42 protein-coding genes and 1 pseudogene (1 of these 43 only partly in view) are annotated in these 57,671 nt (G+C 71.9%); 16 read left to right on the top strand and 27 right to left on the bottom strand.

The window, feature by feature from the left end; genetic code table 11:
- Positions 1-7: 7 nt before the first annotated feature.
- The 8 genes from ACZ63E_RS25820 to ACZ63E_RS25855 all read right to left on the bottom strand — a co-directional run bounded on the left by ACZ63E_RS25820 (position 8) and on the right by ACZ63E_RS25855 (position 27,878).
- On the bottom strand, positions 8-3,781 hold the full coding sequence (locus tag ACZ63E_RS25820) for an amino acid adenylation domain-containing protein (RefSeq protein WP_465338674.1): 3,774 nt from the start codon (positions 3,779-3,781) through the stop codon (positions 8-10).
- Positions 3,782-3,833: 52 nt separating this feature from the next.
- Positions 3,834-5,183 carry a serine hydrolase domain-containing protein gene (locus tag ACZ63E_RS25825; RefSeq protein WP_465338675.1) on the bottom strand — a complete coding sequence of 450 codons (1,350 nt, stop codon included), beginning with the start codon at positions 5,181-5,183 and terminating at the stop codon, positions 3,834-3,836.
- A gap of 46 nt (positions 5,184-5,229) precedes the next feature.
- Complete coding sequence (locus ACZ63E_RS25830) at positions 5,230-5,430, bottom strand: MbtH family protein (protein WP_247050600.1); 201 nt, start codon at positions 5,428-5,430, stop codon at positions 5,230-5,232.
- Positions 5,431-5,453: 23 nt separating this feature from the next.
- Positions 5,454-23,012: a non-ribosomal peptide synthetase gene (locus tag ACZ63E_RS25835; RefSeq protein WP_465338676.1), complete on the bottom strand. Its 17,559-nt coding sequence runs from the start codon at positions 23,010-23,012 to the stop codon at positions 5,454-5,456.
- Positions 23,013-23,823: 811 nt separating this feature from the next.
- Positions 23,824-24,960 (bottom strand): PP2C family protein-serine/threonine phosphatase, encoded by a 1,137-nt coding sequence (locus tag ACZ63E_RS25840; protein ID WP_465338677.1) that lies wholly within the window; start codon positions 24,958-24,960, stop codon positions 23,824-23,826.
- A gap of 137 nt (positions 24,961-25,097) precedes the next feature.
- The gene (locus ACZ63E_RS25845; protein ID WP_465338678.1) at positions 25,098-26,027 is read right to left on the bottom strand and encodes an SDR family NAD(P)-dependent oxidoreductase; all 930 of its coding nucleotides are present in this window, start codon (positions 26,025-26,027) and stop codon (positions 25,098-25,100) included.
- A gap of 10 nt (positions 26,028-26,037) precedes the next feature.
- Positions 26,038-26,514, bottom strand: a complete 477-nt coding sequence (locus ACZ63E_RS25850; protein WP_465338679.1) for a TspO/MBR family protein — start codon at positions 26,512-26,514, stop codon at positions 26,038-26,040.
- On the bottom strand, positions 26,511-27,878 hold the full coding sequence (locus ACZ63E_RS25855; RefSeq protein WP_465338680.1) for a TIGR01777 family oxidoreductase: 1,368 nt from the start codon (positions 27,876-27,878) through the stop codon (positions 26,511-26,513). The genes ACZ63E_RS25850 and ACZ63E_RS25855 overlap by 4 nt, the downstream gene beginning before the upstream one ends.
- Positions 27,879-28,024: 146 nt before the next feature.
- Between ACZ63E_RS25855 and ACZ63E_RS25860 the strand changes: the two are divergent.
- A pseudogene (locus ACZ63E_RS25860) lies at positions 28,025-28,386 on the top strand (cytochrome bc1 complex cytochrome b subunit); the annotation flags it as partial.
- Between the two features lie 75 nt (positions 28,387-28,461).
- Here ACZ63E_RS25860 and ACZ63E_RS25865 read toward each other — a convergent pair.
- From ACZ63E_RS25865 to ACZ63E_RS25875, 3 genes are all read right to left on the bottom strand, one after another.
- Entirely contained in the window at positions 28,462-29,313 is an 852-nt protein-coding gene (locus ACZ63E_RS25865) for a MerR family transcriptional regulator (protein WP_465338682.1), read from the bottom strand.
- A gap of 51 nt (positions 29,314-29,364) precedes the next feature.
- Positions 29,365-30,108 carry a DUF4232 domain-containing protein gene (locus ACZ63E_RS25870; protein ID WP_465338683.1) on the bottom strand — a complete coding sequence of 248 codons (744 nt, stop codon included), beginning with the start codon at positions 30,106-30,108 and terminating at the stop codon, positions 29,365-29,367.
- 111 nt (positions 30,109-30,219) lie between these two features.
- Entirely contained in the window at positions 30,220-30,639 is a 420-nt protein-coding gene (locus ACZ63E_RS25875) for an Imm1 family immunity protein (protein WP_465338685.1), read from the bottom strand.
- Between the two features lie 187 nt (positions 30,640-30,826).
- Here ACZ63E_RS25875 and ACZ63E_RS25880 point away from each other — a divergent pair, with 187 nt between their 5' ends.
- Entirely contained in the window at positions 30,827-32,371 is a 1,545-nt protein-coding gene (locus tag ACZ63E_RS25880) for an SMI1/KNR4 family protein (protein ID WP_465338686.1), read from the top strand.
- A 68-nt stretch (positions 32,372-32,439) separates the two neighbouring features.
- Positions 32,440-32,949 carry a hypothetical protein gene (locus ACZ63E_RS25885; RefSeq protein ID WP_465338687.1) on the top strand — a complete coding sequence of 170 codons (510 nt, stop codon included), beginning with the start codon at positions 32,440-32,442 and terminating at the stop codon, positions 32,947-32,949.
- Between the two features lie 17 nt (positions 32,950-32,966).
- Here the strand turns inward: ACZ63E_RS25885 and ACZ63E_RS25890 are convergent, their stop codons facing one another.
- Entirely contained in the window at positions 32,967-34,169 is a 1,203-nt protein-coding gene (locus tag ACZ63E_RS25890; RefSeq protein ID WP_465338688.1) for an FAD-dependent monooxygenase, read from the bottom strand.
- Between the two features lie 139 nt (positions 34,170-34,308).
- Between ACZ63E_RS25890 and ACZ63E_RS25895 the strand changes: the two genes are divergently transcribed.
- On the top strand, positions 34,309-34,620 hold the full coding sequence (locus tag ACZ63E_RS25895; protein ID WP_465338689.1) for a WhiB family transcriptional regulator: 312 nt from the start codon (positions 34,309-34,311) through the stop codon (positions 34,618-34,620).
- Between the two features lie 109 nt (positions 34,621-34,729).
- Here the strand turns inward: ACZ63E_RS25895 and ACZ63E_RS25900 are convergent, their stop codons facing one another.
- The 7 genes from ACZ63E_RS25900 to ACZ63E_RS25930 all read right to left on the bottom strand — a co-directional run bounded on the left by ACZ63E_RS25900 (position 34,730) and on the right by ACZ63E_RS25930 (position 41,929).
- A complete protein-coding gene (locus ACZ63E_RS25900) occupies positions 34,730-35,080 on the bottom strand; it encodes a hypothetical protein (RefSeq protein ID WP_465338690.1) in 351 nt (116 codons plus the stop codon).
- A gap of 312 nt (positions 35,081-35,392) precedes the next feature.
- The gene (locus tag ACZ63E_RS25905) at positions 35,393-35,755 is read right to left on the bottom strand and encodes a hypothetical protein (protein ID WP_465338691.1); all 363 of its coding nucleotides are present in this window, start codon (positions 35,753-35,755) and stop codon (positions 35,393-35,395) included.
- Positions 35,756-36,038: 283 nt separating this feature from the next.
- The gene (locus tag ACZ63E_RS25910; protein WP_465338692.1) at positions 36,039-36,380 is read right to left on the bottom strand and encodes a hypothetical protein; all 342 of its coding nucleotides are present in this window, start codon (positions 36,378-36,380) and stop codon (positions 36,039-36,041) included.
- Between the two features lie 1,408 nt (positions 36,381-37,788).
- On the bottom strand, positions 37,789-38,592 hold the full coding sequence (locus ACZ63E_RS25915; RefSeq protein ID WP_465338693.1) for an ANTAR domain-containing protein: 804 nt from the start codon (positions 38,590-38,592) through the stop codon (positions 37,789-37,791).
- A gap of 120 nt (positions 38,593-38,712) precedes the next feature.
- On the bottom strand, positions 38,713-39,150 hold the full coding sequence (locus ACZ63E_RS25920) for a response regulator (RefSeq protein WP_465338694.1): 438 nt from the start codon (positions 39,148-39,150) through the stop codon (positions 38,713-38,715).
- The gene (locus ACZ63E_RS25925) at positions 39,147-40,715 is read right to left on the bottom strand and encodes a sensor histidine kinase (RefSeq protein WP_465338696.1); all 1,569 of its coding nucleotides are present in this window, start codon (positions 40,713-40,715) and stop codon (positions 39,147-39,149) included. The genes ACZ63E_RS25920 and ACZ63E_RS25925 overlap by 4 nt, the downstream gene beginning before the upstream one ends.
- On the bottom strand, positions 40,712-41,929 hold the full coding sequence (locus ACZ63E_RS25930) for a PP2C family protein-serine/threonine phosphatase (RefSeq protein ID WP_465338697.1): 1,218 nt from the start codon (positions 41,927-41,929) through the stop codon (positions 40,712-40,714). The genes ACZ63E_RS25925 and ACZ63E_RS25930 overlap by 4 nt, the downstream gene beginning before the upstream one ends.
- Positions 41,930-42,340: 411 nt before the next feature.
- Here ACZ63E_RS25930 and ACZ63E_RS25935 point away from each other — a divergent pair, with 411 nt between their 5' ends.
- The 8 genes from ACZ63E_RS25935 (at position 42,341) to ACZ63E_RS25970 (ending at position 48,241) form a co-directional block, all read left to right on the top strand.
- Positions 42,341-43,171: an SAM-dependent methyltransferase gene (locus ACZ63E_RS25935; RefSeq protein WP_465338698.1), complete on the top strand. Its 831-nt coding sequence runs from the start codon at positions 42,341-42,343 to the stop codon at positions 43,169-43,171.
- A 103-nt stretch (positions 43,172-43,274) separates the two neighbouring features.
- Positions 43,275-43,838 (top strand): sigma factor, encoded by a 564-nt coding sequence (locus ACZ63E_RS25940; protein ID WP_465338699.1) that lies wholly within the window; start codon positions 43,275-43,277, stop codon positions 43,836-43,838.
- A 134-nt stretch (positions 43,839-43,972) separates the two neighbouring features.
- On the top strand, positions 43,973-44,155 hold the full coding sequence (locus ACZ63E_RS25945) for a YegP family protein (RefSeq protein ID WP_465338700.1): 183 nt from the start codon (positions 43,973-43,975) through the stop codon (positions 44,153-44,155).
- A gap of 279 nt (positions 44,156-44,434) precedes the next feature.
- Positions 44,435-46,072, top strand: a complete 1,638-nt coding sequence (locus ACZ63E_RS25950) for a PP2C family protein-serine/threonine phosphatase (RefSeq protein WP_465338701.1) — start codon at positions 44,435-44,437, stop codon at positions 46,070-46,072.
- Positions 46,069-46,443: an STAS domain-containing protein gene (locus ACZ63E_RS25955; protein WP_465338702.1), complete on the top strand. Its 375-nt coding sequence runs from the start codon at positions 46,069-46,071 to the stop codon at positions 46,441-46,443. The genes ACZ63E_RS25950 and ACZ63E_RS25955 overlap by 4 nt, the downstream gene beginning before the upstream one ends.
- A 135-nt stretch (positions 46,444-46,578) precedes the next feature.
- The gene (locus tag ACZ63E_RS25960) at positions 46,579-46,998 is read left to right on the top strand and encodes an ATP-binding protein (protein ID WP_465338703.1); all 420 of its coding nucleotides are present in this window, start codon (positions 46,579-46,581) and stop codon (positions 46,996-46,998) included.
- Between the two features lie 101 nt (positions 46,999-47,099).
- On the top strand, positions 47,100-47,516 hold the full coding sequence (locus tag ACZ63E_RS25965; protein WP_465338704.1) for an RNA polymerase sigma factor: 417 nt from the start codon (positions 47,100-47,102) through the stop codon (positions 47,514-47,516).
- A 554-nt stretch (positions 47,517-48,070) separates the two neighbouring features.
- The gene (locus ACZ63E_RS25970; RefSeq protein WP_465338705.1) at positions 48,071-48,241 is read left to right on the top strand and encodes a hypothetical protein; all 171 of its coding nucleotides are present in this window, start codon (positions 48,071-48,073) and stop codon (positions 48,239-48,241) included.
- Here ACZ63E_RS25970 and ACZ63E_RS25975 read toward each other — a convergent pair.
- Positions 48,216-48,632, bottom strand: coding sequence for a hypothetical protein (locus ACZ63E_RS25975; protein ID WP_465338706.1), 417 nt, complete (start codon positions 48,630-48,632; stop codon positions 48,216-48,218). The genes ACZ63E_RS25970 and ACZ63E_RS25975 overlap by 26 nt on opposite strands.
- Before the next feature lie 154 nt (positions 48,633-48,786).
- Between ACZ63E_RS25975 and ACZ63E_RS25980 the strand changes: the two genes are divergently transcribed.
- From ACZ63E_RS25980 to ACZ63E_RS25990, 3 genes are all read left to right on the top strand, one after another.
- Entirely contained in the window at positions 48,787-49,155 is a 369-nt protein-coding gene (locus ACZ63E_RS25980; protein WP_465338707.1) for a hypothetical protein, read from the top strand.
- Between the two features lie 178 nt (positions 49,156-49,333).
- On the top strand, positions 49,334-49,489 hold the full coding sequence (locus ACZ63E_RS25985) for a hypothetical protein (RefSeq protein ID WP_465338708.1): 156 nt from the start codon (positions 49,334-49,336) through the stop codon (positions 49,487-49,489).
- A 21-nt stretch (positions 49,490-49,510) separates the two neighbouring features.
- Positions 49,511-50,512, top strand: coding sequence for a zinc-binding metallopeptidase family protein (locus ACZ63E_RS25990; RefSeq protein WP_465338709.1), 1,002 nt, complete (start codon positions 49,511-49,513; stop codon positions 50,510-50,512).
- A 200-nt stretch (positions 50,513-50,712) separates the two neighbouring features.
- Here the strand turns inward: ACZ63E_RS25990 and ACZ63E_RS25995 are convergent, their stop codons facing one another.
- The 6 genes from ACZ63E_RS25995 to ACZ63E_RS26020 form a co-directional block, all read right to left on the bottom strand.
- A complete protein-coding gene (locus ACZ63E_RS25995; protein WP_465338710.1) occupies positions 50,713-50,991 on the bottom strand; it encodes an STAS domain-containing protein in 279 nt (92 codons plus the stop codon).
- Positions 50,992-51,083: 92 nt separating this feature from the next.
- Entirely contained in the window at positions 51,084-51,563 is a 480-nt protein-coding gene (locus ACZ63E_RS26000) for a pyridoxamine 5'-phosphate oxidase family protein (protein ID WP_465338711.1), read from the bottom strand.
- A gap of 28 nt (positions 51,564-51,591) precedes the next feature.
- Positions 51,592-52,953 carry a cryptochrome/photolyase family protein gene (locus tag ACZ63E_RS26005; RefSeq protein WP_465338712.1) on the bottom strand — a complete coding sequence of 454 codons (1,362 nt, stop codon included), beginning with the start codon at positions 52,951-52,953 and terminating at the stop codon, positions 51,592-51,594.
- A 1-nt stretch (position 52,954) separates the two neighbouring features.
- Entirely contained in the window at positions 52,955-53,170 is a 216-nt protein-coding gene (locus tag ACZ63E_RS26010) for a hypothetical protein (protein ID WP_465338713.1), read from the bottom strand.
- A gap of 155 nt (positions 53,171-53,325) precedes the next feature.
- A complete protein-coding gene (locus tag ACZ63E_RS26015) occupies positions 53,326-53,991 on the bottom strand; it encodes a maleylpyruvate isomerase family mycothiol-dependent enzyme (RefSeq protein WP_465338714.1) in 666 nt (221 codons plus the stop codon).
- A 270-nt stretch (positions 53,992-54,261) separates the two neighbouring features.
- Positions 54,262-55,155: an NADP-dependent oxidoreductase gene (locus tag ACZ63E_RS26020; protein ID WP_465338715.1), complete on the bottom strand. Its 894-nt coding sequence runs from the start codon at positions 55,153-55,155 to the stop codon at positions 54,262-54,264.
- A 69-nt stretch (positions 55,156-55,224) separates the two neighbouring features.
- Between ACZ63E_RS26020 and ACZ63E_RS26025 the strand changes: the two genes are divergently transcribed.
- Positions 55,225-55,788, top strand: a complete 564-nt coding sequence (locus tag ACZ63E_RS26025; RefSeq protein WP_465338716.1) for a TetR/AcrR family transcriptional regulator — start codon at positions 55,225-55,227, stop codon at positions 55,786-55,788.
- Between the two features lie 12 nt (positions 55,789-55,800).
- Here the strand turns inward: ACZ63E_RS26025 and ACZ63E_RS26030 are convergent, their stop codons facing one another.
- Positions 55,801-57,671, bottom strand: partial view of a glycoside hydrolase family 2 TIM barrel-domain containing protein gene (locus ACZ63E_RS26030; RefSeq protein ID WP_465338717.1) — the 3' portion only. 928 nt of this gene lie beyond the right edge of the window; 1,871 of the gene's 2,799 nt are visible here — the last part of the coding sequence; its start codon lies off the right edge, out of view; the stop codon is at positions 55,801-55,803.

Below are 57,671 nucleotides of genomic sequence, written 5' to 3' on the forward strand. Positions count from 1 at the left end.
CACACCCCTAAGTCGACCGATCTCCCCACCCCCGCTTGCTCCCCCCCCCCCCCCTCTCCGCCATCTCCCCCCCCCCCCCCCCCCCCCCCCCCCCCCCCCCCCTTCCCCCCCCCCCCTCCCCCCCCCCCCCCCCCCCCCCCCCCCCCCCCCCCCCGCGCACGAGCAGCACCGCGCCGGTGACCACGCCGGCCGTCAGGTCGAGCCCGGACCGCACCTGGCCCGCCGCGGCTTCGATCCCGGCTCGTTGCCCGGCTTCGCCGAGCGAGGACAGGTCACGGCTCCACAGCACCCCGGTCGGCGTGGGCACGACCTCCTGCTGCCATTCGCCGTCCTGATAGAAGAATCGCGTGTGCAAGGCCTCGTGGTGGGCGACAACGGCGTCGACCGCGATCCGCAGGGCGTCGTGGTCGACGTCGGCGGGCAGTTCGAGCAGCTGCGACATCGTGAAGTGGCCGAGCGGGCCGTGGGTGCCGAAGAACCAGTGCTGGATCGGGGTCAGTGGCGCGGGTCCGGTGATCGGCGTGGTCACATCCGGGTCGAGCGCGGCGGCGGACTGCACGACGGTCGCGAGCCCGGCGATGGTCTGGTGCAGGAAGATGTCGCGCGAGGTCAGCCGCAGCCCGGCCTGACGGGCCTGGGCGACGACCTGGATGCTCAGGATCGAGTCGCCGCCGAGGCCGAAGAAGTTGTCCTCGACGCCGACGCGGTCGTTGCCGAGCACCTCGGCCCAGATGGCCACCAGCTGGTGCTCGACCGGCGTCCGCGCCGCGACGTAGGCCTGGTCGCCGTCCTCGGGGACGCCGGGGGCCGGGAGCGCCCGGCGGTCGACTTTTCCTTGTGGTGTCACGGGAACGGCGTCGATCGGGACGTAGGCCGAGGGCACCAGGTAGTCGGGCAGGCTCGCCCGGAGGGCTTCGCGGAGGTCGGCGGCGGCCGGTGCGGCCGGGCCGGCTGCGACGACGTAGGCCACTAGCCGGGCGTGCCCGTCGTCGCCGCGGTGGGCGACGACGACGGCCGCGGAGACGTCGGGCAGGCGCAGCAGCGCGGCCTCGACCTCACCGGGTTCGACGCGGAAGCCGCGGATCTTGACCTGGTCGTCGAGCCGGCCCAGGTACTCCAGCTGCCCGTCCGCCGTCCAGCGCACCCGGTCGCCGGTGCGGTACATCCGCTCGCCGGGCGCGCCGAACGGGTTCGCGACGAAACTGCCGGCGGTCCGGCCCGGCCGCCCGAGGTAGCCACGCGCGAGCTGCGCACCGGCCAGGCAGAGCTCGCCCGCGACGCCGACGGGTACCGGGCGGAGGTCTTCGTCGAGGACGTGGGCCCGGGTGTTGGCCAGCGGGCGGCCGAGCACCGGCCGGGCGCTCGCGCCGACCCGGCACGACACCGCGTCCACTGTGTACTCGGTCGGGCCGTAGAAGTTGTGCGCCACCGTGACTTCGGCGTCGGACAGGGCGTGCCACAGCGACTCGTCGAGGGCCTCGCCGCCGAGCATCAGGATCTTCGGGCGGTGCCGCGGGTCGGTCAGCAACCCGGCGGGCACGAGCCGGCGCAGGTAGGTCGGGGTCAGGTCGAGGAAGTCGATCCGGTGCTCGGCGATGTGGTCGACGAGGGCGTGCGCGTCCAGCCGGACGTCGTCGCCGATGAGGTGCAGCTCGTGACCGTCGGCCATCAGCACCGGACCCTCGAGCGAGGTGTCGAACGACAGCGTGGCGGTCAGTGCGACGCGCAGCCGCCGTCCTGGGGCGGCGAAGTCGTTGCGGTGGCTGACCAGCAGGTTGGTGAGGTTGTGGTGCGGAACCGCCACGCCCTTGGGCCGGCCGGTGGAGCCGGAGGTGTAGATGACGTAGGCGGTGTTGGCCGCGCGCAACGGCGCGGCGCGATCGGCGTCGGTCAGGTCGGTGCCCGGGTACTCCCCCAGCGCGACGGCGGTCTCCTCGGTGCCGAGGACGAGCCCGCCACCGGGGCCGCCGGTGGTCTCGTGGGTGACGACCAGCGTGGCGCCCGCGTCACGCACCAGCAGCTCGATCCGGTCGGCGGGCAGGGCCGGGTCGATCGGCAGGTAGACCGCCCCCGCCTTGAGCACGGCGAGCAGCGCGACGATCGCGTCGGCCGTGCGCGGCAACGCAAGCGCGACGACCCGTTCCGGACCGGCGCCCAGCGTCACGAGGTGCCGCGCGAGCCGGTTGGCGCGGGTGTTCAGCTCGGCGAAGCTCAGCGTGGTGGCCCCGGCGACCAGCGCGGTCTCGTCCGGGATGCGGTGGGCCTGGGATTCGAACAGCTCGGTGAGGGTGGCCTCGGGGACGTCCCGTCCGGTGTCGTTCCACTCGGCGAGCCGCCGCTGCTCGAGCTCGGTGAGCATCGGGATCTCGCCGACCGGGCGGGCGGCGTCGGCGGCGATGCCGGTGAGCAGCACGGTGAGATGCTCGGCCAGCGCGACGGCGGTCCGCTCGTCGAACAGGTCGGTGTTGTACTCCAGAGACCCTTCCAGGCCACCGTCGACCGGCTGGAACTCGACGGTGAGGTCGAAGTTGGCCGCGTGCCGGGTCACCTCGACCGGTTCGGCGGTCAGCCCGCCGAAGTCCGGCTGCCCGGCCGGGGTCCCGTGCAGCAGCACCATGGCGTCGAACAGCGGGTTGCGGCTGGGGTCGCGCTCGATCTTCAACGCCTCGACGAGCTTCTCGAACGGTGCTTCGGCGTGCTCAAAGGACTCCAGAACCGTCGTGCGGACGGCGTCGAGGAACGCCTCGAACGGCGTGGCTCTGTCCACTGTGGAGCGAACGACGACGGTGTCGACGAAGAAGCCGACCGTCCGCTCCAGTTCCGGGCGGCCCCGGCCGGAGACGACGGTGCCGAGCGCGATGTCGTCGCGGCCGGTGTACCGGGCGAACAGCACCTGGCAGGCGGCGACCAGCACGGTGTAGAGCGTCGTGTCGTGGGCCCGGGCGAGGTCGCCGAGCGCGGTGGCGACCTCGGCCGGGACGCTGAAGGCGTGCAACGCGCCCGAGGTCGTGCGCACGGCGGGCCGCGGCCGGTCGGCCGGCAGGTCGAGGGGTTCGACGCCGGCCAGCTGCGTGGTCCAGTAGGCGAGGTGCCGGTCCAGGGCCGGGCCGGCCAGCCGGTTGCGCTGCCACACGGCGAAATCGGCGTACTGGACCGCGAGCTCGGGCAGGGCCGCCGGTTCACCGCGCACGGCGGCCGCGTAGAGCGCGCCGAGCTCGGCGACCAGGATGCCCATCGACTCGCCGTCGGTGACGACGTGGTGGGCGGTGATCAGCAGGACGTGGTGGTCCTCGGCGACGCGCACCAGCAGCAGCCGGACCAGCGGGCCGCGGCGCAGGTCGAAGGGCCGGGCGTACTCGGCGCCCAGCACCTCGTCGAGATCGGCGGGCCGCAGCGCGGGGTCGGCCGTCAGGTCGACCGTCCGCACGGGCACGTCCGGGGCCGGGTGGACGACCTGGACGGGCGTGCCGGCGGCGTCGTCGATGGTGGTGCGCAGGGATTCGTGCCGGGCCACCAGGTCCCCGAGTGCGCCGGTGAGCGCGGCCGGGTCGAGCGCCCCGGTGAGCCGCAGCCCGACCGCGCTGTTGTACTCGGCGTCCCCCGGCTGGAACTCGTCGAGGAACCACAGGCGCTGCTGGGCGAAGGAAAGCGGCAGGTCCTCCTCGCGCGAGGCCCGGCCGATGACGTCGGTGCGCTCGGCCCGCCCGGCCAGGCGGCGCTTGAGCGTCTCGCGCAGGTCGGCGGGCAGCGCGTCGATGCGGCTCTTTCTCGAGGTGGTCATGGTTCGCTTTCCTCTACGGCACGGCTCGGGCGGTTCGGGGGGGCGGGACGGGTCAGGAAGCCTTGCGGCGGCGGGCGATCCGGCCGCCGGACTGCATCGCGCTGACGGTCCCGGTGGCCGGGTCGGTCAGGAAGCGGCCGCCGACGATCCGGCGGCCGGTGCCGGGCTCACGCACCGAGAACGCCCCGTTGTCGAGCACCGCGAGCTCCGGGTAGACCTCGCCGTCGACGACCAGGACCGCGCCGCCGTCGGCGTGCACGTCGACGTGGTATTCGAGATCGCCGTTGGTGTAGCGGCCGGACAGGCCGGCCGGCGGGTGCGTGGCCCGTGCCCCGTCGCCGGGCAGCTCGTAGTCGCCGACCGGCAGCCCCGCGGTGCGCAGTTCGGCGACCAGGTCCCCCCACAGCGCCGAGCCCGAGCCGGAGTTGGTGGTGAGCGCGACGACGCGGTCGTGCTCAGGGTCCACTCGCAGGTGGCAGGAGGTGCCGTCGGCGGTGCCGTCATGCCCGGTCCAGTCCGCGTCGGCGCCCCGGTAGGCGGCGAGACCGAGACCCCAGCCGTCGGCCAGGCCGAAGGATTCGGCACCCGGTACCGGCCGCCGCATCAGCTCGAGCAGGTCGTCCGGCAGCGGGCTCTCGCCGCCGCCGTACATGCGGCCGAACGCGACGAGGTCTTCCGCGCTCAGCGCGAGCGCGCCCGCCGCGGCCTCGACGCCGCTCAGGGTCTGCGCGACCGGCCGGGCGCGACCGGTGACCGCGTGCACCGCGTGCCCGCTGACGTGGGCATCGGCGCGGCGCCGCGCGCCCGGCTCGACGACGAACGCCGGGACGATGCCGAGCGCTTCGAGCAGCAGCGTGTCCATGGCCTCCCACCAGCTCATGCCGGTGATGGCTTCGACCACGTAGCCGGTGAGGACGTACCCGACGTTGGAGTAGGAGAAGCCCAGCCCGGGCTGCTGGAAGAGGCCGGCGTCGCGGCACGCCCGCAGGTACCGGCGGGCCGACGCGGTGCTCTCGCCGGCCCCGAGCGCGGCCGGCAGGCCGCCGGTGTGGCTCAGGACCTGCGCGATCGTGGGTCTGCCGACCTGGGGGCCGAGGTCGGCGAGGTGCTCCCCGAGGGCGTCGTCGGGCTCCAGGTCACCGTCGGCGACCAGCAGCAGCGCGAGCGCCGCGGTGAACGCCTTCGTGATGGAGCCGACCGGGAACTTCGAGGCGGCGGTGACGTCGCCGACCGCGACGGACCGCGTCCGGCCGCCGTCGTGGATCGCCAGCTGGGCCGCGGGCACCTGGTGCTTGCGGGCCAGGCCCGCCAGCAGGCGCCGCAGCCGCTCGTCCTCGGGGACGGCCGGACCGGGTTGGACCGGGAGGTGGATGGTCTGGGAGAACGTCGAAGAAGAGAGCACGAGCAAGAAACCTTCCGCGTTGGTTCGGGTCCGTGTGGGGCCGGGGTCAGGCGTCGGCGGCCATCTGCCGCTGCAGGCTGAGCGGCCGCATGTCGGTCCACACCTCGTCGACGTGGTCCATGCACTCCTGGCGGCCGCCGCGGAACCCGTCGGCGCGCCAGCCGGCGGGCACCTCATTGGTCAGCGGCCAGAGCGAGTACTGGCCCTCGTCGTTGACCAGCACCTGGAACTCGATGTCGTCCTGCATGTCGGTTTCCTTTCTCGGGTTTTTCAGAGGTCTTGGCCGGCGGCGAGCCGTTCGAGGTCCCGCAGGACCCGTTCTTCGACGAGCTCGGCCAACGCCAGCACCGTGCCGGCGGCGAGCACGTCCTTGGGCGTGAGCTGGACGTCGAAGGCGGACTTGGTCATCGACGTGATCCGCAGGCTGCGCACGGAATCCCCGCCGAGGGCGAAGAAGTTGTCCTCGACGCCGACGCGGTCGAGGCCGAGCGCCTCGGCCCAGATCGCGGCGAGGACCTCTTCGGTTTCGGTTTCCGGGGCCGCGTAGTCCGCGCCGGCTTCCGGCGCGGCGGGCGCGGGCAGCGCCCGCCGGTCCAGCTTTCCGTTGGCGGTCAACGGAAGCGCGTCGAGCGCGACGAAGGCGGCGGGCACCAGGTGCGCCGGCAGGGTCGCGGCGAGGTGCTCCCGCAGCCCGGCCACCGAACCGGCGACGACGTAGGCGACCAGCCGCTGGTCGAGCGCGACGACGGCGGCGTCCCGGACGTCCGGGTGGGTCCGCAGGGCCGCCGCGATCTCCCCGGGCTCGATCCGGAAGCCGCGGATCTTGACCTGGTCGTCGGCGCGGCCGAGGAACTCCAGCGTCCCCCCGGCCCGCCACCGCACCAGGTCGCCGGTGCGGTACATGCGGGAGCCGGGCGCGCCGAACGGGTCGGCCAGGAACCGCGACGCGGTCAGGCCCGGCCGGTTCAGGTAACCGCGGGCCACACCGGACCCGGACACGTACAGCTCCCCCGGCGCGCCGATCGGCACCGGCCGCAGCGCGGCGTCGAGGACGTGGCCGCGGGTGTTGCGGATCGGCCGGCCGATCGGCGGCGTGCCGCCGGGTTCCAGCGGGTCGCTCCAGGTGGCGACCACGGTGATCTCGGTGGGACCGTAGGCGTTGACCATCCGGCGGCCCGGCGCCCAGCGGGTGACCAGGTCGGCGGTGCAGGCGTCGCCGCCGACCACCAGTGTCCGGAACTCCGGCAGCGCCACGTCCGGGACGCTCGCCATCGCCACCGGCGGGATCAGCGCGTGGGTGACACCCCGGTCGCGCAGCACGTCGGCCAGCTGCTCGCCGAGCAGTGGACCCGGCGGCGGCACGACCAGCGCGGCCCCCGCGGGCAGGGCCATGCACAGTTCCAGCACCGAGGCGTCGAAGCTGGGCGAGGAGAACTGCAGCACCCGGTCGCCGGGCCGGACGTCGAAGTGGTCGATCTCGGCGCCGGAGAAGCTCGCCAGCCCGGCGTGGGTGACCACGACGCCCTTCGGGGTGCCGGTCGAGCCGGACGTGTAGATCACGTACGCGGGCGCTGTGAGCGGCACGGCCCGGGTGAACGGCTCAGCGTCCTGGTCGTCGAAGGCCGCCAGCTCGGAGGGAGTCAGCACGACGACCGGGGCCGCGTCTTCGATCATGAACGCGATCCGGTCGGCCGGGTAGTCCGGGTCGATCGGCAGGTAGGCGGCGCCGGTCTTGAGCACGGCCAGCTGCGCGACGACGATCTCCACCGAGCGCGGCAGGACGAGCGCGACGATCCGCTCCGGCCCGGCGCCGCGTGCGGCCAGCGTCCGGGCCAGCCGGTTGGCGCGAGCGTCCAGCTCGGCGAAGGTCAGGCTCTCGTCGTCGGCGAGCACCGCGACGGCGTCCGGGGTGCGGGCCGCCTGCGCTTCGATGAGCTGGGTCAGGGTGACCGGCTCGACGTCGTGGCGGGTGTCGTTGAATGCCAGCAGGATCTCGTCGTGTTCGGCCACGGTCAGGACGTCGAGTGTCCCCAGTGGACGGTCCGGCTCGTCGGCGAGCACGCCGAGCACGTGCTCGAGCTGTCCGGCCAGCCGCTCGATAGTCGCCGGGTCGAACAACGCCGGGTCGTAACCGAGTCCGAGCGACAGGCGCGGACCCGGCGACGCCACGACGCTGAGCGGATAACTGGTCGTCTCCCTCGCGTCGAGGTCGCGCAGGCGCACGCCGTGCCCGGCGACGTTGTCGGCGGTGACTGGGTAGTTCTCGAACACGACGATGCTGTCGAACAGGTTCTGGCCGCCGTCGACGCCGCTCCAGCCCTGAACGGCGGTCAGCGGGACGTGCTCGAACCGGCGCGATTCCGCCTGCGTGGCCTGCAGGTCGCGCAGCCAGCCGGCGGCCGGGGCCGCGGGGTCCACCGTGACCCGCACCGGCAGGGTGTTGATGAAGATGCCGGTGATGTCGTCGACCCCGGCGAGCCCGGCGGGGCGGCCGGACACGGTCGCGCCGAAGCAGACGTCGTCCTCCCCGCTGTGGCGGGACAGCAGCAGCGCCCACGCGCCCTGCACGATCGCGTTGACCGTCAGGCGCTCGCGCCGGGCGAACGCGGCGAGCCGGGCGGTCCGCTCCTCGTCGAGGTCCCGGCCGACCCACACCGACGAGCTCGCCTCGTGGGCGGCCGCCGGCGTCCGATCGTAGGGCAACGGCGTCGGCTCGGTGACGTCGCCGAGTTCGCGGCGCCAGTACTCCTCCGCACCAGCCTGGCCCTGCGCGCCCAGCCAGGTCACGTAGTCGGCGAACGGCCGCCGGTTCGGCAGGACCGGCGCGACGCCGTCGCGCAGGGCGGCGTACGCGGTGCAGACGTCGGACAGCACCTGGAAGACGCTCCAGCCGTCCAGCAGCACGTGGTGGAACGTCCAGAGGAGCTGGACGGCGTCGCCGGGCAGCCGGGCCAGGGTGACCCGCAGTAGCGGCGCGGCCGCCAGGTCGAACGGCATCGCCCGGTCACGGGCGAGCAGGTCACGCAAGGTGTCGGTGGTGCTCCGCCAGTCGAGGTGGGTGACCGGCAGGCGCACGTCCCGCTGCACCACGAGCAGCGGCTCGGGCACGTCCTCCCACACGACGCGGCCGCGCAGGACCGGCGTCCGGTCGACGACGTGCTGCCACGCCGCGGCGAGCGCATTCGGGTCGGTGACACCGTCGAGGACGGCGGTGACCTGTTCGAAGTAGACGCCCTGCGCCTGCTGGGAAAGCCCGTGGAAGACCATGCCCGCCTGCATCGGCGTGAGCGGGTGGATGTCGGCGACGGCGCGGCCGTCCCCGGCGATCCGGTCGACCTGCCGCTGGTCCAGCGCGGCCAGGGGGAAGTCCGACGGCGTCCGGCCGCCGGCGCCGGCGCAGTGCGCGACGACCTCGCCAAGCGCGGCCACCAGCTCGGCGGCCAGCCGTTCCACCGTCTCGGCAGTGTGCACGCCGTGGGAGAAGTACCAGGTCAGTTCCAGGGAGTCGGCGTCCACGCGGCCGACGACGTCGAGCAGGTGGTCCCGGCCCGCCCCGGCGCCGACCGCGGAGTCCAGGCTGCCGGCCGCGCCTTCGAACCGGCCCAGGTAGTTGAAGCCGATCTCGGCGTCGACCGCGGGCGCGGTCCCGGTCAGGTACCGCAGCGCGCCGTAGCCCACGCCCCGTCGGGGTACCGCGCGCAGCTGCTCCTTCACCGACTTCAGCAGCGCATCCCAGTCGTCGTCGATGTGCAGCGCGACCGGGTACATCGAGGTGAACCAGCCGACCGTGCGGGACAGGTCGACGTCGCCGAACAGGTCCTCGCGGCCGTGGCCCTCCAGGTCGACCACCACGCGGTCGCGGCCGGTCCAGCGGGCCAGGACCCGGCCGAGCGCGGCCAGCAGCACGTCGTTGACCTGGGTCCGGTAGGCGCCCGGGACGTCCTGCAGCAGGGCCCGGGTCAGCTCGGCGTCCAGCCGCGCGGTGACCGTGCCGGTGGTCCCGGTCGCTTCACCGTCGACCGGCAGCGGCGCGCCGGCCGTGGTGCGCCAGTAGGGCAGCTCGTCGTCGAAGCCGCCCGCTCCGGCGTGGGCGGCCAGCCGGTTCGCCCACTCGCGGAACGACGTCGTCTTCGGCGGCAGCGGACGCCCCTCGTAGGCCGTTTCCAGATCCTCCACGAGGATGCGCCACGAGACGCCGTCGACGACCAGGTGGTTGACCGTCAGCCGCAGGACGGCCGGTTCGAGCAGCTCGGCGGTGAGTAGCGGTCCGTGGGCGACGTCGATCACCGCCCCGAGGATCTCGGCCGGTTCGGCCGGGGCGTTGACCTGGCCGTCTCCGGTGAACCGCATCCGCAACGCGTCGTGGTGCTCGACCAGCGCTGCCAGCGCGGTGCGCAGGCGGCCGACGTCGAACGGCTCGGCCCGTTCGACCCGGACGGACTGGGTGAAGTCCGCGGCGGCGCCGAAGTCGCCGGTGAAGAACCAGTGCTGGATCGGGGTCAGGGCGGCGGGGCCGCCGACCGGGCCCTGCTCGGCCACGGTCACCGCGGCCGTCCCGGCGGCGACGGCCAGCGCCGCGACGGTCTGGTGGGCGAACAGGTCCCGCGGGGTGAGCGCGAGGCCGTGGCGCCGGGCCCGGGAGACGACCTGGATGCTCAGGATGGAGTCCCCGCCCAGCTCGAAGAAGTTGTCCTCGATGCCCACCGCGGGTACGCCGAGGACGTCGGCCCACACGTCGGCCAGCACCCGTTCGGTGTCCGTACGAGGCGGCAGGTACCCGGCCGCCGGCTCCACGGCCGGTTCCGGCAGCGCCCGCCGGTCGACTTTCCCGTTGCGGCTCAACGGAAGCGCGTCGAGCGTGACGAACGCCGTGGGCACCATGTAGTCGGGCAGGTCCCGTTGCAGCCACGCGCGCAGCTCAGGCACGGCGGCGGTCGTGACGACGTAGGCGACGAGCCGCTTGTCACGGGCGACGACGACGGCCTCGGCGACGCTCGCGTGGGCAGCCAAGGCGTTCTCGATCTCGGCCGGCTCGATCCGGAACCCGCGGATCTTGACCTGGTCGTCGGCCCGGCCGACGAACTCCAGCACCCCGCTCGCCGACCAGCGGACGACGTCGCCGGTGCGGTACATCCGCTCGCCGGGCGCGCCGAACGGGTTGGCGACGAACCGTTCCGCGGTGAGCCCGGGCCGGCCGAGGTAGCCCCGCGCGACGCCGGTGCCGGCGACGAACAGCTCCCCCGCCACGCCCGGCGGCACCGGCCGCAGCCCGGCGTCGAGGACGTAGGCCGCCATGTTGTCGAGCGGACCACCGATCGGCACCACATCGGGCACCGGCTCGTCCGGCGGCAGGACGCAACGGCTGGCGAAGGTCGTGGTTTCGGTGGGGCCGTAACCGTCGACGACGGTCAGGCCGGGGCACGCGTCGCGCACTTGCCGGACGGCGGTGGCGGGGACGACGTCGCCGCCGGTCCACACCTCCCGGACTCCGCGCAGGCACGCGGGATCCTCCTGGGCCAGCAGGCGGAACAGGCCCGCGGTCAGCCACAGCGCGCTCACGTGGTACTCGGCGACGAGCCGGCGCAGGACGTCGGCGTCGACGTCTCCCGGCGGCGCGACGACGACGCGGCCGCCGTTCAGCAGCGGCACCCAGACTTCGTACGTCGAGGCGTCGAACGCTTGCGGCGAGTGCAGCAGCACGCTCCGGTGCGCCTCGCCCGCGAAGGAGCGGTCCGAAGCCAGGCCGACGACGTCGTGGTGAGTCACCGCGACGCCCTTCGGCGTCCCCGTCGAACCGGACGTGTACATCACGTACGCCAGGTTTTCCGGTCGCACCAAGACATCCGGCGCGTGAGCCGGACCGTCGAGGGTCTCGCCGACCCGCACCGTCGGTCCACTGTGGACGTCCTCACGGGACCCATCGGTGACGACCACGGAGACGTCCGCTTCGGCCAGCACCAGCCGCATCCGGGCGGCCGGGGCGCGCAGGTCGACCGGCACGTACGCTGCCCCGGTCTTGAGCACGGCCAGCTCGGCGACGACCAGGTCGGCCGAGCGTTCCAGCAGTAGTCCGACCCGGTCTTCGACGCCGACGCCGAGCGCGATCAGGTGGTGCGCGAGCCGGTTGGCCCGCGCCTCCAGCTCGGCGTAGGACAGCTGCCCGAGGGCCGGAGCGTCCGGCGTCCGCCGCACCTGCTCGGCGAACCGGCTCGCCACCGTGGCCGGGGCGACCGGGTGGGCCGTGGTGTTGAACGTCCGCAGCACGCTTTCGCGGTCGCGGTCGGTCAGCAGGTCCAGCTCGCCGACCGGCCGGTCGGGCGCGGCGGCGATGCGGTCCAGGACGAGGAGCAGGTGCCCGGCCAGCCGTTCGATCGTGGCCGCGTCGAACAGCTCGGGGTCGTGGTCGAACGACACGGCCAGCCGCTCCCCCGGCGTGACGACCACGCTGAGCGGGTAGTTCGTCGGCTGGAGCTCGCCTTCCTCGTGCAGGCCGATCCCGTGCGCGGCGATCTCGTCGGCGTCGAAGGGATAGTTCTCGAAGACGAGGATGCTGTCGAACAGCCCGGCGCCCATCCGGGCCAGGGACACGAAGTCGTACTGCCGGGCCCTGGCCTGGGCCGCCTGCAGGTCTCGCAGCCATCCGGCCACGGTCTGTCCATCCGGGACGGTCACGCGGCTGGGCAGCGTGTTGATGAACAACCCGACCATCGCTTCGACGCCCGGCAGGTCGGCCGGGCGGCCGGAGACGGTGGTGCCGAACACGACGTCGGTTTCGCCGCTGTGCCGGGACAGCACGAGGCCCCACGCGCCCTGCACGATGGTGTTGAGGGTCAGCCCGGCGCGCCGGGCCAGCTCCCGCAGCCCTTCGGCCGGCGCCGACACGTGGTGGGACGCGGTGGACCGGGTGCGGTGCACCTCCTGCGGCCGCCGGTCGTACGGGAGTGGGGTCGGCGTGCGCACCCCGGCCAGCTCGTCGTGCCAGTGTCGTTCGGCGGCCTCGGTGTCCTGTGCGCCGAGCCAGCGCAGGTATTCGCGGAACGGCGGCCGGGGCGCTGGCGTGGCGGCACCGGCGTACCGGGCGCAGACCTCACCGAACACCTGGGCGGCGCTCCAGCCGTCGAGCAGCACGTGGTGGAACGTCCAGATCATCAGAACGTCCCCGCCGGGCAGCCGCGCGAACGCCAGCCGCATCAGCGGCGCGGCGGCGAGGTCGAAGCCCAGCTCCCGGTCTTCTTCGAGGAACCGTTCGCGGTCGTCGTGCCCGGTCCAGTCCAGATGCGTGACCGGCACCGGCGCGGACCGCTCGACAACCTGGACGGGTTCGTCGAGGCCGTCCCAGACGACGCGGCTGCGCAGCACCGGTGTGGCCGCGACGACGTCCTGCCAGGCCTGGGCCAGGCGCTCGGGGTCGGTGACGCCGGTCAGCCGCAGCCGCACCTGGTTGAGGTAGGTGCCGGTCGCGCCGTCGACGAGGCTGTGGAACACCATGCCCGACTGCATCGGGGTGAGCGGGTAGATGTCCTCGACTCCGGCGCCGGTCCCGGCGAGGCGGTCCACGGCGGCCTGGTCGAGCCGGGCCAGCGGGAAGTCCGACGGCGTGCGGCCGCCGGCGTCCGGGCGGGCGCAGTGCCCGACGATCCCGGTGAGCGCGGCGAGCAGCGCGTCGGCGAGCCGGCGGACGGTGTCTTCGGTGTGCACCTGGTCCGAGTAGTGCCAGGTCAGTTCGAGCCGGTCGCCGACGACCGCGCCGACGACGTCGAGCAAATGCCCGCGAGCCTGGTCGGGGTGAGCCGCGCCGTCGAGGCCGCCGCCGTGGTCGAACCGGCCCAGGTAGTTGAAGCTGATCCCCGGTTCGACGTGCGGGGCGGTGCCGGCGAGGTAGCGGAGGGCGCCGTAGCCGACGCCCCGGCGGGGCACCGCGCGCAGCTGTTCCTTGGTCTGCTTCAGCGCGTCGCCCCAGTCGCCGCCGGGCACGTCGAGCGCGACCGGGAAGATCGAGGTGAACCAGCCGACGGTGCGGGACAGGTCGATCCCGGGGAACAGGTCTTCGCGCCCGTGCCCTTCGAGGTCGACCAGGACGCGGTCGCGGCCCGTCCAGTCCGCGACAACCCGGCCGAGCGCGGTCAGCAGGACGTCGTTGACCTGCGTCCGGTAGGCGCCGGGGACGTCGTGCAGCACCGCGTGGGTCGCTTCGGCGGGCAGTCGGACGGTCACCGACCGGGCGGAGGCGTAGGTGTTGGCGCCGGTCGTGTCGACCGGGAGCGCCGGGTCGGCGTCCGTGACGGCCCAGTGGGCCAGTTCGTCGTCGAAGCCGCCCGCGGCGGTGTGCTCGGCCAGCGTGCGGGCCCAGTCGCGGAAGGACGTCGTGCGGGCGGGGAGTTCGCCGCCGTCGAGGAGGGTTTCGAGGTCCTCCAGCAGGATCCGCCACGAGACGCCGTCGACCACCAGGTGGTGCGCGGAGAGCGTCAGCGTGGTGCCGTCGAGGTCGGCTCGCAGCAGCGGTCCTCGTTCGAGGTCGATCGTGGCGCCGAACACGTCCTGGACGTCGGGCGCGTGGTGCTGGCCGCCGTCGGTGAACCGCAGCCGCAGCGCGTCGTGGTGCAGCTGTAGTTCCCGCAGTGCGCGGCGCAGCGCCGCCGGGTCGGCCGCGGGCAGGTCGATCGAGACCGACTGGACGAACTGTTCGGGGTGCACCGGCTCTGGGTCGAGGTACCAGCGCTGGACGGGCGTCAGCGGCGCGGCGCCGGTCACCGGTCCCTCGTCGGCCGTGGCCGCAGCGGGGGTGGTGTTCGCGGCGAGGGCGAGCGCGGCGACGGTCGGGTGGTCGAACACCTGGCCCGGCATGAGGTCCAGCCCGGCCCGGCGGGCCCGGGAGACGACCTGGATGCTCAGGATGGAGTCGCCGCCGAGTTCGAAGAAGTTGTCGTCGGCGCCGACCCGGTCCACCCGCAGGACTTCGGCCCAGATGCCGGCCAGCAGCCGCTCGGCGTCGGTGCCGGGCTCGCGGTACGCCCGCTCCGGCGCTCGATCCGGCGCGGGCAGCGCCCGCCGGTCGACCTTGCCGTTGTCGTTGAGCGGCAACGCTTCCAACGGCACGTAAAGCGCGGGCACGAGGTAGTCCGGCAGGGACCGGAGCAGGAACTCCCGCAGGTCCGGCGTCCCGGTGGTGACGACGTAGGCGACGAGCCGTTTGGCCCCGGCGTTCTCCGCCGCGACGACAACGGCTTCGACGACGTCCGGGTGCGCGGTCAACGCGGTTTCGATCTCGCCCAGCTCGATGCGGAAGCCGCGGATCTTCACCTGGTCGTCGGCACGGCCGGCGAATTCGAGGACTCCGGTGCGGGTCCAGCGGACGAGGTCGCCGGTCCGGTACATCCGGGTGCCCGGCGTGCCGAAGGGGTCGGCCAGGAACCGTTCGGCGGTCAGGCCCGGCTGGCCGAGGTAGCCGCGGGCGAGCCCGGTGCCGGCGAGGTACAGCTCGCCGACGGCGCCCGGCGGGACCGGCCGCAGCCCGGCGTCGAGGACGTAGGCCGCCATGTTGTCCTGCGGCCGCCCGATCGGCACCACGTCCGGCACCTGCTCCTCGGCCGGCAGCACGAAGTGACTGGCGAACGTCGTGGTCTCGGTCGGGCCGTAGCCGTCGACCACGGTCAAGCCCGGGTTCGCGCGCTGGACCTGGCGGATCGCCTCGCCGGGCACGACGTCGCCGCCGGTCCACACCTCTTCGACACCGCTCAGGCACGCGGGATCTTCCTGCGCCAGCAGCCGGAACAGCCCGGCGGTCAGCCACAGCGCGGTCACGTCGTGCGCGCCGATCAGCCGGCGCAGCACGTCGGCGTCCAGGTCGCCGGGCGGCGCGACGACCACCCGGCCGCCGCTCAGCAGGGGCACCCACACCTCGTACGTCGACGCGTCGAACGCCTGTGGGGAGTGCAGCAGCACCGACCGGTGCGCAGAACCGGAAAAGCACCGGTCCAGGGCCAGGCCCACGACGTCCCGGTGGGTCACCGCCACGCCCTTCGGCGTGCCGGTCGAGCCCGAGGTGTACATGACGTAGGCCAGGTTTTCCGGGCGCAGCACCACGTCCGGTGCGGTCTCCGGCTGGTCGTCACCGTCGTCGACGCGCACGGTTGGTCCATTATGGACGCTCTGGTCCCCATCGGTGACGAGCACCCGCACCCCGTCGAGCAGCGCGTGCAGGCGTTCGCGCGGGGCTCGGGCGTCCAGCGGCAGGTAGGCGCCGCCGGCCTTGAGCACCGCCAGTTCGGCGACGACGACGTCCGCCGACCGGCGCAGCAGCAGTGCGACCAGGTCGTCCGGGCACGTGCCGAGGGCGACAAGCCGATGGGCCAGGCGGTTCGCGCGCGCGTCCAGCTCGGCGTAGGTCAGGGTCTCCTCGCCCGTGACGGCGACCGCGTCCGGGGTGCGCCGGACCTGCTCGGCGAACAGCTCCGGCACGGTCGCGGCGGGGAGGTCGTGCGCGGTGTCGTTCCAGCGGACCAGGACGTCGTGCCGCTCGGCGCCGGTGAGCATCCGCAGGTCGGCGACGGGCTTGTCCAGTCCGGCCGCCAGCTCGGTGAGCAGCGTGCTCAGGTGCCCGGCGAACCCGGCGACCGTCTCGGCGTCGAACAGCTCCGGGTCGTAGCCGAAGGCCAGGTCCAGCCGGTCCTCGCCGGGGTAGGCGACCACGCTGAGCGGGTAGTTGGTGGTCTCGACGCCGCGCAGGTCGCGCAGCCCGAGCCCGTCGGTGACCGGGTAGTTCTCGAAGACGAGCAGGGTGTCGAACGAGGTCACCGGCGGCGCGTACTCGAACCGCCGCGCGTCGGCCTGGGCGGCTTGCAGGTCTCGCAGCCAGTCGCGGGCGGTGGCCCGGTCGTCGACGTCGGTGACCAGCGGCAGGGTCGTGATGAACATGCCGGTAATCTCGTCGACCCCGGCCAGTTCGGCGGGCCGCCCGGCGACCGTGGTGCCGAAGCAGACCTCGGGCCGTCCGCCGTGGCGGGCCAGCAGCACGGCCCAGGCGCCCTGGACGAGGGTGTTCAGGGTCAGGCCGTGGCGCTGCGCGGCGGCCCGCAGCGGCCCGGCCGCCACGTCGGCGCGCAGTGACGCCGTCGACTCGACGGTGTGCCGCTCAGGAGTGCGATCGGTACGCAGCCGGACCGGCTCCGGGCGGCCGGAAAGCAGTTCGCGCCAGTACGTTTCCGCCGCGAAGGAGTCCTGTTCGGACAGCCAGCGGACGTGGTCGCGGAACGGGCGCCGGGTGGGCAGCGGCCGGCCGGCGTGTGCCGCGGAGACGTCGGAGAGCACCTGGAAGAGGCTCCAGCCGTCCAGCAGGAGGTGGTGGAACGTCCAGACGACCCGGACCTCGGTCGCCGACAGCCGCGCGATGAGCAGCCGCGTCAGCGGCACCGCGGTCAGGTCTAGCCCGGCCGCTCGGTCGGCGGCCAGCACGACGTCCAGGTCTTCGGGATCGGCGGTCCCGTCGCGGTGGTCGACGGGCAGGGTGACCTGCCGGTGGACGACCTGCACGGGGACGTCGACGCCGTCCCAGACGACCCGGCTGCGCAGCACCGGCGTCCGGTCCACGACCTGCTGCCACGCGCGGGCGAGGGCGGCCGGGTCGGAGACACCGGTCATCACGAACGTGACCTGCTGGAGGTAGGCGGACCGGGCGTCGCCGGTGAGCCCGTGGAAGAGCATCCCGGTCTGCGCCGGGGTGAGCGGGTAGACGTCCTCGACGTCGCGGCCGTCCCCGACGACCGTGTCCACGCCTGCCTGGTCGAGGCGTGCCAGCGGGAAGTCCGACGGCGTGCGGCCGCCCGCGGCCGGGTCGGCGCAGTGCGTGGCGATGTCGGCCAGGCCGTGCACGAGGTCGTCGGCGACCGCGGAGATGGTGGCCTCGCGGTGCAGGCGGTCTGAGTAGAACCAGGTGATTTCCAGGCAGCCGTCCGTGACCCGGGCGACCACGTCGATGGCGTGCGCACGGATCGCGCCGGGACTCTGCGAGAGTTCGAGGTCCCGCTCGAGCCCGCGGTACAGATCACCGGTCACTTCGAAGCGGCCGAGGTAGTTGAAGCTCAGCCGGGGCGTCACTGCGGGGGCGGTGCCGGTCAGGTAGCGCAGCACGCCGTAGGACAGCCCGCGTGCCGGGATCGCGCGCAGCTGTTCCTTGGTCCGCTTCAGGGCTTCGCCCCAGTCGCCGCCGGGCACGTCGAGCGCGACCGGGAACAGGGACGTGAACCAGCCGACCGTGCGGGAGAGGTCGACGTCGTCGAACAGCTCCTCGCGGCCGTGCCCTTCGAGGTCGAGCAGGACCCGGTCGGCGCCGGTCCAGCGGCGCAGGGCCCCGCCGAGCGCGGTCAGCAGGACGTCGTTGACCTGCGTCCGGTAGACGCCCGGGACGTCCTGCAGCAGCGCGCGGGTCAGCTCGGCGTCCAGCCTGGTGGTGACGGTCCGGGTACTGGCCACGGTGTTGCCGTCGTCGGTGTCGAGCGGGATCTGGGTGCCGTCGACCGCGCGCCAGTGATCGAGGTCCTCGGCGAACGAGTGCGCGGCGAGCCGGGCCGACCAGTCCTGGAAGGACGTGGTCCGCGGGCTCAGCTCGCGGCCGTGATAAGCGTTGTCGAGGTCCTCCAGGAGGATCCGCCAGGACACGCCGTCCACGACCAGGTGGTGCACGGCGAGGTGCAGCGTGGTGCCGGTCAGGTCCGCACTCAGCAGCGGGCCGTTTTCGAGGTCGATCGTCGCGCCGAAGACGTCGATGTCGCCCGGCTCGGCGTGGTGCTCGGTCCAGCCGGTTTCGGTGCGGCGGAACCGCAGCCGCAGGGCGTCGTGGTGGCCGACGACGGTGTTCACCGCGGCGCGCAGCCGGGTCTCGTCGACGTCGTCGGCCAGCCGGACGCTCAGCTCCTGGGCGAAGTGGTCCGGGTCGGCCGGGTCGGCGTCGAGGAACCAGCGCTGGATCGGGGTCGGCGTCACCGCACCCGTCGCCGCCTCCCGCGCCACGGCTGGGGCCGCGGTGCCGGCGGCCGCGGCGAGCGCGGCGATCGTCTGGTGCCGGAAGACGTCGCGGGTGGTGATCTTCAGGCCGGCTTTCGCGGCCTCGGACACCAGGCGAATGCTGAGGATCGAATCCCCGCCCAGCTCGAAGAAGTTGTCCTCGACGCCGACTTCGGGCAGCCCGAGCGCGTCGGCCCAGATCTCGGCGAGCACCCGTTCGGCCGGGGTCCGCGGCGCCACGCGGGTGGTGGCGCCCGCCCAGTCGGGGGCGGGCAGGGCACGCCGGTCGAGCTTGCCGCTGGGGTTGAGCGGCAGCCGGTCGAGCGGCACGAACGCCGAGGGCACCAGGTGCGCGGGCAGCGAGCCGGCGAGGAACTCGCGCAGGTCGGCAGGCGCAGCCGGCACCACGTAGGCGACCAGGCGCTGGTGACCAGCGTCCTTGCGCGCGACCACGACGGCCTCGGTGACGTCCGGGTGCTGCCGCAGCGCGGCTTCCACCTCACCGGGCTCGATGCGGAAGCCGCGGATCTTGACCTGGTCGTCGGCGCGACCCAGGTACTCCAGCTCGCCCCGCGCGGTCCAGCGCACCACGTCGCCGGTCCGGTACATCCGCGCACCCGGCGTGGCGAAGGGGTCGGCGACGAACCGACCGGCGGTCAGCCCCGGCCGGCCGAGGTACCCGCGGGCCACGCCGGCGCCACCGAGGTGCAGCTCGCCGGGGACGCCGACGGGCACCGGCCGCAGCCCGGCATCGAGGACGTAGGCGTGGATCCCGGCGACCGGACGGCCGATCGGCGGGGTGCGGTCGGTGTCGTGGTACCAGGCCGTGGCGTACACAGTGGACTCGGTCGGGCCGTAGATGTTCGCGATCCGGCTGTCCGGCAGCGCTTTCCGGATGTCGCGCAGCGCGTGCAGGGTCAGCGCCTCACCGGCCAGGACCACCGTCGAGGGCCGCACGGAGACCGCGCCCTGGGCCAGCAGCTGGGCGAACGCCGACGGCACGCCGCTCACCAGGCCGACTTCCCGGCCGGCGTCCGCCTGCTCGCCGAGAGCCAGCACGTCCCGGACGATCTCGACGGTGGCGCCCGCCATCAGCGGCGCGAAGAGCTCGAACACCGAGACGTCGAAGTTGAGCGACGTCGACGCGACGACGGTCGACCCGGGCCGCAGGACGTCCCCGAGGTCGGCGGCCGCCCACGCCATCAGGTTCGCCGCGCTGCGGTGGGCGATCACGACGCCCTTGGGGCGGCCGGTCGAGCCGGACGTGTGGATCACGTAGGCCGGGTTGGCAGGATCGAGGGAGCTGTCCACCGGCGCCGTCGACCGGCCGGCGAGCAGGCCGGGGTCGTCGAAGGCCACCGAGGCTCCTTCGCCGTCCGCGGTGAGCATCAGGACCGGGGCCGCGTCGTCGAGAATGAGCGCGATCCGGTCGGCCGGGTAGGCCGGGTCGACTGGCAGGTACGCCGCGCCGGACTTGAGGACGCCGAGCAGCGCCACCAGCAGCCGTTCCGTGCGCGGCAGCGAGACGGCGACGAGCCGCTCGGGTCCGGCGCCTTGCTCGCGCAGGACCCGAGCCAGCTGGTTGGCCCGGTCGTCGAGCTCCTGGTAGGTCAGGCGGCGGCCGCCGCAGACGACGGCGACGGCATCCGGCGTCCGGGCCGCCTGGGCCTCGAACAGCCGAGGCAGGGTGAGCGCGGGGACGTCGACGGCCGGGCCGCGCGCAAGCTCGTGGAGCCGGGCCAGCTCGGCACCGTCCATCATGGACAGTTCGGCCAGCGGCCGGCGCGGGTCGGCGACAACGGCGTCGGCCAGCACCCGCAGGTGTCCCGCGAAGCGGTCGATCGTCGCGGCGTCGAACAGGGCCGTGTCGTACTCGATCGCGACGCCGCGGCCCTGCGGCTGGAACTCCAGCACTAGGTCGAACCGGGCCCGGGGGCGGGGCAGGTCGTGCTCGCCCAGCTGCAGGGCGCCCGCCTCCCGGGGCCGGACGAGGTCCTGCTGGAGCACCAGCAGGACCTGCGCCAGCGGCGTGCGGCCCGGGTCACGGGCCGGCCGCAGGTCGTCGACGACCTGGTCGAAGGGCACCTCGCCGGCGGCAAACGCCGCCAGCGCCGTTTCCTTGACCTGGCCGAGAAACGCGTCGAACGGCTGCGCCGGGTCGACGGTGGAGCGCAGCACCAGGGTGTTGACGAAGAACCCGGCCAGGCGCTCCAGCTGGTCGTGGTCGCGTCCCGACACCGCGGTGCCGACGGCGATGTCGTCCTGCCCGGTGTAGCGGGCCAGCAGCACCTGCACCACCGCGGTCAGCGTCGTGAACAGGGTGGCGCCGGTGTCGTGGCCCAGGGCGGCGAGGCCGTCCGGCAGCGGATAGCGGCGGATCGCGCCGCGGGTTTCGCGGACCGGCGGGCGCGGGCGGTCGGTGGGCAGCTCCAGCGGCTCCAGCCCGGCCAGCTGCTCGCGCCAGTACGTCAGCTGCCGCTCGCGCAGCGGGCCCGCCAGGCGCTCTTGGTGCCAGCGGGAGTAGTCGCGGTACCCGATCGGCGCCGGAGCGAGCTCCTCCCCCGCGTAGAGCGCGGCGAGCTCGTCGACGAGCAGGCCGACCGACCAGCCGTCGGTGACGATGTGGTGCTGGCACAGGAGAAGCAGGTGCTCGTCGGGACCGAGGCGGATCAGCGTGGCGCGGGTCAGGGGCCCGGCGGCCAGGTCGAAGGGGCGGTCCAGCTCGGCCGCGAGCAGCGCGTCCAGGTCGTCGCCGGCTTCGGTCTCGCGCACCGGGATCGACCCGGTTCCGGCGACCACCTGGACGCCCTGCCCGTCGACGGTGCGGAAGGTCGTCCGGAGGGCCTCGTGCCGCGCGACCAAGCCGTCCAGCGCGGAACGCAGGGCTTCGCGGTCGAGCGGGCCGGACAGCGTGAGCCCGACGCCGGCGTTGTACTCGGTGCTGCCCGGGTTCTGCTCGTCGAGCATCCACAGCCGGCGCTGCACCGGTGAGATCGGGACGACGTCTTCGTGGGCGCCGCGCTCGATCCGGCCGCTCGCCGGGCGGCCGTCCTCGGGCAGCAGCTCGGCGAGCTTCGTGATGGTCCGGGCGTCGAACACCACCCGCGGAGACAGGTCCGCGCCGAAACGGGCGCGGATCCGGGCCAGCACCCGGGCGCCGAGGATCGAGTCCCCGCCGAGTTCGAAGAAGTCCGCGTCGACGCCGACTTCGGGCACGCCGAGCAGGTCGGCCCAGATTTCGGCCAGGATCCGCTCGGTCGCGGTCCGGGGCGGGGTGTGGGTCGCGCGCACCTGCGCGGCCCAGTCGGGCTCCGGGAGCGCGTCGCGGTCGAGCTTGCCGTGCGTGGTCAGCGGCATCCCGTCGACCGGGACGAAGGCGGCGGGCACGAGGTACGGCGGGAGCTTGTCCATCAGGGCCGAGCGCAGAGCGGCCGGTTCGGCGTCCCCGGCGACGTAGGCGACCAGGCGTTTGACACCGGGCTGGTCCTCCCGGGCGACGACGACCGCTTCCCGGACATCCGGGCGGCTCAGCAACAGCGCTTCGATCTCGCCGGGCTCGATGCGGAAGCCCCGGATCTTGACCTGGTGGTCGGTCCGGCCCACGAACTCCAGCTCGCCCGACGTAGTGCGGCGCACGACGTCACCGGTGCGGTACATCCGGCTGCCCGGCGCGCCGAAGGGGTCGGCGACGAACCGGCTCGCGGTCAGTCCCGGCCGGTCGAGGTAGCCGCGGGCCAGGCTCGGGCCGGCGAGGTGCAGCTCACCGGTGGCAGCCGGGCGCAGCGCCTCGTCGAGCACGTGGACCGTGGTCTCGGGCAGCGGCTTGCCGATCGGCGGGGTTCCGCCGGGCGCGAGCGGGTCGCTCCAGGTGGCCACGACGGTCGCCTCGGTGGGACCGTAGGAGTTGATCATCCGGCGGCCGGGCGCCCAGGTCCGGACCAGTTCGGGCGGGCAGGCGTCGCCGCCGACGATCACGGTGCGGAAGTCCGGCAGGCCCGCGGCGTGCATGGCGGACAGCGTGGCCAGCGCGACCGGCGGGATCAGGGCGTGGGTGACCCGGTGGTCGGCGAGGACCTCGGCCAACCGGTCGCCCAGCAGCGGGCCGGCGGGCGGGACGACGAGCGCGGCGCCCGAGGGCAGCGCCATGCCCAGCTCCAGGATCGAGGCGTCGAAACTGGGTGAGGAGAACTCGAGGACCCGGTCGCCGGGGCGGACGTCGTAGCGGTCCCGCATCGCGGCGAAGAACCCGGCCAGGCCGCGGTGGGTGACGAGCACGCCCTTGGGGACACCGGTCGAACCGGAGGTGTAGATCAGGTACGCGGGGTGGCCGACGTGCAGCGGGCGCGGCCGGTCCGCGTCCGTGAGGTCGTGGCCGGGCCGGCCGGCGAGCAGCCCGGGCCGGTCGAGCGCGATCGTGGTGGTGGTTCCGACACCCTCGGGTGCGACGGCCGAGCGGGTCAGGACGAGCACCGGCCGCGCGTCGGCCAGCGTGAAGGCGATCCGCTCGGCGGGGTGGTCCGGATCGATCGGCAGGAACGCCGCGCCGGCCTTGGCCGCCGCCAGCTGCGCGACGACCAGGTCGGCCGACCGCGGCAGCGCGAGCGCGACGACCGTCTCCGGTCCGCAGCCGTGCTCGACGAGCACGCGCGCCAGCTGGTTGGCCCGGACGTTCAGCTCCGCGTAGGTCAGCGTCCCGTCCGCGCCGGTCAGGGCGGCCGCGAGCGGACTGCGAACGGCTTGTGCCTGGAACAGCTCGGCGAGGTGCGCGGGCGTCGGCACGCTGGAGGACGCCGTCCCGGTCACGGCGACCGGGACGTCAGAAAACGGCATTTCCGGAACCTTTCGAGCACGATGAGATCCACGCCGGACCAGCCGGACGCCGGACGAATACGAAAGACGGGTTTACCGGGATTTCTTCACTGTGGTATCGGCCCGAACCGCGCGCCGCGCGGCACCGGTGATCGTGAAGACATACCCAAGATCCTTTCTCGAACCAGAAGCGCGCCGACGAGCTCGGAACCCGTTCCGAATCGACAGTCACACCTGACTGTCGACATCGAGCCGTCGCCACGGCAAATCTGTGACGACCTCGGCTCTTCGAACGGGAAAGCAGGTCGCCCCAGCGGTCCGTGATCCCCCAACAACCGGATTCGCCATTCACGTTACCCAAGCGAGATGGGGCTCGTACCGCCAAACGGAGCATCACCGCAAACCATCGGGAAGACCGGCAAAAGACCGTCACCCGACAGGAAACAGATCCCGCCGAACAGTTCACTCTTCTGCCGAATCTGTACCACCAATGACGCGTTTGATACGCGAAAAACGCTGCTACCTGCGACTATCCACCGCTCGACCACGCCGGCGCCACCACCGTCTCCCGAGTTTCGGGATCACCCGATTGACATGTAACGCGAGCGCGGCCCACAAAGACGGTCGCCGGAAAAGATCCGCGACCACCAAGTAAATCCGACAAATTGCCAAGCGGACGACCGAATTCCACATTGCCGTGGACATACTGATCAATCGGACACTCTCGGAACATCCGGTGATCTTTTGACGCACCGGAACCCGCTTCTCGACTAAAGAGCGGACGGCGGCGCCGACACTGGTTCGTTGACGTGAACGGGGCCGGCCGACCGCGTCAGGGCTGGTGCCGGTACAGCAGCAAGGCGGTGTCGTCCGGCCGGAACGTCTCGGGCTGGATCGCCAGCAGGGCGTCGGCGACCGTGTCGAGGTTCCGGCCGCCCAGCTCCGCGAGCAGCGCGCCGGCGCGGTCGATGCCGTCGTCGATGTACTGGCGCCGCGCCTCGACCAGGCCGTCGGTGTACAGCAGCAACAGTGAACCGGCCGGCAGCAGCACACTGGCCTGAACGCGCGCGCCGCGGGCCGGCACCCCCAACGGCGTGCCCACCGCCTCGCCGAGCCGTCGATGGCTTCCGGCGCCCGGGACGCTCAGCAACGCCGGCGGATGCCCCGCCGACGCGTAGTCGAGATGACCGGTGCGCACGTGCACCACCGCGCAGAAGACGGTGGTGCAGAACGCGCCTTCCAGATCGGCGGCGAACGTGCTCAGCGACGTCAGCGTCTCCGCCGGACCACGGTTCTCCAGCAACAGCACCCGCGCGGCACTGCGCAACTGCCCCATCACCGTCGCCGCCTTCAGGCCCTTGCCCACGACGTCGCCCACCATCAGCGCGCACCGGTCCCCCGGCAGCGGGACGACGTCGTGGAAGTCGCCCCCCACGACCAGCAACGGGTCCTCGTCCGGGCGGCGCGAAGCGTCGTCGTGGGCCGGCCGGTAGCGCACCGCGATGTTCGCGGGCAGGTCGTGCGTGGGGCCGAGCATCGCGTGCTGCAGAGCGAGCGCGATCTCGGCGGTACGGCGCCGCTCGCGTTCACGGTCGAGCTCGTCCTCGGTCCGGGAGGTGATGTCGGTGATCACCATCGCGACCAGCCGCTCCGAGCCTTCGCCGTCGAGGGCGAAGGCCGCGACCTCGAGGTCGCGGCCGGTCTCCTCCAGGCGCTGGACGCGGCGGACCGTGCGGCCCGTGCGCCAGACCTGCTCGTAGAGGGCGTCCCACGGGGCGGACTGGTCAGGCGCCAACCGCTCGCTGACCGCGTCACCGGAGGGATCGGCCATGCCGGTGTGCACGACGACCGCGCTGTTGGCGTACACGCACACGAAGCCCGCGGGCGTGTCGCGGCGCATCACGACAACGCCGTAGGGAGCGCGGTCCAGCACCTCCCGGCTCCACCAGTGCTCGACGCTCGCGCTCACGCCGGAAAGATCCCGGTCGCGCACCCGTGATCACTCACCGACAACACCATGGCGAACCTCGCAGCTCGTGGACCGGCAATGACCGGGAAGCTGCCTGCTGAACTTCGCCGTCGCGGACTCTACGGGAGATCGACTGTTCACCGGTCAACGGCGTCCAGGCAGTACCGCAGCAGGCTCTCCGCCTCGGAGGCGGACGCGCGGGTGTGCGGGAGCAGGTGCCGGGGGCGTTCGCGCCGGTCGTGCCAGAACCGGCCCGTCGGTGGCGCGGGCCGGGTCGCGCCGAGCCAGATCGCGGTGTCGGCGCCCTCGTCGGGCGTGCGCAGCAGCGGCCCGACGAGCCGCCGGAAGGCCGGCAGCGAGGTGGCGAGCCCGGGGGTGTCGGCCCAGCCGGGGTGGAGGCTGTGCACGCCGATGCCGTCCGCGCGCCAGCGCTCGGCGAGCAGCGGCGTCAGTTCCACCTGCATGCGTTTCGTGCGCGCGTAGGCGGTCGCACCCCGGAAGCGGCCGGCGAGGTACTCCGGGTCGTCGACGGCGAGGGACTGCGTGTACATCCCGCCGGAGGACATCAGGATCACCCGCGCGTCCGCGGACGCGCGCAATGCGGGGCGGAGCAGCTCGGTCAGCAGCAACGGCCCGAGCACGTGCGTGGCCAGCGTGACTTCGTGCCCGTCCACGCTTTCGTCACGTCGGGGCGGCAACACACCGGCGTTGTGCACGACCATGTCCACCCGCGGTTCCCGGGCGGCGAACTCGCGCACCGACGCGAAGTCGGCCAGATCGCACCGGGCGGTCCGGACCTCGGCCTCCGGCACCGCGGCACGAACGCGGGCGAGCGCGTCTTCACCGCGCCCGAGGTCGCGGACGACCAGGACGACCTCGGCACCCAGCCGGGCCAGCCCCCTCGCGACAGCTTCGCCGAGGCCTGAGCTCGCCCCGGTCACCAGGGCGACCCGGCCGCGCAGTGCGTCTGGAGGCGGGTCCGCGGCCGGCCACGTCCGGCGGCGCAGCAGGTAGCCCGCGCGTGAGTAGCCGAGGACCACGGAACGGTCGAGGAGGGTGTCGATCACGGCAGTCCGATCAGTTGAGCACGACGATCGCGGCGTTGAGCGACGTCGCGAAGAGGGTCCACGCAAGGTAAGGCAGCTGGAGCACCGCGGCGGCAGGCGAGCGGCGGCGGAACACCAGCGCCGTCCCGGCGATCACGAGATCCAGCGCCACGATCTCCACCAGGGCCACGGTGTAGGCGCCCGCGGCGAAGAACAACGGCGTCCACGCCGCGTTGAGCACGAGGCCGGCCGCGTACCAGGCGAACTCGCGCCGCGTGCCGCCCGCGCGCCAGAACAGCCAGCCGGACAGGGCGATCAGGAGGTAGAGCACGGTCCACACCGGACCGAACAGCCAGCCGGGCGGCGCCCACGGCGGCTGGTTCAGCCCGTCGTAGACGGCCCGCGACCGCGTGGCCGCGAAGCTGCCGACCGCGGCGACCACCGCCACCACGGCGACGAAGCCGGCCAGCACGACGGGCGCGGGAGCGGGACGGTGCACGGTCGTCATACCGGTTCTCCTACGGTCGGACGCGCGGCCGGGGCGCTCGCCCGGCCGAGCAGGTGGGCGAGCGCGTCGTCGAGGCGCGGGTGCCGGAACACGTGCCCGGCCTCGATCAGCCGGGCCGGTCGCACCCGCTGGTCGGCGAAGGCCAGTTCACGGGCGCCGTCGCGGCCGAGCACCAGCTCCGGGCCGAACCGCGGCACCTTCAGCACCGCCGGTCGCGCGAGGACCCGGGCCAGCACCCGGGTGTACTCGGCGTTGCGGAGGGGCTCCGGGCTCACCGCGTTGACGACGCCTTCGAGCGTGCGATCGGTGAGCGCGCGCAGGTAGACGTCGGTCAGGTCGTCGAGGCCGATCCACGGTGTCCACTGCCGGCCCGCGCCGAGCGGCCCGCCCAGCCCGGCCGCGAACAGCGGGTACTGCAGCCGCAACACGCCACCGCGCGGGCTGAGCACCAGCCCGGTGCGCACCCGGACGACGCGGATCCCGGCGTCGGCCGCGGGTTCGGCGGCCGCCTCCCATTCGTCGACGACGTCGGCCAGGAACCCGTCGCCGCGGGCCGCGTCCTCGCCCAGCACTTCGTCTCCCCGCTCGGGGCCGTAGTACCCGACCGCGGACGCCGAGACGAACACGCCGGGCCCGTCGGGCGTGCGGGCGGCCAGTTCGGCGAGCGCGCGGGTCGGGCCGAGCCGGCTGTCGCGCACGGCGCGCCGGTGGCGCCCGTCGAACCGGCCGGCCACCGAGGCCCCGGCCAGGTGCACCACCGCGTCCACCCCGGTGAGCAGCTTCTCCTCGGGATCCTCCGGCCGCCACGTCCGTTCTTCGGGGGTGCGGGCTTCGCGGCGGACCAGGCGGATCACGCGGTGGCCGCCGGTGGTCAGCAACGCGGTCAGCGCCGAGCCGACGAGGCCGCTCGCGCCGGTCACCGCGACGGTGAGCGGCTCGTGCCAGTACCGCCGCTGCGCGGCGAGGTCCTCGGCCAGCTGCCGGTGGCGGTAGGCGAACATGGCCCGCAGGAACGCCGTCGGCAGTGGTGTCTCGACGCGGTCGGTGACGACCGTGCGGCCGGATCCGTCGGCGTCGAACCGGTGGGTGTGCCGCCAGGGCAGCACCGACGCCAGCACCGGGGTGGCGAGCCGGTCGACGAACTGGTGCGGCGGCCGGTAGCCCGCGGCCTGGTGCGCCGCGGCCCAGCGAAGCCCGCCGGGAAGGACGAGCGCAGCCGTGCCGTCTCGCAGCGAGTCCGCTTCCGCGCCGACCCGCACCGGCTGCCACGGCGGGGTCAGCCGCGTGATCGCCCCGGGCAGGCCGTGCCAGGCGAACACCTCGTCCAGCGGGGCCGGCACCACGCCGGAGAACTCCGCGCTCATCGACACCTCCGATGCACATTCGACTCACTGACTGGTTTCACGGTAGTCATTTGGGGCGAGATCCGCCGATCCAGCACGTATTCTTCGATTCATCTTCGATGCAAGCACGTCGACCAAGAGGTCGAGAAGGCTTCAAGAACATGCCGGGGTCGCAGCCGGACTGGTGCACGGGGTGGGCCGACGGGCTGCTGCGGATCTGGCCGCCGTGGGAGCTCCACCTCGGCGACCAGACCATGCCCCCGGTGTTCTTCACCGGCGCCGTCGGGATCGCGGTGCTCGTGACGCTGCTGCTGACTTATCCCTTCCTGGAAAGGAAAGTCTCCGGCGCCCGCGCGACGCACCGGTCCGCACCTCGATCGGCGCGATGGCGATCGCCTTCTCACTCTCCCTCACCTACCGGCTCTACCTGGGCCTGCAGCGGGCCGACCGCGAGGTGCTGGAGCACAGCATCGAGACGGGCATCGTCAAACGGCTGCCGTACGGCGAGTTCATCGAAGTCCACCAACCCTGAACTGATCGAAAAACCCTTGCCCTGGAACGGAAGCGGCGACGACGCCACCCTCGTGGACAGTCGCCCGAACGGTCAGCCGCCGAACCCCGCCAGCGCCGCGGTGAAGGACAGCGGCAGGGGCTCACCCACCGTCGGCAGCCCCCGCCAGCCGGGGCCGGCCGGACGCACCGGCACGCCTTCGCTGTGCAGAACCCGCAAGATCCGCACGTCCGCGGACTGCGCCGTCATCGACCAGACCACCACGTCGCTCGGCGCGAACCGGCCGGCGACCACCCGCAGGACGTCGAGCGGCACCAGGCCGCCCAGGAACATCGCCGGCGCCCCGTCGTCGTTCAGCGCGGCGCTGAGCATCTTGACCGGCAGCTCGTGGCGCTCCGCCGGGCCGCAGACGAAGACGACCGGGGAAAGACCGGCCCGACGCGGCGCCGGCGCCTGGTACCGGTCCACCGCCCCGGAGGCCGCCGCCGCCAGCGCCCATTCCGCGGCCATGGCAGTGCGGTCACCGTCGCGCGCCCACCGCTCTCCGATGGCGCGCAGCACCGGCGCGACGACCTCGGTCCACGTCTTCGCCACCCCCAAACTGCCGAGCGCGTCCTCGACCAGGCCTCCCATGGTGGCCAGGTCAAGCTGCTCCGCCGTCTCGGCGAGCCGTCGCCGGCGCTGCCCGGCGGTCACCCCGGCGGCCGAGCGCTCCAGCACCAGCCGCGCGGCGTCGCCCGCGCTGGTCCCCTGGGCCTGCAGGGCCCGCATCCGCCGCAGCCGGTCGACGTCCTCGAGCGTGTACCGGCGCCGGCCGTTGGCTTCCCGCTCCGCGGCGCCGATCCCGTACCGCTGCTCCCAGGTGCGCAACGTCACCTGCGACACCCCGAGTGTCCGAGCCACCTCGCTCGAGCTGAAGAACCGCGTCCCGGCGGTGTTGCCCATCCGGCCTCCTCGTGGAGGCGTATTGAATCACGAAGTGGCGGACGAGCGGTGTCACCGGTCGACCGGCACCGCACCCCCGGTCAGCGTCCCGAGCCGAAGATCATTGTTCCCCGGTGCGGCGTCAACCGCGCCGAAATTCCAGCGCAGCACGATTTCGGGGACGCTGCTTTCGCCGCGCGGCGAGACCCGAGCCGGGGCGACGACCCGGAGGGACGTGGGCGTCGCCTGATGCTCGGCGGCTTCCACGACCGACCACCGCAGGGGCGCATACGCCGAGGAGCCGTTCGAGATCGTCACGGCCGCCGCTTCCGGAGAGGCGTCGGACTGCACCGTCAGCGCCGGCGCGCCGAGGATCGAAACCGGGAGCGAGCCGGGCAAAGTGCACGTCACGCCGGCAGCGGCGGTGAACTGGATCCCGCCGTAACGGCTGCCCATGGCCGAGCCCCGGAAAACGAGGGTGGCGGTGATCTCCGCCGAGGTGCAGTCACCGACGGCCGATACCGGCTGCTCGTCGTCGATGACGACGTGCGAGCGCTCCGGCCGGGCACTCGCCGGAGCCCGGGGGAAAACCGGAACAGCCGCGTCGACCGGTTGCGGTGCGCGGGACTCCTCGGCCGGTGGGGCGGGCGAAGTGGCGATCGGCGGCGCCGACATGACTGCGACGTCCTGCTTCGGCGGCTCCGCCTGCGTCCGCGCCGGACCGGGGTGGCCGAGAGCCGCGGCCGAGACCAATGCCGCCGAGGTGACGGCCACCAGCGCTACGGCCGCCGGCCATCGGTATTCCCACCGCGCCATGCCCACCCCCGGACCGTGAAGCCGAACACCCTGTGGATCCGGCAGCAGGCTGCCCCGCCCCACGATCCGGCAAACCGGCAGTGACCGGCGTCACGGCAGCCGGCCGGACCTTCATCGCCTCAGCCAAGTGACACCCTTGGGCTGGGTTCCGGTGGCGAGGAACTGCTCGAGGGCCAGGCGAACCTGGGCGAGCGGGATTTCCGCGTTGGCCGGAATCTCGCGCACCTCCGCCAGGTACCGGTACTGGACGAAGCCCGCCCGGCCGGCGTCCTCCACCGACCAGCTGCTGTCGCGGGACAGGCAGTGGAGGAAGCCGTACTCCGGGCCGAGGCCGACCTCCAGCACCGGTGCGGCGTAGTCGTCGGCGACCGCCACCTGGATCATCGGCGGCAGCGCGTCGTCCTCGGTCTCGGCCAGCACCTGGTCCAGAAAGGCGTTCAGCTGCCCGGCGAGCGCCACCACCACGGTGGCTCCGTCCGGATGTGTGGTGTCCGGACCAGGATGCCGGTACCAGATGTCCAAGGTGACCACAGGCTGCTCCGATCCGACGGACGGCGTTGACGAAGCTGTCGCCGTCGACGGGGCTGGGTGAGGCGAGCGTCGGCGGGCACATCGCGCTGCGCGCGGGCGTGGCTGGCTGCTCAACCGCCTGTCACCCTACTCGGCCCCGTGATCACCGGCGCCCGGGTCTCGCTGCCCCGTGCTAGCGTCGCCCGGCATGGATTTCGACCGGGTTGCGCACATCATGGCGACCGCCCTGCGTGAGGGCGCGGGCGAAGGGGAAGCCGTGCTGCGGGTCCGGGTCGCCGGCGGGCTGGCCATCGACGCGTGGAGCCCGGCGAAGGAGTGGGTGCGGACAGGTGACCTGAGCGGCCTGTTCGGCTCGCGGCCCGGAACGTACGAGCTGCACTTGAGCGCGGACGGCGCGTACCATCTCACCGCCGGTGGGGCGCTCGCCCCGGACGACGACGGCTGGCTCGTGTTCGACGACCGCTTCCGCTACCCCAACCACCCGCGCCCCGGGCTCCGGCGTCCCCCCGCGGCCGATCCGGTCGGAGCGCCGACGGACCCCGCTGTGCTCGCGGAGATCACCCGGTTGTGCGCCGAGTTCGCGCGGCACTACGAGCGCGTCAAAGGCCACGCTCCCCCGTGGCCGTCCGGCCGCACCGAAGCGGACCTCTCGGCCGCGGAACGACGCATCGGCGTCCGCCTGCCCGACGACCTGCGCGCGCTGTACCGCGTGGCGGACGGTGATCCCGAGCAAACCGGCTTGCTGGGTCCTTATTCGTGCACCCCGCTGAGCCGTGTGCTCGCCGAATACCTCGAAGGCTCGCCCGGCTCATACGGCTGGGAAGACAGCGTCACCGACACCGGCGTGGTGTTCGAAACCCCGCCGTTCGGTCACGTCAAACGGTTTTCCCGCAGCGACTGGTGGCTCACCTTCGGCGGTGACCGGGCGATGAACCACCTGTGCACGGATCTTGATCCCGGCCCCTCGGGTCGTGCCGGTCAGGTCCTGGAGTACGGCCGCGACATCCACGGCCCGCCGCGCTGGGTCGCGCCCTCGATCACCGCGATGCTGACCGAGGTCGTCGACGCGCTGCACGTAGGCAGGTACGAGGACTACGAGGGCGAGGTGTTCCTCGACCCGGAAGTTTCGTTGCGCGACAACACCTTCCGCGAGCACAGCGAGGTGCTGAACGTCCCGGCGATCGGGAACCTGGCCACGCACGAGATCGCCGAGCGTGAGCTGGTGCAGCAGCTGTACGTCAACGACGCGGACACGCTCGACCTCACCGTGCTGCACGGGTTTCCGAACCTCCGTGAGCTGCGGATCAACCGCGCCACCCACGTCACCGGCGACCTGTCCTCCTTCCCGGCCCTGGAGGCGTTGACGATCGAGGCGGACCGAGCCGACCTGGACGCGCTGGCCGGGCACCGCCTGTGGCGGCTGGAACTCAAGGGGCTCAAGCATTCCGTGGACGTGGCGCAGCTGGCGGCCCTGCCGAGCCTGATCCACGTCGACGTTCGCGGGGTCGAAGTGGCCGGGCTGCACCGGATCGCGCAGCAGCGGCACGTCCGGGTCCTCGGCGTCGATCCGGCGCAGCTCGCCTCACTGCTCGAATCCGGCGCCACGCTTCCCTCGCTGGCGGCGCTGCACGTCGATCGCCGAACGCCGCTGGCCGAGGCCCGGGCGCTCTGGCGCCGCTTCGCTCCGGACGTGACGCCTCCGTGGCACGCGGAAACGAGCGGGGCCGTGTAGGCGGTTGAGGACGGCGAGTTCGGGGTACCTGCGCAGTCCGCTCACCCTTCGCACGACCGAGGACGATCATGCCGGAGCCGACCACGCCCGAACCCTCGCCGGCCGAGCTGCGCGCACTGGCTGCGGACGCCGAAGCGCTCGCCACCCGGACGGCGCAGGTCGCCGCCCGGTTGCAGACCGCGCCCGACGACAGCCTGCACCGGCTCGCCCGGCCCGTCGCCAAGGCGACCCACGACCTGAGCGACTACACCGACGAGCTCTCCCGGACCGCCGAAAGCCTCGCCCGGGTCCGCGTTGCCCGCGATCCCGGGCTGTGCGACGTCCCGTGGGGCATCTGCCCGGCCCACGGCGTCACGCTGCGCGCCGGCGGCGACCGTGCTTGGTGCGCCGACCCCGGTTGCGACCGCGAGTGGGACTACGACCGGCTCCACACACCCTGCGCGGAACCGGCCACCGCGATCGTCACCGACGAAGACGGCGCGACCGGCAAGCTGTGCGTGATCCACGCGCGAGACGCCGGCGACCGGCTGGCCGGCTGCGTCATCTCCGATCTGGACCACCAGGCGCCGGCGAGCTGACGCGACCTCGGTCGTGTTCAGGCTCGCCCGCCCGCGTGGGACGGGTAGTCGGGCAGGGTGATGACGTCGACCGGTGGTGCCGTGGTGCGGATCCGGTTCAGGACCTTGCCCGCGGGCCCGGCGAGGACACGCAAGCCGGCCTGCAGCAGCGAGCGCTGCCACGCGGTGTGCGGATGTCCGATCCGGGGCATGACGGCGGCCTGGGCGCGGTCGGTCTGCGGGCGCAGGATGTGTTCGTAACGGGTGAACGCCGCCGGAATGTCGTGCGGAGTGGCGGCCAGCTCGCCGGCCAGAACGTAGGCACCGGCCAGCGCGTTGGTGGTGCCGGTGCCGAACGGGCCCGCGCACCAGGCGGCGTCACCGAGCACCGCAACCCGTCCGTGGTGCCAGGCGGGGAGGCGGACCTGGGTGATCTGGTCGACGTAGAGGGGCGCGTCGTCCAGGGCGGCGAGGATCCGCGGGGCCTGCCAGCCGACGTCACGATAAGTCGCCCGCAGGATCGCGGTGATGCTGCCGGTGTCGAGCTGGTCGAGACCGCGCAGGCCGGTGCGCAGGGTCAGCATGGCCCGGGTGGTGCCGACGTTGTCGGGCCGCAGGTGCACCAGGCGGCCGTGCCCGGCCACGTGGATGCGCCACTGGCGGTCATCGTCGGCGGTGCGCGGGATCGTGGCGTAAGCGAAGAGGAGCCCGAGCTCGTGCAGCGCCGGTTCCGGAAAGACCAGGTCACGACTCCGCGACCGTGAGCCCTCGGCGATCACGACGGCGTCGAACCGGCGCCCGGCGCCGTGCGCGAACTCCACGTCCACACCACGGTCGTCGTCGTGCAGGGCGGTGATCCGGTCGCCGAAGACGTACTCGACCGCGTCGGCGGAGTGCTCCTGGAGCAGCCGGGCGAGCTGTCCGCGCAGGATCTCCAGTTCCGCGGTGGGGCCGGTGTCCGCTTCGCCGCCGCCGGCGGGGAACCGGGCGTAGGCGCGGCCGTCCGCGTCGACGAAGGATTGGCCGGTTTCGCTGGTGTGGTGGCGTGCGACGGAGTCGTCCAGCCCCATGCGACGCAGTACGGCGCGCCCGACGCCTCGGATGTCGATGTTCTGCCCCTCGTCGCGCACGTGCCCGGCGCGTTCGACGACGGTGACGTCCCATCCTGCCGAGGCCAGCCAGGACGCGGCGGCCGGTCCGGCGATGCTCGCGCCGGAGACCAAGATGCTCGGGATGCTCATTCCGGGCGCGTACCCGGTCACCCGCCCGGCGACACCGCACCCGCGCGGGTGATCTTCGCGAAAGCCCGGTTCACCCGGCAAGCACCGGGTAGTCCCCCGGTCAGCGGCCGGCCCGGCCGTCGACGGAAGGGATTGCCCGATGACCGATGTGAGCCGTCTGCCCGCCGTCGTCGCCGAAAACTGGGACTGGCAGATACGCGGAGCGTGCCGCGGCATGGACGCTGCGGTTTTCTTCCACTTCGACAACGAGCGCGGCTTCGCCCGCCGAAACCGCGAACAGTCGGCCAAGGAGATCTGCTCGAGCTGCCCGGTCCGGGCCGAGTGCCTCGAGCACGCCATCTCGACCGAAGAGACCTACGGCATCTGGGGTGGCCTCGGCGAAGACGCACTGCGCCGGCTGATCGCCGCCAAGCGGCGCTCATCCGGACGAGTCACCCCGCCCGCTGGGTGACCCCGGCCGGTGGGGTGCGCTGACTTCACGATCTCCGAGCCGGACTACCTGCTCACGCACAAAACCGGCCTCCGCGTGGGAAATCACGCGGAGGCCGGTGAAAACGTGCTCAGTTGTGCTGGGCAGTCCCGCCGTCGGCGATGGCACCCGCGGCGCAGTTGAACGGGGTCTCGCCCGCGGCTGCGTTCTCGCCCGGGGAAACCACCGGCACGTCGATCCCCTGAGCGATGTCGCGCACCGGGACCTGGACGCCGAGGACATTGACGTTGTCGTCACAGACGCCGCCGACAGCGTTCAGATTGTGCACCGCGTCGAGGTTCTGCACGTTGGCCAGGCCGACCTGGTCGTTGTGGTCGACCTGGTGGCCCGCGACCGTGATGCCGGACGCGGAAGCGGATCCGCCGAGGATCGCCATGCCGGCGGCAAGGGTGGTGGCAACGAACCCGAACTGCTTGATCACGTGAAAGTACTCCTGTAACACCTACCGGAAAGCCGGCAGGAACGGTGAACACCGGACCGGCTTCGGTTCGCCGAGTCCGGAGATGTCGGTTATCGTGCGATTACGCCGGGTGGGACCGGTGACACTTCTCCAGTCGCGTGACCGATCCCACCCGAGCCGGCGTCGCTCCGCGTCGCAACGTGCCCGGAACGCGGAACAGGAGTGTGCAGCTCGCTCCGTGTTCCGGGCACGCGTCACGACGTCGACGCGAATCGCCGGAAACCGTGCCTCGGCCGGCTTCCGCACACACAGCGGGCGGCCTCGGCACGGAACTCAGTTGCCCTGGCTCGTGCCGCCGTCGACCACCGCACCGGAGGCGCAGTTGTACGGGGACTCCCCGGCAGCGGTGTTCTCACCCGGCGACAGGATCGGCACGCCGATTCCGTTGAGCGAGTCACGGATCGGCACCTGGACGCCGAGGACGTTCACGTCGTTGCCGCACAGGCCCGGCGTCACGTTGACGTTGTGGAGCACGTCGGTGTTGTTCAAGTTCACCAGGCCGACCTGGCCGCTGTGGTCGTAGTCGCCGTGGTGGTGCCCGTGGTGGCCGTCCGGGGTGTCGGCGGCCGCGATACCACCGGCGAGGAACGCGCCGGCAGCCATGGCGGCCGTGACAAAACCGATCTTCTTCAGCATGGATTGCTCCTTGATTGACGATTGCGTCGAACAGGGCGGCATTGAAGGTGTGTCTCCGCTCTGATGCCAAAAACCTACTGACTCGATCGCACGGTTTCCAGTTCATGCCACCATCGTGTGCGTAGCGCGAACCCCTGACCTGGAAAACGTTGGCCCATTCGGGTTAGACAAGCTTCTCGCAAGCCGGTTAATTGAGAAACCGAAGCCGGCCGGACCACAGGAACGACAAATAACCCTGCGCCGCCGCCAACTCGGCGAAGCAGGGTTGTCTGCCGCTTTCCGCTTAGGTCGGCCAAGCCTCCGCTTCGGCCGTGAGCGCCGTGGCCACGTCGATTTCTCCCGATCGCACTCGCCACGCGAGCGAGCCGGGGTTCGGATGCAAGAGCAGCCAACCGGCGACGTCTTCGTCGGAGTAGCAAGGACTTTCGTCGCCACCGAGACCCAGCGCGGTGAAGTACTTGCGAGCCGGCCAGGTTTCCGGCACCCACGCACGAGCCCACCGGACGACAATTCGCGCCAGGTCGTTGTGCTGGTCTGCCGGATGGATCAAGCGATCACCGGTGGTGCAGATCAGACGTGGCGTGAAGGCCGCGCCCACAGGCGCGACAATGAGACGATCGTTCATTCCTCCCCCAAAGCCCACGATCGTGGACGACGTTCATTGGTACGACAAATGCGCGGCCCACGCAAAGAGAAAAGGCAGCCGGCGGGGGACGCGCACACGCGGCACGACTCTTCCACAGCTCTTGACTGAACCGGCGCCATTCTACAAAAAGGCGGAAGCCCGCGAGTTTCGGGGCGTGCCGACGGATCCTCCATCTCGCTCCACCTTGACCGTGTGGAGCCTGAGCGGAGACGGCATGTCCGATCGGCGAGCGCGCGGCAGCGACCGTCACCTCGCTCGGAGCGGGGGGAGCCAGGACCGACGACAACGGCTTACTGCACCTGACCACCCCAGCGCGCCGGACCCCGCCGGATATCCGAGCACGGTTGCCGGCCATGGGACAGGAAAGCACCCGACACTCTTTTCTCGGTCTTCCAAGCTGTCACCACATCGGGAGCTCGACACCGAGAAAGGTCGTTGACCGCGCCAGGAAGCGACATTCACCAAGTCAGATTAGCGCCTGACCCCACATGTGAGAAGTGATTTCGGGACGCACCATTCTGAAGAGTGCATTTTTGACACAAGAAAAATAATCAGGATACCCGAATTTTAGTTTCGCAAAACTCCGCGAGCGCGTGAACCTCTTTGCCGGGAAGACGCACTTTTTGCACCTTGAGTCACAGGTCGCCCGTGACTATCACTCCATGTGGGCCTTCCGCATCTTCAAGCATGGGGAGATTGGCTACACTGTGTGACATCGGCCCTGAATCTGGGTCGCTCACCGGCTACGAAAATCGGACGCAATACCCGGGTTGGACGGTACCGTGCGAATGCACGTGCTTTTTCGCGAGCACCTGTTCGGAGAACCTTATTCGGACGTGGGGCACCATCAGCACTTTCACCGAAGTCGTCGGAAAAGTGCCGTCAAGGCGTTTCGCCGAACAACTTGCAGAACCGGGATGGCTGCGGCCGGCTCAGCTCTGACCTGTGACGAAGGCGATTCACGACGAGCCCTGCACCCGTAACCCGATGCGTGGCCGACGCCGGCCGGCACCACGGAGAACCGGAAGAGGCCGGTGTCAGCAGTCCGGACGGACGGACCCGCCGTCCTGGACCTCGCCGGCCGCACGATGGTGCCACCCCCGGGACGCGTCCGGCGCACAGCGGACTCCGGGATCGGCGATCGCGGGATGACGGGACGTAAAGGTGCTCTTTGCCTCACCCAACAGAACCGATCGCCACTCTTCCACCGAGTTCCCCATCGTGCCGAGCCCCGATCCGCTGACCACGGTTCCTGTGCCCTGGAAGGGCGTCCGCCGGGACAGCCGGATCGTTCAGCTCCGGCAGGTGTTTCCGATCAACCGACCGGCAAGAGCGTTCGCCTCGCGAGAGCTCGACGAGTGACCGCCGGAGTCCGGCGCCAAGGCGGTCAGGACCTCCGCACCGTCGCCGCGCCGAGGGCCTGCAGCGCTGCCCACGTCGCGGTGGCCGCGTCCCGGGCGGTCTCGGATGCCACGACCGGCTCCGTCGCCGTCGTCGCGCACGTCTGCACCAAAGCGGACGCCAGGTCACCCGGTCGCAGTTCGAACCGGCGGCCGGCTTCGACCAGCAACCGCCAAGCTTGGGCGGCGTCGCACCGGACCACCCCCATCACCACTCCCATCGCCCGGTCGAGCACGCCGCGGGAATCCGTGGCCAGTGTGTGGTCTTCCGGGCCCGCGGGCGGCCGAGCCACGGCCAGTTCCAGCGCACCGCGCACCAACGCCATCAGCCGCGCGAGCTTGACGATCGTGCTCACCCCGGCCGGCCGGTCCAGCGTGGCGGACAAGGCGATGAGGCTTCCCGCGCAAAGGCCGGTGACCACGCCGATCCCCCGCACCGGCTCCCACGCCCTGGTCAGGTCCGCATGGCCGCTTCCGATCACGGCCTCGTCGAGGCCGGGCCACCGCGGATCCGACCGGACGTCCTCGGTGACAACCGGCTGCCCTGACCGCAGGGCGTCGGTGACGGGTCCGCGGCCTCGAACGAGCTGGGCGGTTTCCACCAGATGGCCGGCTCCGGTGGCAGCCAGGATCGCCGGTGCCCGGCCCGCCCCCGATCGGACGGTCACCGCCGTCCCGAGAGTCCCGGACAGGTCGGTGTCCACCCGGTCCAGAACCGCGTCCAGCAAGGCCAGCAGCTCCGGTCCGGCGACCGCGGCGATCCCGCCCGCGCCGCCTCGTGATTCTTCCACGCGCCATCCCCTCTTCATCGGAAGCCTCTCACGGCGCCGGGGCGATGAACTTCCCTCGACCGGGTGGGAAACCGGCTCGGGGCGCGAGCCGGAAACGGCGGCAACGGTGCTGTGAAACGGTCAGCGCGGGAGCTTGACGACGGTGACGAAGAAGTTGTCGATCTGCCGGACCGCCTCGACGAAGTTGTCGAAGTCGACGGGCTTGGTGACGTAGGCGTTGGCGTGCAGGTCGTAACTGCGCACGATGTCTTCCTCGGCTTCGGAGGTGGTGAGCACGACCACGGGGATGCTGCGCAGCTCGGGCGAGGCCTTGATCTCGCTGAGCACCTCGCGACCGTCTTTGCGGGGCAGGTTCAGGTCCAGCAGGATCAGCCCGGGCCGCGGCGCATCCGCGTAAGCCCCTTCCCGGCGCAGAAACTGCAACGCCTGTTCCCCGTCGGACACCACCGACAGGCTGTTGCGGATCTTGTGGTGCTCGAACGCCTCCCGCGTCATCAGCACATCACCGGGGTCGTCTTCGACCAGCAGGATGTCGATCGGCTCGCTGCCCTCGGTCATGATCGTGACCTTCCTTCAGGTACGGCGCCGACCAGCGTCGGCGCTGCGATGGGTGTGGCAGGCAACGTGAAGCAGAACCGGCTGCCACCGTGGTGGGTGGTGTCCAGCCAGATGGTGCCGCCGTGGTGTTCGATGATCTTGCGGCACATCGCGAGCCCGATCCCCGTACCGGGGTAGTCCGCCCGCCCGTGCAGCCTCTGAAAGATCACGAAGATGCGCTCGGCGTACTCTTCGCCGATCCCGATGCCGTTGTCGGTCACCGAAAACAGCCACACCGCACCTTGGCGCTCCGCCGCGACGTGCACCACCGGCGGGTCCTCGCCACGGAACTTGACGGCGTTGCCGACCAGGTTCTGCAACACCGCGGTCAGCAGTGCGGGCTCGCCGGTCACGGTCGGCAGGTCGCCGCGGGTGATCCGGGTGCCGGTCTCGGTGATCGTGGCATCGAGGTTGGCGGTCGCCGCCGCCAGCAGCGTGCCGGTGTCGACCTCGCTCGGCTCACCGGTGCGGCGCCCGACGCGGGAGAAAGCGAGCAGGTCGTTGATGAGCACCTGCATGCGCTTGGCCCCGTCCACGGCGAAGCCGATGTACTGGTTCCCTCGCTCGTCGAGGTGGCCCTGGTAGCGCTTCTGCAGGAGCTGGCAAAAGCTGGTGACCTTGCGCAAGGGCTCCTGCAGGTCATGGGAGGCGACGTAGGCGAACTGCTCGAGGTCGGAGTTCGACCGCTCCAGCTCCTCGGTACGGGCCTGCACCAGTGTCTTGGCGTGCTCCAGCCGGGCGAGGTCGTCCACGATCCGGGCGCGCAGGGATTCGACGTCCCCGGCGAGGTCGCGGATCTCCCGGGGCCCGGTGCCCCGGACGTGCCGGGTGACGTCGTGCAGCGTCACGCTCCGGACCTCGCCGGCCAGCCGCCGGATCGGGCGGATCACCGTGCGGTGCAGCACCGTGAACACCGCCGCCATCGCCGCGCACAACAACACCGCGATCGTCACCAGCATGGCCGTGAGCAGACCGGCGGCATCCGCGAGGTTCCCGCGTGCCACCGCGCGGTCGGCGTCGAGGTGGCTCTGCTGGGTGGCCAGCACGGCGCGCAGCCGGTCGAAGCGGGTCTTGCCGTCCAAGAGCCGGGCGGGTGGGACGGCCGCCCCGGAAAGCACCGGGTCGGCGATCACCCGGCGCCACTCGTCGGCGGCCCGCAACACGGCCGCGAGATCGGCGCCGCCCGGTGTCCCCGCGACGGCGCCGAGGCGCCGGAGCTCGGCCTCCGCGGTTTCCTGGGCGGCCACACCCTCCCGATAGGGCTGGAGGAACTGCGGCTCCCGGGTCAGCTGGAAGCCGCGGATCCCGGTTTCCTGGTTCACCAGAGCGGCCGAAAGAGCGTTGGCCTGGAGCACCTGGGGGCCGGTGACGTCGAGCAGGGCCGTGCGGGCGGCCGACAGCTTCGTCACCGCGAACCCGCCGGTGATGATCGCCGCGGCGAGCAGCACCGAGGCGACCACGCCGGCGATCCACGCCCACGTGGTGATCGACCGGACGCGGCCCTCGGCGGGTTCGTGGCTCGTCAAGACCGCTCCTCGGCGTCGAAGGTCAGCAAGACCAGGGCCAGGTCGTCGTCGAGCGGCCCGCCGTGGATCTCGTCGACCGCCTGGATCACCTCGTCCAGGACGTCGCCGCGACGTCGCCGGGAAACCACGCGCGCCGCCGCGTCCACCGCGTGCTCGTGGCCGGTGAACCGGCGCCCGTCCGGAGCGCGGCCTTCGAAGGCGCCATCGGTGTAGAGCAGCAACGACCAGGCCCCGCCCAGCGCGACTTCGTGCTCGCGCCACGGACTGCCCGGCGCGATGCCCAACGGCGGGCGCAGGTGCGCACTCAGCAGCCGCGCGCCGGTGTCGCCGTCGACCAGCAGCGGCGGCGGATGCCCCGCCAGGACCATCCGCAGCGACCGGCGGTCCGCGGCGATGGTGACCGCGCAGGCTGTCACGAAAAGCGGTTCGATCGCTTCGACGCCCAGCAGCTTCTCGACCATGCCCAGGGCTCGCGCCATCGGCATGCCCGACAACACGACCGACCGCCACGCGATCCGCAGCGCCACGCCGAGTGCGGCCTCGTCCGGGCCGTGCCCGCAGACGTCACCGATGATCAGCTGCACGGATCCGTCCGGTAGCTCGATCGCGTCGTAGAAGTCCCCGCCCAGCAGCGCACGCTCCCGGCTGGGCCGGTACCGGACCGTCAGCCGCAGCCCCGGGTCCCGGACCAGCGGACTGGGCAGCAGGCCGCGTTCGAGCCGGGCGTTCTCGCTCGCCACGAGCTGGTGCTGCAACAACTGCTGCTCGAACCGCTCGGAGCGGCTGCGCTCCCACGCGTAGCGCAAGGCCCGCACCAGCAGCGGACCGTCGACGTTGTCCTTGGCCAGGTAGTCCTGGGCCCCGGCGCCGACCGCGGCGATTCCGGCCTGGTCGTCCTGGTGGCCGGTCAGGACCACGACCGCGGTGGTCGGAGCGAGCCCGCGGATCCGGTTCAACCCCGCCAGGCCGGTGGCGTCGGGCAGCTGCAGGTCGAGCAGGACACCGTCGACCGCGTCCAGGCGCAGCAGCGCCTGCGCCAAGGTGGAGACCCGCTCCAAGCGGACACTCTCGGCGCTCCCCGCGACGTCGAGCAGCATTTCCTCCACCAGCATCGCGTCACCGTCGTCGTCTTCGACCAGCAGGATGTGCAGCTGGTCCCGCCCGGGAGCGAGCATCGGAGGCACGTGCGGGCCGAGCCGTACCGCGTTCGACAAGACAGCCACCTCTCCCGGACCGCACAGCGTTTCCGGAAGGTTCCGGGGGCGACGCCGGCAGAAAACAGCTCGAACAGCTGTGAGGACTGTGGCTGCGTGCTCAACCGGAGCCGAACCTTACTCGGCGTCATCACGCACGACGACACAACCCGAACCGGCGAGTCCAGCGGCAGACCGCGGCACCGGCATCCATCGATACGACACCGGGTGACCAGTGGGAGACCTCGAACAGCCGCCGAGACCGGGAAGCGCGGCAAACGTCGGCTCCGACACCCACTGCGAGTAGACGTCGAAGGAGCGAGAACCGCTCTTTGGTGTCACCGCCGAAGTGGTCACAAGCCTTATCAGAATTGATAGTCTGCCTGCCGGCACGGATCCGTTCCTCCCCACTCGGCACCGGAGGTGCGTGGCGTGACAAACACGACTTCCCCGCGCGTTGCCGCCGCACGGTCCGGGCGTCAGCCGGTCGCCTCGTCCGCGCGAATCCACGACGCCGCTTTCGGCGGCGCCGACAACTACGTCCTCGACCGAGAAGCGCTGGCGGCGCTGGAGGAGGCAGCGCCCGGGTTCACCGAGCTGCTTCGAGCGGCGCGCGCGTGGCACATCCGGGTCGTCCGTCATCTCGCCGGTCGTGGTATCGACCAGTTCCTGGACCTCGCCGCCGGTCTGCCCCACGTCCGGGAGAACACTCACCAGGTCGCGCGACGGTACAACCGGGACGCGAAAGTCGTTTACACCGACACGGATCCACTTCTGCTGAGTTACGCGCGGGCTCTCCTGGACGACGATGACAACACCGCGATCGTCCACGGCGACCATCTCGACCCGCACCAGTTGTTGTTCGGCGAGCAGCTGTGGCCGGCTCTGGATCTCCGCCGCCCCGTCGCGGTGCTGCTGACCCGCGGCACCCAGCTGGAGTTCGACGACCACCGCCTGGCCGCGGCGCTCGCCGGATATCGCACCCTGCTGGCGCCCGGGTCGGCACTGGCTCTCAGCGGCTGGGCCCACGCCACCGACGCCGACGAAGAACTGCCGCGCACTGTCGCGCAGATCTGGCAGGTCCATTCCGGCCGGCGCATCCGCTGCCGCACCGTCGCCGAGCTCCAGCAGCAGTTCGCCGGCTTCGACCTGCTCGAACCGGGGCTGGTCCCGTTGGCCGCCTGGTGGCCCGACGGCCCCCGGCTCCGAGCGCCGGCCACGGCGGAACGACTGGGCTACGGCGGCGTCGGAATCGTGCCCTGACGGTTTGCCGGCACGATCCGGGTTTGAGAGCTCGCCACCGGGGGTATGCGCTCGCGATGCCTGCGAACGCAGGTACCGCGATTGCTCCTGAAGGCGGTCTGACGTGGTCCAAGCGGTCCTGCCCCGACGCTCCGGCGGCACCGGCGAACCGGTGCGCTCCCGCATCGGGCAGCACCTGCGCAGGAGACGTTCGCGGGCCACCCTCGACCGGCTGATCGAGCTCGTCGCCCGGGGAAACGAGTTCGCATTCGGGCAATTGGTCGACCAGCTGGCCGGCCCGGTGCTGGGCCTCGTCCACCACGTCGTGACCGACCGGTCGGTGGCTGAAGACCTGACCGGGCAGGTGCTGGTCGAGCTCTGGCGCGCGGCGCCGCACTACCGCCGTGCCGACGGAACCGTCCGCACCTGGGCCTTGTCGCTCGCCCACAAGCACGCCGTGGCTCACCTCCGAGCGCAGTCGACCTCGCTCCCGGCGCCCTCGTGTGTGCACGGCTCCGAAGATCCCGCGTTCGCCGCGCTGACCGCGCCTCACCGGGAGCTCGTGCTCCTCGCTTACTGCGGCGGGCGCACGTATGGCGAGATCGCCTCGGCGTTGTCACTGCCGCCGGAGACGGTGGCCGGCTCCCTGCGGGACAGCCTCATCCTGCTACGCGGACACAGTGCATGAGGTGAGATCGGACCCGACGTGGTTCACCCGATCACGGCCCGGTCGGCTGCGCTCTCCGACCGCGGGTTACGGCCCTTCTCCACGGGGTAACCCGATCGTGTCCGAGCACGACCAGGCGCCCCGAAGGAGCCACCATGGCGGGAAAGTTCGAGGTATACCAGGACAAAGCCGGTAAGCACCGCTTCCGCTTGAAGGCGGGCAACGGTGAGGTCGTCGCCTCCGGCGAAGCCTACGAGACGAAGGCCGCCGCGAAAGCCGGCTGTGAGGCTGTGCAGCGCGCCGCGGATGGCGCGGCCATCGTCGAAGCCGAAGCCTGAGCCGGCGCCAGGGCCGGTCGGGCAAGGTAAGTCCGCCGGCGGACACGGAACCGCGAGTGCGCTGTTCCCACTTCCGTCGGCGGCCTCGGCGAACACGACCGGCGTGAACTGCCGCGGTGCCCTCGCCAGTCCCGCGGACGCCATCGTCTCGGCGGGTGAAATCGACGCACAACCGCTGCGATTCGCCGTGGCAACTGATCGCGACCCGCTATCCTGAGGGACGTGCCGCCGAGCAGCGATGGGGTGAGGAGTCTCCCGGCCTGCGGAAACTCTGCCGACATGGACGATGTTCGCATCACACCGCCAGGAGCCACCGCCACCGTCGGCGGCTGGCTCAGCGCGCCTTCGCCGGCGTTGCAAGCTCGCGGCGACCGATGCGTCGCGGTCAACAAGGCGGCCCGGGCGCTGTTCCCGGTGCTTCGCGCGGGCGACCCGATCGCATCGGTGATGCCCGGCTGGCTGATCGACGCCCCGGGCACCGCAGGCGACCAGGCCGGCGGCCCGATCGGTGACCGCTGGTTCGCCGGCCACCGCGTGGCCCAGCAGGACGGTTCCGTGCTGTGGTGGCTGTCCGACGTCACCGACACCCTGGCCGCCCAGCGCCAGCTGCGAGCCGAGCGCGATCGGGCCGTGCTGCTGGCCCGGCTGTCGACCACCCTGCTGTCCTCCCTCACCGAGCTCCGCTGCCAGCAGATCACCGCGGAGCTGGCCGCCGGGCACCTCGCCGACGCCGCCCTGGTCGTCACCCCGGGTGAGCTGCCCGGTGAGCACGAGGTGACCTGGTCGGTGCGCGGGCAGCGTGCCCGGCTGCGTTCCCTGCGCGTCGAACCGGAAGCGGTGCCCGGGCTGGCCGAGGCACTGGGCGGGTTCCCGCCGGTTCCCTCGGGCTGGCTGGCCCCGGCGACGGCGCCGTCCTGGCTGACGCCGGCCGAGCTCGGTCCGGCCGGCGCGATCACCGTGACCTCGCTGCCCGGCCACGGCAGGCCGGTCGGCGCGCTGGTGCTGGTGCGCGCCGCGACCGAGCCGGGGTTCACCGAGGACGAGGAGACCTTCGCCCGTTCCTTCGCCGCTCAGGCGGGCACCGCGATCTCCGCGGCGCGGCTGCTCGCCCGGGAAGCCTCGGCGGCCGACGCGCTGAACAAGCAGCTGCGGCCGCCGAAGATCGGGCGGCTCGACGGCGTCGACTACTCCGGCCGCTACCAGGCCGCGGCCGACGCCGACCGCATCGGCGGCGACTTCTACGACGTGTATCCCCGCGTCGGAGCCGCGGACGGCGAGCACGACGCGGAGTCGGTCGCCGTGCTCGGCGACGTGTGCGGAAAGGGCCTCGACGCCGCGGTGCTGACCGGAAAGGTCCGCACCACCCTGCGCGCGCTGCTGCGGCTGGTCGGCGAGCACGACCGGGTCCTGAACCTGCTCAACGACGTGCTCCGTCAGGACGGCGAGGCCCGGTTCGTCACCCTGGCGCTCGCCTCGGTGTCCCGGCGCGACTCCCGGGTCCGGATCCGCCTGACCACCGCGGGGCACGTGCCGCCGCTGGTGGTCCGGGCGGACGGGCGGGTGGAGCCGGTCGAGACCTCCGGTACGCTGCTCGGCGTCCTGCCCGACCTTGAGACCACCACCACCGAGCTGTTCCTGGCCCCGGGAGAGACGTGCCTGCTCTACAGCGACGGCATCATCGAAGCCCGCGGTGGTCCGCTGGGCGACGTCATGTTCGGCCAGGAGCGGCTGGCCGAAGCACTCACAGCGTGCGTGGGCATGTCCGCTGACGCCGTCGCCGAACACGTCCACATGCTCGCCGCCGAGTGGGCCGGTACCGGACGGCACGACGACATGGCGGTCCTGGCGATCACCGCGTCCCGGGGCCGGCACCTGACCGCGATCGGCGGGCACACCCGCGGGCGGTTCACCGAATGACCGCCACGCCCTTGCACTGCACCACCCTGCATCCCACCGGCGCGACCACGGCCATCCGGCTGTGCGGCGACCTCGAGTTCGGCTCCGCCCGCGTCCTGCTCGCCACGGCCGCCGAAGCACTCGCCTCGACCGGGCTCGAGGTGCTCGTGCTCGACTGCGCGGGCCTGACCTTCCTGGACTCCACCGGGCTGCGAACCCTGCTGCTGGTCCACCGGGACACCACGGCCGCCGAGGTGCGGCTGGAGCTGAGGGATCCGCCTCGCTGCCTGGAAATGATGCTGCAGCGGACCGGCCTGTCGGCGTACTTCGCTCAGCAGCGGCACGACGACGTCCCGGCGACGGACTCCCCGTCCGCGACTCGCGACGCCTGAGTCCGCCCTGCCACTGAGAGCAGCGACTCGGCCACGGGCTCGGTGCTCCGCTCGTCAGGTGTTTCGGCTTCCAGGTGTGGGTATCCGGCCTCCACGGACCTCGACCGGCGGGGCCGGAAGAACACTGGGAGTCCAATGTCGACTGGGTACGCGAAGGTGACGAACGACCAGACCGAGACCCTGGTGCTGGACGTCGAGGACGATCTTGCCGAGTTGTCGTGGGTTCGGCGCTGGGCGCGATCCGCGTTGGGCGACCTGCCGGAGGAGGACGTGATCGACGCGGTCATGGTCATGGACGAACTGGTGTCCAACGCGCTTCGGCACGGGACACCACCCCGTCAGGTGCGGTTGCTGCGCCGGTCGAACTGGCTCCGCGTCGAAGTCGACGACTCGTGCCTGGATCCCGCGTGCCCGCGTCCGCCGTCGGAAACGGGCGGCCGCGGGCTCGCCCTCGTCGAGCGGTGCTCGGTCGCCTGGGGTCAGGACCAGCGCGGTACGGGAAAGACGGTCTGGGCGGAAATCGTTCCCACCGCACAACCGGCTCCCGAGGGCTGAACCTCGTCGGCGGTGTTTCGGGCACCGCCGCGATGGGCAACTTCCCCCCGCGCCAGGCTTCAGCAGCGAGGCCCCGGGAGGAAACCGTGCCATCGTCCGTCTTGACCGCTTCTCCCCACGAACCGGTCGACGCACCTCTGCTCGCTTTCGAACGTTTCGTCCGCCTCAACCACGTCACCGTGTTCCGGCTGGTCGCCTGTCTGCTGGGCGACGCCGAGAAGGCCGAGGCAGTCACCGAAGAGCTGTTCGTCGCGCTGTGGCGCCGGCAAGGCCGCGATCCGAGTGTCACCGATCTCCTGTGCGACGCGGTCGACCGCTGCGTCGACCGCCCGGCTACCACGTCGTTGCCCGGCGTGCTGCGTCGTGTCGGCCGCCTCGACCGGACCGGGTGGCTGCTCCACGATGTCCTCGGCTTCCCCACCGCGAGGGCGGCCGAGCTGCTCACCGTGACCGAGCCGGAACTGAGGGACGGGCTCCGGCGGGCACGGCTTGCGCTGAGCCGAGTCCTGGCGCCGTGACCGCCGGCCCGTCCGGGAACCGGCCGTGCGAACACGATCCAGCCGCCGCGTGGGAAGACCGCGAGGGAGCGAGCGCACCGTGCCCCGGTTGTGCCGCGCTGCGGGCCGAGATCGCCAGGCTCCGCCACTGCCTGAACCTGATCGCCGCCGCCGACGTCCGACCGGCGCCCGGTCTCGTCGACCGGATCATCTTTCGGATCCGGAACGCGGGATGACCGGCGACCATCAGGTTGTCGGCCGTCCCTTGCCCTTTCCGGCGGGCAAACCCGGCGCAGGCCTCGAGATCGGCGCTTACCAAGCAGAGCTGACCGGTCGCGCGGTTCTGGTGCCGTACCGAGGAGTCCGGCACCAGAACCTTCGCGAGCCGTCGAACGCACCGAGGGTGAGGAGGATCGCGCCCGACGGCCGAGAGCGACGCGGCCGCCGGACCGGGAATTCCCCTTGCCGCGCAGGGTCAAACTCGCACTGCGGTCGCGGCCGGAATCTTCGACCGCTATCTTGGCCCTCTCGAGGACTGGCGCACCCGCCACCGGTTCCCCCAGGAGGAGCATCCGATGATCAACGCCGGCTACTACGCGGGCTGGGGCACCTTGAGCCTGATCAACGCGGGACTCGCCCAGAGCAAGAACCGCAGCGGCCTGGTGTGGTTCCTGCTTTCCCTCCTGCTCGGGCCGATCGCGACGTTCTTGATCGTCTTCCTCAGCCCCGCGCCGGCAAAGGCCTGACGGAGGCCCCGCGCGCTCGAGCCGATCGACTGCTCCCGGCGGGCGCGGGGATCGACGTCATCCGAACCGGGCCATCATGCTCGTCGAAATCTTCGACGCCGAGCATCGCGCGCACCAGAGGGCGGGCAGCCGGGGCCATGCTGACGCCACGGGAATCGCACTGCAGCAGCGGAAACCGGAACCAGAACGCTCCGCACCACCAGTTGACCTGCCGTACCAGCAGCCGGTCGGCGTCCAAAACGACATGCCAACCCGGGGTGGACACCCGGGCGAGCAGCGGCCGGGCTCGGGCTGGCAGCTGCCCCATCAGCTCGGCCAAGTCGTTCCGGACGTCTTCGCTGTCAGCCCAGTCTCGCCCGCCGGTCTCGTAGTTCACCGTCTCGTATTTCATCCGAATCGTTCCCTCAGCCGCAGAGCTCGGTCATCCGGTGCCAGGGTGCCCACGAACCGCTCGTTTCACACGACCACCTTCAGGCCTTCCGTTTGTGCCGCAGCGCGCCGGGTACACCCCGAATCCGGGTGCCAGGCCGAAGGAGCGTGCCGCGATGACCGCCATTTCCATCCTGCGCGTCGAGGCCGGAGAGCTGCCGCCGGGCGCTGCGGCCCGCCGGCTGGCAGCCGAAGTGTTCGCGGACGTTTCGGCCCCCCGGCACGTCGATCTTTTGCTGCTCGTGGACGAACTCGTGACGGACGCTCAGCGCCACGGCGGACGGCTGCGGGAGGTGTACCTGTGCCGGTTCGACATGCCGACGACCGCCCACATCGAGGTGATCTCCACTCCGCCGGCCGTGCCACGCCATGACGCGGTGGAGTCGGCCGACGCCGCGCTCGGCCGGTTGATGCTCGACGAGCTGGCGGCGGCTTGGGGCGTTCAACGCGAGGGCGACGACTGGATGACGTGGGCGGAAGTGTGAGCCCGCCCGAACCCGGGCGGGCAATGGTCCCCGGCGCACCGGCAATGGCGGGTGCGTGGCCCGTCGTCACCACCGAGTGAAAACGAGTGTTTGGACAACCCCCGCCGAGGGCATCCCGGCCGCGAGGTCGGCCGCCACCAATCCCGGTGGCGAACCTCGGAAAAAGGAGTTCTCCACCGTGATCGTTCTCGGCGTCATCCTGATCGTCCTCGGGTTCGTCATCAGCATCCCCGTGCTGTACACGATCGGCATCGTGCTCGCCGTCGCCGGCGTCGTGCTGGCCATCCTCGGCGGCACCGGGCGCAAGATCGGCGGCCGCGCGCACTGGTTCTGAGCACCCCGGTCCGAGGCCTAAGTGCACACGTTCACGTGCCCGGAATGCGCCAACCTGCTGTTCTTCGAAAACGACCGGTGCGTCGTCTGCGGAACTGCCGTTTGCTACGACCGCCGGACCCGCGCGATGGTCAAGACCATCGAGTCCCGCCGGTGCGCGAACGTCGAGCGGGCCGGGTGCAACTGGACCGCCGTCGAGGGTGAGCTGTGCGACTGCTGCGCCTTGACGAGGACCCGGCCCGACGACGGCGAAACCACCGCCCACAGCGCCTTTCGCAGCGCCGAAGCGGCCAAGCGCCGGCTTCTCCACCAGCTTGACGATCTCCGCCTGCCGGTGGTCGACCGCACGGTCGACCCCCGGCACGGCTTGGCGTTCGACCTGCTGTCCAGCGCCGGCCGGCCGGTGACGACCGGGCACGCCGACGGAGTCATCACGATCGACCTCGCCGAGGCCGAGGACAGCCACCGCGAAGCCCTCCGCGCCCGGCTCCACGAGCCGTACCGCACACTGCTCGGCCATTTCCGGCACGAGGTCGGGCACTGGTACTGGGAAAAGCTGATCGCGGGCGGCCCGGCGCTGACGGAGTTCCGGCAGCTGTTCGGTGACGAACGCACCGACTACCAGCGGGCCTTGGCCGACCATTACGCGAAGCCGCCCGGCCGCGACTGGGCGGACAGCCACATCAGCCACTACGCGGCCGCGCACCCGTGGGAAGACTGGGCGGAGACCTTCGCCCACCTGCTGCACATCCGCGACACCGTGCAAACCGCCGCGGCACTGGGCGTGCTCGTGGCGGGCACCCCGATCGAACCGCACGGAGCGACGTCGGTCGACGCCGTCCCCGAGGACCACCCGGACGACCTCGACGGCCTGCTGGAGACCTGGGTCCCGCTGTCCCGTGCCCTCAACCAGCTCAACCGCAGCATGGGCAAGGAAGATCCCTACCCGTTCGTCGTTTCCGCCCCCGTCCACGCCAAGCTGCGTTTCGCCGACGACGTGATCGTCACGCAGCGAGGCCGGTGAGGCGGATCGGCTGGCATCACCCGCGGGGGTGACTTCACCGGAACGGCGGTTGAATTCTCCGCCGGCGGGTTACAGATGATCAAGCAGTCAGGCGAGGGGCGTGGCTGCGAAGAGGGGAATCAGGGGAGCGGAGGCGCGGGGAAACGTCGCCGCAGCAGTGGGTCGGGACGCCGTCGAACGGTGTCCCGGCCCGCCGCACATCATCGAGGTCGACCGCCGCGGTCGCCGGTCGAGGGCCTGGGTGCTGCAGACCGACGCGGGTCGGAAGGCGGTTCCAGCCGCAGCAACCCGGCCACCCCCATCCGCTCCAGCTTCCGGCGCGCGGGAACCGAGGCCCGCACCGAAAGAGGACATCCGTGGTCCAGGCACCGCCGGGCCATCTTCATCAGCGCATCGACGGCTTCCATCGACAGCAGCGTGACCGCCGACAGGTCTACGACGACGCCCTCGACGGCCGGGGTCACCCTCGTCCGCGCCATCAGCAGCTCGTCCTCGACGGCGGCGCCGACCGGACTTCCCGAAACCCTGACGAGGAAGACCTCGTTCGCGGCGCCGTCCGGGCCGGGCCGGTTCAGAGGTCCACGGCGTTGTTGTCGCCCGGGTCCGGCCGGTTTCCCGTCAGCCGGGCCTTCGCCATTTCGAACAGGGCCCGGGGTTTGCCGCCGGGGGTGTTCCAGTACTCGGCGGAGTCCGCGTCCACCTTCAGCAGGACGACATCGGGGTCGTCCGGGCCGTTCGGGAACCAGGCCTGGACGAACTCGTTCCACAGCTCCTTCTTGCGAGCGGCGTCGTCGACCACGGACGCGGTCCCGCTCAGCGACAGCCAGGAGCCGGAACCCGCGAAGCTGACGTTGACCTGGTCGTCGCGGCCGACGTCGGCCACCAGGTCGGCGGTCCTGGTGACGAAGAACCAGGCGGTGCCGTCGAAATCCACCTGCTGGCTGGTCATGGGCCTGCTGGTCAGCTTGCCGCCGGCGCCACGGCTGGTGATCATCGCCGTGCGGACCTCTCGCGCGATCGTGGTCACGATCCGGTGCTCGTCTTCGCTCATGGTTCTCCTCCGTCACTTTCGCGTTCGGTCAGGCCGTTTCCCTGGCCCGTTTGAACCGTCGCGCACCGTCCGTCAAGTCGACGATGGGCGCCGGGTAGTCGAGTGCGCGCCGGTCGTCGTCCGGCAGCTGCCACGGTTCGTGCACCCGGCCGCCCGGGACGTGCGCGAGCTCGGGAACGTAGCGGCGGACGTACTCGCCGTCCGGGTCGTAGCGTTTGGCCTGGGCCAGCGGGTTGAGCACCCGGTTCGGCCGGGTGTCGGTGCCGGTCCCCGCGACCCACTGCCAGTTCAGCTGGTTGTTGGCGACGTCGCAGTCCACCAGGAGCTCGGTGAAGTGCCGGGCACCCAGCCGCCAGTCCAGGTAGAGCGTCTTGGTCAGGAAGCTCGCCGTGATGAGCCGAGCCCGGTTGTGCATCCAGCCTTCCCGGGCGAGCTGCCGCATCCCCGCGTCCACGACCGGGTAACCGGTCCGGCCCTCCTGCCAGGCCGCGAAATCCCGCTTGGACTCGCGCCACCGGTCACCGTGCGGCCGGTAGTCCCGGGTGGCGCATTCCGGCCGGGCAGCGAGCACCTGGTGGTGGAAGTCGCGCCACGCCAGCTGCCGCGCGAACGCGCGGGCCCCTGCCGACCCCGTCCCGACCCGGTCCAGCAGCTCCGTGACCGAGACCGTGCCGAAGTGCAGATGCGGGGACAAGCGCGAAGTCCCCTCCTCGGCCAACGCGTCGTGGCTGTCGGCATAGCCGTCGACGCCATCGCGCAGCCACGACGTCACCAGCTTGCGTCCGGCTCGTTCGCCGCCTTCCGGGAGCTCCGGTGACGGCGAGCCGCCATCCAGCTGCCGTGCGCCGGGCACCTTCCCGGCGGCCATCCGCGGCACCTTCACCGAGGACGGCGCCCGCAGAACCCCGCGCCGGTCGGCTGCTTGCCACTTCCGCGCGTACGGGGTGAAGACCGCGAAGTGGGCTTTTCCGCCGGCGGGGGTGATGGATCCAGGCGCGACCGCGGTGACGACGGTGTCGTGGACGTGCAACGCCACGCCGAGCTGCCCGAGCTGTTCCGCCAGTCTTCCTTCGCGCGCGGTGGCGAACCTGCTCACGTCGGCGGCGACGTGCACCTCGCCGACGTCGTGGCGGCGCACGATTTCCAGCACTTCCCCGACCGGCTCACCGTGCCGGACCACCAGCCGTCCCCCGCGGTCACGAAGGCTTCGGTCGAGGTCGGCCAAGCAGTCCGCGAGGAAGGCCGCCCGGTTGGGGCACCCGAAGGAGCGCCCTATCCGATCGTCCACCACGAACAGCGGAATGCAGCGGCCGGCGGCCGCGGCCGCGTGCAGCACGGGGTTGTCGTGTACCCGCAGGTCCCGGGTGAAGAGCGCGAGCGACGTCGTCACGTCACCGGTCCGAGTCCGACTCGACCGGCATGCCGGTCATCTTGCGCACCAGCTCCTGCGCGTGAGCGTACGCATCCCCGGCTCCGGCCCGGTATTCAAGAGACCGGATGCGCTCGGTGAGGCCTTCTCCGTCTCGGGCGTGCTGCTCGGCGCCGGCCAGCACGGCCAGCAGCCGGACGGCGTCGAGCACCGGGGATTTTGCGCTGTCAACGGACATCTGCGAACTCACCTGCATCTCGTGGGCTTGACCGATCCGACTCGGGTTACCCGCAAAATCGGCGACGATGCCCCACAGGTGAAAGTCCGGTCGAAGATGACCCGAGAGAGTGAATTCGGCGGGCCCACCGCTCGCGGCGCGTCATGCCGGCGCCGTCATTCTTCGAGATCCCGCTCCGGCAGGTCACCGAGCGTGGCGAAGCCGGACAGGTACGGCGCGATGTCTCCGTGCACCGTCCACGCGCGTAGCTGACCGGCCGACCTGCGGGACATCAAGGCACGCGTCAGATCGAAAGCGTCGGCGCGGACGACGGTGGCGACGCGCTCGGCAGGTCCCCGCGAAACCCACTGCCAGGTACCACCGTCCAGCAGAATCGGTGGACGGTCGGCGACCGCGGCCCGGAACCGCTCGGCGAAGTCGTCCCGCAAGCTCGACAGTCCGGGAGTGGTCCGTCCGCCGGGAACCCGGAGGGCGCCGCGGAGATCCTGCTCGTGGATCAGGACGTCGTTCAGCGGACGGCTGGTGTGCTCACGCATCCACCGCCGCATCGGCTCGACCAGGCCCGCCCACTCCTCGAGCAGCGCCACGACGGACTTGTTCGCACGCCGGTCCACCTGCCGCTGCGTCCACGCCCCGTTGTGGTCGTCGGGCTCGTCACCCGCCAGCACGTCGGCGTCGAGCCCGACCATGTGCGCGAGAAGGTCCCGCACCGTCCACTCGGGACAAGCCGGGACCAGCTCGGTCGCCTCCCCCGAGGAAAGATCTCCGGTCAAGCCGGTCACCCGGTGCTGTGCGTTCGTCCACTCCTCGACGGGATCCACTCGCCCAGTCCAACACGACCGTCCGCCGCTCGCCGGGCGACACCCCGCGGCGGCTCATCAGGATCATCCGCTCCCCCGGGGCCACATCGCGCGCCCCGTTCCCCGCGAACGCCGAAGCCGGACGGTGGTGCCGGCTGCTGGCTGAACCGGCACCACCTCTTCAGCCGCCTCGCGCGCACGCGAGACGCGTCGGCTTACCCGATCCGGGCACCCGTCATGCGTGAACTCCCCGACGAACCGGACGACAGTGGCCCACATCACGGCGCGCGGTCAGATGATCACGACGCGGCGGCCTCGCGTGTGACCGGCCTGGCTGTCGACGTGTGCCGCCGCCGCCTCGGCGAGCGGGTACGACTTCTCGACCGGGATGCGGAGCTCTCCCCGCGCGATCAGGGCGACGGCCTCGGTGAGCGCGTCCGGCACGCTGCCGGCCACGCCGGAGAACCGGACGCCGAACCGCGGGGCGGCCAGGTCGGCGATCGAGATCACCTTCCCCGGGTCCCCGGTCAGCGCCACCAGCTCACCGAGCACGCCCGAGCCGGCCAGGTCCAGCGCCGCGTCCACCCGGCCGAGGGCCCGCACCCGGTCGGCCCACCCTTCGCCGTAGGTAGTGGCCACCGCGCCCAGCCCGCGCACGTAGTCCTGGTTCGCCGCCCCGGCCGTGCCGATCACCCTGATCCCGCGGGCGCGGGCGATCTGCAGCACCGCCGTTCCCACCCCGCCGGCGGCTCCGCTGACCAGGAGCGTCTGCCCGGCCTCGACACCCACCTCGCGCAGGACGCGCACCGCGGTCTCCACCACCGACGGATACCCGGCCGCCTCGGCGAACGTCAGCTCCTCGGGCATCCGCGCCCACGCCGACAGCACCGCGAACTCGGCGTACGTGCTCATCCCCTCCCCGAACACGAAGTCGCCGGCCGCGACCCCGCCGACTCCGGCGCCGACCTCGTCGACCACCCCGGCGGCGTCCAGCCCGACCCCGGCCGGCAGCACGACCGGGTGCGCCCCGAGCACCTGGCCCTCCCGCAACCGCCAGTCGACGGGGTTCACGCCCGCCGCCCGCACCGCGATCCGTACCTGCCCGGGACCGGCGTGGGGTTCCTCGGCGTCGACCAGACGCAGGACCTCGGGACCGCCGAACTCGGCGAAGCTGATCATCTTCATGCGCCGACCATAACACTAACGGTTAGCTTTTCAGAACGGATAGTTTTAGCGACCTGATAGTCTCCGCCGGTGACCGCGCCACCAGGACGCCGCGAGCGCAAGAAAGCCGCGACCCGGCAGAAGATCGCCGACACCGCCTTGCACCTGTTCCTCGACCGCGGGTACGACCCGGTGGGAATCCGCGACGTGGCCGCCGAAGCCGATGTCGCCGTCACCACCGTCTTCGCCCACTTCGCCTCGAAAGAGGCACTGGTGTTCGCGCAGGACGAGGACTTCGAACAGCGGCTCACCCGGGCCGTCACCGACCGCGCCGGCGAACCGCTCATCCCCGCGCTGCACCGCGAAGTCCACGCCATGGTCCGCCACTGCGCGGCGCGCGACCGGGCTCCTCTCCGGCGCATGATCAGCTCCTCGGCCGCGCTGCGGGCCTACGAGGACGCCATGCTGCTGCGGTACGCCGACGCACTGGCCACGACCATCACCACCGACCTGGACCGCTCTCCCACCGCGTGCCGGGCCATCGCACGGTTCGTCGTCGACGCCTACGCGATCGCCCGCGACGCCGCCGACCCCGGGGCCGCGCTGGACGAGATCTTCCGGATGGTCGAAGCCGCCTGGGAAGCTCCGAAGTGACGACCGCGGCAGTCACCCGTCGAAGCGGAAGTACACCGTGCGGTGGTAGTCCCCGGCAGCGGCGTTCGGGCCGCTCTCCGGCCCCAGCGACGTGACGCTGTGGAACTTGTTGCCGATCGGTGCGATCCCGTCGAGCAGCGAGAGGCCGCCGGCGGGGTAGGCGACCACGGCGTGCTGCGGATCCGGCCCTACCGCCGGCGTGAACAACCGCAGGTACATGCCCTCTTCCTCGGCGACCATCGTGATCGTGCCTTCGGCGGTGTCCAGCACGGCCCAGCAGGTCCGCGCGTGGTAGCCCTTGAACTCCGGGTACGCGAACCCGCTCGCCCCGGTCGCGGTGTTGTCGTACGGCTTGCGCCAAACATCGGGTGACACGCCGCGCAGCCGGTTCTTGTAGACGCGGTAGGGCCCGTCGCCGAGCCAGGTGAGGCCCCGGACGTTCGCCTCCGGGTAGTCGAAGTTCACCCCGAGGAAATCGTGGTCGCCGGTGGCGCGGTAGTGATAGTCCAGCCGCAGCCAGCCGTTGGCGTCGAGGCGCCAGCGCACCGACGTCAGGGCGCCGCTGTAGTCCGCTCGCACGACCCAGCCGGTGCCGTCACGGAAATGGCTGAACCCGGTGAGCGCCGCCGTCCCGTGCGCCGGGGCGGGACCGTTGGCCAGTGACACCGGCGTGCTTCCGCGGCGCGCACCGGCCAGCCGTCCGTCGGCCTTGCCGACGGTGACCCGGACGGCTCCGGCGACGAGCGTCACCGCGGTGGCGGTCTCGGTGGCGGTCACTCCGCCCGTGGTCGCCGGCCTGACCAGGCGCGCGGCGAAGTCCGGCGCCTTCCGGATGCGCCACGTCCAGGCGGCGACCTCCCGGCCAGCCGGGTCGGTCACGGTCAGCCGCAGCGCGTCGGCGCCCGTCCAGTCGGCGGGCAGGCCGAGGGTCACCGCACCGGTCGCCCCCGGGGCGACGTCCGGCGCGCCGGCTTCGCCCCCGGACAGGACCCGGTGGCCGGTTTCCGCGCCCGGCGCCGGGAAAGCCACCAGCTGCCAGGCGAACCGGCACTCCCGGAGGTTCGTGAAGTCGTACCGGTTGACCAGCTTCACGGTCTTGTCGAACGACGCAGGGAACACCGAGTCGTAGTAGCCCGGGCTGGCCAGCTGGACCGGCGACCAGATGTCCTTGATCGTGAAGAAGCTGCCTTCCTTCTCCCGGTACGGCCCCAGGATCCCGTCGGGGGCGCGGCTGCCGTTGGTGTCGAGCGCACCGCCGCGGTCGTCCCGCGCGACGCTTTCGTCGACGAGCGCCCAGATGAACCCGCCCGCCGAGCGCTGGGCGCCGCCCATGAGCTTCCAGTAGTCGTTCAGGCCGGCTCCGGCGCCGCCGTCGTAGAGTCCGTGCAGGAACTCGGTCGGCATGAAGACCGTGCTGCCGGCGGCTTTGCTCGCGGTGCTGCTGTAGGTCTGGTAGTGGCTCGTGTCGACGCCGCCGAACGTCGTCCACGGGTGCAGCACCGCGCGCCGCTGCGGGTCGTACTGCGCGAAGTCGTCGTCCAGCGCGGTGTTCCAGCCGCCTTCGTTCCCGTTGTCCCAGAACAGGATCGACGGGTGGTTGACGTCGCGCTCCACCAGGGCCTTGACCAGCGGCGCCCCGACGCCCTCGTCGTAGTGACGCTGCCAGCCGGTCAGCTCGTCCAGGACGTAGAGCCCGAGCTCGTCGCAGAGGTCGAGGAAGAACGTGTCCGGCGGGTAGTGCGACATCCGGACGGCGTTCATGTTCATGTCCTTCATCAGCCCGATGTCGAGCCGGGCGAGGCGAGGACTGGACGCCCGGCCCGACGTCGGCCAGAAGGTGTGCCGGTTCGCTCCCTTGAGGACGATCCGCTTCCCGTTGACGT

Source organism: Amycolatopsis sp. NPDC104819 (genome assembly GCF_055583145.1).

Bases quoted from the DNA above. Each gene is read 5' to 3' on its own strand.
- ACZ63E_RS26000 (WP_465338711.1), bottom strand. From the start codon at position 51,563: ATGAGCGAAGACGAGCACCGGATCGTGACCACGATCGCGCGAGAGGTC.
- ACZ63E_RS25855 (WP_465338680.1), bottom strand. From the start codon at position 27,878: ATGAGCGCGGAGTTCTCCGGCGTGGTGCCGGCCCCGCTGGACGAGGTG.
- ACZ63E_RS25870 (WP_465338683.1), bottom strand. From the start codon at position 30,108: ATGGCGCGGTGGGAATACCGATGGCCGGCGGCCGTAGCGCTGGTGGCC.
- ACZ63E_RS25905 (WP_465338691.1), bottom strand. From the start codon at position 35,755: ATGCTGAAGAAGATCGGTTTTGTCACGGCCGCCATGGCTGCCGGCGCG.
- ACZ63E_RS25890 (WP_465338688.1), bottom strand. From the start codon at position 34,169: ATGAGCATCCCGAGCATCTTGGTCTCCGGCGCGAGCATCGCCGGACCG.
- ACZ63E_RS25835 (WP_465338676.1), bottom strand. From the start codon at position 23,012: ATGCCGTTTTCTGACGTCCCGGTCGCCGTGACCGGGACGGCGTCCTCC.
- ACZ63E_RS25910 (WP_465338692.1), bottom strand. From the start codon at position 36,380: ATGAACGATCGTCTCATTGTCGCGCCTGTGGGCGCGGCCTTCACGCCA.
- ACZ63E_RS25820 (WP_465338674.1), bottom strand. From the start codon at position 3,781: ATGACCACCTCGAGAAAGAGCCGCATCGACGCGCTGCCCGCCGACCTG.
- ACZ63E_RS25945 (WP_465338700.1), top strand. From the start codon at position 43,973: ATGGCGGGAAAGTTCGAGGTATACCAGGACAAAGCCGGTAAGCACCGC.
- ACZ63E_RS25995 (WP_465338710.1), bottom strand. From the start codon at position 50,991: ATGGCGCGGACGAGGGTGACCCCGGCCGTCGAGGGCGTCGTCGTAGAC.
- ACZ63E_RS25865 (WP_465338682.1), bottom strand. From the start codon at position 29,313: ATGGGCAACACCGCCGGGACGCGGTTCTTCAGCTCGAGCGAGGTGGCT.
- ACZ63E_RS25880 (WP_465338686.1), top strand. From the start codon at position 30,827: ATGGATTTCGACCGGGTTGCGCACATCATGGCGACCGCCCTGCGTGAG.
- ACZ63E_RS25950 (WP_465338701.1), top strand. From the start codon at position 44,435: ATGGACGATGTTCGCATCACACCGCCAGGAGCCACCGCCACCGTCGGC.
- ACZ63E_RS25960 (WP_465338703.1), top strand. From the start codon at position 46,579: ATGTCGACTGGGTACGCGAAGGTGACGAACGACCAGACCGAGACCCTG.
- ACZ63E_RS25975 (WP_465338706.1), bottom strand. From the start codon at position 48,632: ATGAAATACGAGACGGTGAACTACGAGACCGGCGGGCGAGACTGGGCT.
- ACZ63E_RS26020 (WP_465338715.1), bottom strand. From the start codon at position 55,155: ATGAAGATGATCAGCTTCGCCGAGTTCGGCGGTCCCGAGGTCCTGCGT.
- ACZ63E_RS25885 (WP_465338687.1), top strand. From the start codon at position 32,440: ATGCCGGAGCCGACCACGCCCGAACCCTCGCCGGCCGAGCTGCGCGCA.
- ACZ63E_RS25970 (WP_465338705.1), top strand. From the start codon at position 48,071: ATGATCAACGCCGGCTACTACGCGGGCTGGGGCACCTTGAGCCTGATC.
- ACZ63E_RS25850 (WP_465338679.1), bottom strand. From the start codon at position 26,514: ATGACGACCGTGCACCGTCCCGCTCCCGCGCCCGTCGTGCTGGCCGGC.
- ACZ63E_RS26010 (WP_465338713.1), bottom strand. From the start codon at position 53,170: ATGTCCGTTGACAGCGCAAAATCCCCGGTGCTCGACGCCGTCCGGCTG.
- ACZ63E_RS25830 (WP_247050600.1), bottom strand. From the start codon at position 5,430: ATGCAGGACGACATCGAGTTCCAGGTGCTGGTCAACGACGAGGGCCAG.
- ACZ63E_RS25955 (WP_465338702.1), top strand. From the start codon at position 46,069: ATGACCGCCACGCCCTTGCACTGCACCACCCTGCATCCCACCGGCGCG.
- ACZ63E_RS25895 (WP_465338689.1), top strand. From the start codon at position 34,309: ATGACCGATGTGAGCCGTCTGCCCGCCGTCGTCGCCGAAAACTGGGAC.
- ACZ63E_RS25980 (WP_465338707.1), top strand. From the start codon at position 48,787: ATGACCGCCATTTCCATCCTGCGCGTCGAGGCCGGAGAGCTGCCGCCG.
- ACZ63E_RS25920 (WP_465338694.1), bottom strand. From the start codon at position 39,150: ATGACCGAGGGCAGCGAGCCGATCGACATCCTGCTGGTCGAAGACGAC.